We start from the raw sequence: 57671 nt of genomic DNA on the forward strand, positions 1-57671 counted from the left end.
CGCTTTCGGTTTAAGTTTTCACAATAACCTTCTTGTGAGGCTGGCCTGCCGACTGCACCATGAAATACACGTGTAAATTGTGTGGTGAGCTTTAACCAGTTTTCTGGGGAGATGTTAACTCTTTCGAGTAAGGGTAAGTGTGTACTTTCAATATAACCACGTTTGTCTTCTCGTATACAGCGCCCTGTTAGCTCAACAAGTTCAAGGTACGATTTAAGCTCAAAAGGCAGCCCTTTTGGCATAATTTGACGTGGCATGCCTGCTAAGCGCAGTAGTTGTTTTGGTTGCTTGCCATCCTTTACATACGTTAAACGCTGTTTGATGCTGGTATGGTCTGACTCTTCTGGGGTGTTAGCCATTTTGGCTCTAATGGGGTTTAAATCGACATACGCCATGCAGGCCGCAAGGGCTGCTTCATCTAATAATGCTTGAGACGTGAATCGTCCCTCCCAAAAACGGCCAGTGCAGTTATCTTCTTTATTTGCTCTGCGAGCAATGTTTTCATTTAACAACCGCATAAACCAACTGATACTTGATAAGCGCTCTCGGTATTGCTTAACCGTTTGATTGAAAAAGATGAGTTCAACTTTACTTAGCTTTTCACCTTGTACATATTTTTGCGTTAGCAATGTGCCTTTACACAGTTTATGCCAGCGAATAATAATCGCTTTATCATTTAGCCTATTCACTTTCTTATCATCAACATACAATACTAAATGGGTATGATTACTCATGACGGCATAAGCACATACATCAATACAAAATATTTTTGCTAATACGAGCAACTTATCTTCAACCCAGCCTCGTCGATGCTCATAAGACTTGCCTGTAAAACGGTCCTCCCCACATAAAAAAGCACGACGCACGCAACGTGAAATACAGTGATAGTACTTTGTATCAACCAAACTTACTTGGCGCTTTCTTGCAATTGCCATAAGACACCCTGCTTATTTTTTACACTGATAAAAGCCTAGTACTTAGTTCACTAAACTGCAAAAAATAGGATGGGTGATGAGATGGACGCTCCCCAAAACGGCGTCAATGCGCCAAACTGGTTATAACTCACACTCAGTTAAAGGGAACGTCCACCATGAAAATTAACACATTATCAATTGACTTGGCAAAAAATGTATTCCAAGTCGCTGGTTTTAATCATCACCACAAAAGAGAATGCAATAAACGCTTAAACAGACCTAAACTCAACGCCTTCATGGCAAATACCCCACCGTGTCGCGTCGTGATGGAAGCCTGCTATTCTTCCCACTATTGGGGGAGAGTCTTTACGTCTTACGGTCATACCGTTGACCTTATCCCTGCACAACACGTTACTCCCTTTGTTCGCGGTAATAAAAACGACAGTAACGATGCGCTTGCTATCTATGAAGCAAGCTTACGCCCTAATATTAAATTCGTTCCAATTAAAACTGAAGCCCAGCAAGAAATACTCATGCTTCATAAAATACGCGAACGGCTGCTACAAAACCGCATTGCTGCAACGAATCAATTACGCGGTTTATTGGTCGATTTTGGGTATGTATTTCCTGTCGGTATAAAGGCATTAGAGCAAGGACTCATTGCGTTAGAAAGTGATTTTGAGCTTCGCCCGCTACTGCGCACAATGGTGAGTGATATTTACACTGAGTACAAAACCCTTGTTAAACGCATTAAAGCTATTGAAGCGATGCTTACTGCACACGTTGAACGGGATACAAACGCTAAAATACTTCACTCCATTCCTGGCGTGGGTGTACTCAATGCCTCCGCCTATGCAGCGTCAATCGGGAACGGTCAGGCATTTAAGAGCGCAAAAGAACTCGGTGTGTGGCTAGGATTAACACCTAAACAATATGCGTCAGGCGATAAAAGTAAAATGTCTGGTATTACTAAGCGCGGCAACAGTTACCTACGAAAACAACTTATTCATGGTGCTCGCGCCATTATCGCCAGAAGCCACCATAAAACAGATGCGTTAAGCCAGTGGATAAATCAATTACGCGAGAAAAAACACTTTAATTGTGTGGTGGTTGCCACCGCACACAGATTGGCGCGACTGATGTGGATATTGCTGACCAAGCAAACTCTCTACTCACCTCAGCCTGTGCAAATACACAGAAGGATGCTTAATTATGCGTATTTTACACACCAATCACACTCGAGTTTACGACTTAAGACAGCCTGGTTATGACATAGGTTTTGAAACCTGAGTGGGTGTTTGGGCACTTAAGTCGTAACATACGCTTATCCGGTATGTACTTCACTTATAATGAAACAAAAAGCGCACGCTAACCAAGGTTAACCAGATAAAGACACGAGATTTAATCTCGTTTGGGTGAATGTTTTTTAGGTCCCTTGGTACGAAGCTCATTAGGAGCATGGCGCATGATAATCATGACACCATAGCTCGAATATATGTCAGTACCTTTGCTTTTCAGCAAGCTTGTGACGCATCATTACTGTGATATGAGATACGTGATAATAGAATAAAGGCATCAATTTTGATGCTTATACATTAGCTCGTCTTGACTTCAAGGGAGCGTCCATATATGTCACTATTATTCTTCGTTGTACGAATGTGCATCTCTTAAGCTTCACCATTATCTGTTCCTTTTCTTTTTAAAAAGTATTTCGTAATTAAGCTCAAGTAATCGTCCCCAAAATGATCACAATTTTTACTTGCGGTTATTTACAAATAAATCAATTGGTTTACAATTCGTACAAATTTAATTAAGAAGGAACTGAAGATGAAACAATCATTTACACTCATCGTATTGGCGTTAGCTGTTGCCGGATGTGCTAGTACCAAAGTAGAAGATACAACTCCACTAAATTCAACGTCTGTACTCAAGGCTGAGTATGCAATTAATGGTTTATATGTACCTGACTACACAGGAGAGCAAACTGTACTAACTCGTGAATCTAAGCGAGTTATCCATGAAATAAATACATTTGATAGCTGGCTAATGCGCTGGGCAAATTCTGATAAGTCTCGTGTTTTTGATTCCCCTAAAAATAAAAGCTATTACATTGATTATGATGACGAGACATATAGCGAATGCCCTATGGCAGGTTGTGATGAAGTAAGTTTTACTGACAGCATTTTTGAAAAAGATGAAGATGCTGAAGAATATCAAACATACGAAGAAGTTGGTTGTAGTGTTGACTTGAAAGAGAATTCATTTGCTGTAGAAAAAACAGGAAAAAGCCGAATAATTAATGGCTTCGATACAGAGCAGTACGTTGTTAACTGGACGACTCGTTATCACGATACAACTGGTGCAGAAGATAAAAACATCGTGACTTTTGATTTTTGGACCACAACACAAAATGCACAAACTAAACGTGCATTACAAGTTCATGAGAAGTTTCAAGACAGCTACCTTAAAGCTATTGGCGATGACAATGCATTAATGAACTTATTAGGTGCGCAAGCCTATAAAGCTATTGCTGGATTTACAGGTGATATAAGTAACGAAGATAATCAGTTCGTTGGTGAGATTGGCCAAAAATTAGCAACTATTAAAGGCTACCCAATTTCAGTTAAACTTGAATGGAAACAACAATTAAAAGCCTGTAAAACCGCACGTAAACCTGTTGATTACAGCGCCGGATTAGACGAAGTTGGTTCACAACTGCTTGGTGGGCTAATGGATAAAGGTAAAGAAATGGTAATGGATCACTGGCGTAAAGATCCTGTAGTGCGCTATGTTTACGAAATAAAGTCTGTTGAAATGAAAGACGTTCGCGATAGTAAATTTGTGGTACCTAAAGATTTTAAATTGATAAATCGCTCGTAACTTCTTAGCCATTAAAAGTACCGCCACTTAAGTAAAATTTATATGTGTCGATAAAAATTAGTACCGATATAAATTTTTACTCAACAAAAAAGCCGCTGTTTATTACAAACAGCGGCTTTCGTCTTAAGATTTACAAGCTTAAAGCTTGCTTAACTTAAACTTGATTTTTATTGTTTACCAATCACTTCAAGTCCACCCATGTATGGGCGTAATACTTCTGGTACTACAACTGTGCCATCGGCTTGTTGGTAGTTTTCTAGAATGGCTACTAGTGTACGGCCAACGGCTAAGCCTGAACCATTTAGTGTATGTAGTAACTCTGGCTTTTTAACACCTTCACGGCGAAAACGTGCTTGCATTCTACGCGCCTGAAAATCAGCCATGTTTGAACATGATGAAATTTCGCGGTATGTGTCTTGCGCTGGTAACCATACTTCTAAATCGTATGTTTTAGCTGAACCAAAGCCCATGTCGCCCATACATAAAATTACTTTACGGTATGGTAAGTCAAGTGCTTGTAGTATTTGCTCTGCGTGACCTGTTAACTCTTCAAGCGTTGCCATTGAGTCTTCTGGTTTTACAAGTTGTACTAGTTCAACTTTATCAAACTGGTGTTGACGAATTAAGCCACGTGTATCGCGACCATAGCTGCCTGCTTCACTTCTAAAGCACGGCGTGTGGGCAACTAAGCGAATTGGTAAAGCGCTTTCGTCGTAAATTTCGTCGCGGGCACTGTTTGTAAGCGGTACTTCAGCTGTAGGAATTAAGCTAAAGCCGGCCTGTTGTTCGCCGTCGTCATTTACAAGGCCTAATGTGTGGAATAAATCGCCCGCAAATTTAGGTAGTTGGCTCGTGCCGTAAAGGCTTGCGCTATTTACTAAGTACGGTACATACATTTCTGTATAGCCGTTTTTATCAGCGTGTGTATCTAGCATAAATTGCGTTAGTGCACGGTGCATACGCGCTACTTGGCCGCGCATTACAGTAAAGCGTGCGCCACTAATTTTAACGCCCATTTCAAAGTCTAAGCCGTTTAGGTCTTGCCCTACATCTACGTGGTCTTTAACTTCGAAATCGAATTTTTTAGGTGTGCCCCACGTTAAAATTTCAACGTTGTCGTCTTCGTCTTTACCCGCTGGTACCGACTCGTCTGGCAAGTTAGGAATTGCTAAAGCAATATCGTTAATTGCAGCTAATACTTCATCTTGCTCTGTTTTAGCGGCGTCTAGCTCACTGCCTAAGTTAGCCACTGCATCAAGTAGTGGCTGTGCGTCTTCGCCTTTTGCTTTGGCTTGACCAATTGCTTTTGCGCTTGCATTACGTTGACTTTGAAGTTCTTGCGTTTTTACTTGTAATGTTTTGCGTTTTTCTTCAAGTGCCGTGACCGTCGCTACATCGAGTTCGTAACCGCGCGCCGCTAAACGTGCTGCAGTTTGTTCGATGTCTTGACGTAAAAATTTAGAATCTAACATGTTAGTTTTTTAACCTTTTTGCATTACTAGCTGAAGGCCCAGCCAAGCCATAAAAATACACACCATCACGTTTAGGATGATATTGAGGGCCATTTTAATAAAGTGACCTTGTTGTAACAACAACAACGAGTCCATTGAGAATGTTGAAAAGGTGGTTAATGCACCTAAAAAGCCAATACCGATAAGAGTTTTGGCGGGGCTTGCGGTGATAATTTCTTTATCTATCAAACCGTACAAAATGCCCATTAACAATGAACCCAGAATATTAACCGTCAACGTGCCAAAAGGGAATCCCCTACCGAGGAGTTTTAGCATGCTTTCGCTAATAAAAAACCGTAAACATGCACCTGAGGCTCCGCCAAGGGCGATCATCATATAAAGTTTAATCATTTTCGTATCGTTTAAGTGGGCTTTGCGCATCGCGCTCTTTTAGGTAATCGAGTTTTTGTTTAATTTTTTGTTCAAGTCCGCGTTCACTCGGTAAGTAATATTCTTTACCGTCCATTTCTGGCGGTAAGTATTTTTCACCTGCAGCAAATGCGCCTTCTTCGTTATGCGCATAACGATACTCGGCGCCGTAACCTAAGTCTTTCATTAAGTTGGTTGGGGCATTACGTAAATGCTCTGGCACGGGGTAACTTGGCTCGTTTTGAGCGTCTGCTTTGGCTTGATTAAACGCCATATAGACTGCATTACTTTTGGGTGCACTGGCTAAATACAATGTGGCTTGTGCAATAGCGCGCTCACCCTCGCCTGGGCCTACTCGCTGAAATATATCCCACGCATTTAAGGCCACTTCCATCGCACGCGGATCGGCGTTACCTATATCCTCTGTTGCAATGGCAAGTAAACGCCGTGCTACATACAAAGGGTCGCCACCACCGGCTAAAATTCGGCAATACCAATACAGCGCACCATCGGGAGAGCTACCACGTACTGATTTATGAAAGGCTGATATTAAATCGTAAAACTCATCGCCGCCTTTATCGTATTTAGCTAAATGTGTTGGTAGCACTTGGCTAAGTACGTGCTCATCTACGTTGTATTGACCGTTTTGCTCGGTTGTTAAATCAACCGCTTGTTCAAGTAAATTAAGTACTTTACGCGCATCGCCGCCACTTGCTTGGCAAAGTGCCTGTTTGGCGTTATTGACAATAACTATGTTTTTTTGGTTTAGTTGCTCATCTTGCTTAAGAGCACGCTCAATAACTGTGTATAAGTCGGTATCGGCAAGCGATTTTAAAACATACACGCGCGCACGCGACAATATAGCGTTATTAAGAGCAAACGAGGGGTTTTCGGTGGTTGCGCCTACAAATATAAAGGTGCCATCTTCTATGTGCGGTAAAAAAGCATCTTGCTGAGACTTATTAAAGCGATGAACCTCGTCAACAAACATAAGCGTGCGTTGGCCACGGCTTTCTAGGTTATCGCGCGCTTTCGTCACGCTGTCACGTATATCTTTTACGCCTGCGGTTACCGCCGACATTTGAATAAGTGAGGCATCAGCATGGTTGGCAATTATTTGCGCAAGTGTTGTTTTACCTACACCCGGCGGGCCCCATAAAATTAAACTATGGCATCGCCCTGCAACAATGGCTTGATGCAGTGGTTTATCAGCACTTAATAAGTGTTGCTGACCAATGTACTCGTCAAGTGTTGTGGGGCGCATACGCGCAGCAAGTGGCCGTACATCAGGCCCAAAATTAAATCCTAAATTACTCACCGTTACTCTGATCGTCTATTTCAACACCTTCAGGAGGCGTAAATTCAAAAGTGCTTTTATCAAGCGGCGTATTAACCTGGGCATTGTTAAACGTAAATGACGATAGCTGCCCTGAGTTGTCGGTAACGACTAGTTTAGCAAGGCCTTGCTCGTTACCCGCAAACGCTATATCAAGTTGTTCTACTTGGCTTTCTACGCCTTTATTTGGCGTTACGCTAAAGCCTGTATTTGTTGCAAGTACGCTGTATTTTTCCCATTGTGCTGGGTCTTTTGATGTAAGTAGCACAAATGGTGTTGAGTCGATTAGGCTGCTGGTTTTCATAATTGTTACTTGCTCAGCAAAACTGTCGAAGTAATAGGTTTTATCGCCGTTTGATACAAACAATGTATCGTCTGGGTTTGTTTGCTGCCAGCGAATCATCATAGGCTGTTGAAGCGCTATTGTGCCCTCGCCTTGCATAACAGCTTGGCCTTCTTTGTCTGTTACTTTTTGTGCAAACTGCGCTTTAAAGCTTTTTAAAGTGGCAAGTCTGTCTTGTAATGCTTGGCTGTCGTCAGCAAAGCTTGGTGCGGCAAGTACGCTGCCTAACACTAATAATAAGGCGTTAAATTTTTTCATTAATTTGCTCCATTAGGTACTAATACATCGCGAGCGCCATTATGACCTGGTGAACTCACGATACCCGATGTTTCCATTTGTTCGACTAAACGTGCTGCGCGGTTATAGCCAACACGTAGTTTACGTTGCACTGACGATACCGATACCTTGCCGGTTTCAATTACAAACGACACGGCTTCGTCGTATAACGGATCGTTCTCTTCGTCTGCATTTTCGCTTGCTTCACCTGGCAATAAAATATCTTCACTGGCATCACCATTGAGTATTTCATCAACGTAATTTGGCTTAGCACGCGCTTTCCAATCGTTTACTACGGCGTGTACTTCATGGTCGTCTACAAACGCGCCATGTACACGCTCTGGTACACTAGTGCCTGGTGGTAAATAAAGCATATCGCCCATACCTAGTAAGTTTTCTGCGCCTTGTTGGTCAAGTATGGTACGCGAGTCTATTTTACTAGACACCTGAAACGCCATACGCGTTGGTATATTTGCTTTAATTAAACCTGTTATTACATCTACCGAAGGGCGCTGCGTTGCCAGTATTAAATGAATACCTGCCGCACGTGCTTTTTGGGCTATGCGGGCAATCAGCTCTTCTACTTTTTTACCAACAATCATCATCATGTCGGCAAACTCGTCAATTACTACAACAATACTTGGTAACTTACCTAGCTCATCTGGGCCTTCTTTCATGCCATCGGTGTCTTTAAATAATGGATCAAGAATCGGGTAACCCGCTTCATTGGCTTCAAGCACTTTTTGGTTGTAACCTTTTAAGTTACGCACACCCAATGCTGACATTAATTTATAACGACGTTCCATCTCGCCTACACACCAACGCAGTGCGTTAGCGGCTTCTTTCATGTCGGTGACTACTTCACACAATAAATGCGGAATGCCTTCGTATACTGATAGCTCAAGCATTTTAGGGTCAATCATAATCATACGTACATCGTCAGGACCCGATTTGTACAACAAGCTTACTATCATGACATTAACGCCCACTGATTTACCTGAACCGGTTGTACCGGCCACCAGTAAGTGTGGCATTTTACCTAAATCAGCACATACCGGCTGACCGGCAATATCTTTACCTAGCACCATGGTAAGTGGCGATGGATTTTGCTCGAATTTAGGTGCGTTTATTACTTCTGACAAACGTACTATTTCGCGGTGTTTATTAGGAAGCTCAATACCAACATATGTTTTACCCGGTATAACTTCGACAACACGCACACTAATTGCCGAAAGCGAACGGGCTAAATCTTTTGCTAAACCTGTAATTTTTGACACTTTAATACCTGGCGCTAAATCCAGCTCAAAGCGAGTAACAACAGGGCCTGGGTATACCGCTACAACTTTAGCTTGTACGTTAAAGTCCAGTAGTTTTGTCTCTACTAGGCGCGATACTGTATCGAGCTCTTCTTGCGAAATTGGGTTTTTAGCTTTGTCCGGTCTGTCGAGTAAATCGAGCGACGGTAATGGCCCCGGTGGTGGTTCTTGCGTTAATAATTGCTCAAACTTTTCTTTAGCCGTTGGCGGTGGTTGATATTGCGCTTTTGATTTAGGCATTGGTCTTGCTGGTGATACAACTGTTGTAACTGGTTTTTCTGGCTCTACAACTGGGCTTTGGTCAAGCGCGTTTAGCGCAGCGGCCGTGTCCATTGGTTCGTCGTCTATGGCGCTAAAGCCAATTTCTTGATCGAGTATGTCGTCAAGCTCGTCAAACGGCATAAAATCGTCACTAATTTGTGGCTCGCTAAATGGCGTTTGCGGTTTATTAATTGCTTTTTGTTTATCTGCTTTTTTAGCTGATGTAGGCAGCTCTATTTGCTCTTTTATATCGTCTTCAAAATGGGCGTCTATTTCATCGTGATTATTTGCTTTGCCCGCAGCGTGTTCTCGGTGCATCCAACCTTTTGCGTACGATACAATAAAGCGGTAAAACCTAACCATTAAATCGCCAAGGTAATCTACAAAATCAACCCACGATACACCTGTTAATAAGGTAAGCCCGGCAAAAAAGAAACACAGCAATAATATAGATGTACCGGTAAAGTTAAACGCAGGCATCATGGCTGATGCAATAACATCGCCCACTACCCCACCAGAGGAAAAGTTATAAATATCGTCAAAATTGATACTACTAATAGCGGTAGCTGAGGTAATAAATAAAGCAAAACCAATAACACGCAGCGCTAAGGTGGTGTAATCAAGCTGTAAAATGCGGTGAGGTTGTTTAAATAGCAAGTAGCCAAATAGCTGAATGGCCGCTGGCACTAAGTAAGCCAACCAACCAAAGGTGAGTAATAAAATGTCGGCTATCCATGCACCGGCTGCTCCTGTGATGTTGCTTACTTCGCTAAAACTAGTTTGCGACCATGCAGCATCTGCTGGATCAAAGCTGATCAAGGCACATAAAATAAATATTGCCGTAAAGGTGCTGATAATCAGCCCTGTTTCTAATAGTCTTTGCACACCGTTTAGGCGCATAGTTCCCTATTCCTCTTTATTATTCTATTTTTATTCACACTTACTTAGCAGTGAAATACCTTAGCAGGAAATGCAATTTGTTGCACTTTATCTTAACCTTGATGGCCTGATTATGAACAAGTTTTTATAATTTGAGCTTATATAAGCAAATGACGCAGCTAATATAAATAACCTTAAGTAATATAAGGACGAATAATTACGCCTTCTTCACCTTTTACTTCTTCCATTACTACATAAGTTCGGCTTTCACTAACGTTAGGCAATTTTAATAATATGTCACCTAATACACCACGGTATTCTGACATATCATTTACGCGCGTTTTAAGTAAAAAATCAAAATTACCCGATACTAAATGACATTCGATAATTTCTTCGTGCTTTTTAACGGCCGCACTAAACTCATCAAATACGTCGGGAGATGTTTTAGTAATTGTTACTTCTACATACACCGATAAACCTTGCCCAAGCTTAGCTGGATCGACCACTGCTTTATAGCCAAGTATGTAGCCTTCTCGTTCTAGCTTTTTCACTCGCTCCAGACAGGGCGTGGCGCTTAGGCCAACTCGTCTGGCCAGTTCAACATTTGAAAGGCGTCCATCGTGCTGTAATTCCATTAAAATTTTACGGTCAATTCTATCTAATAACTGATGCATAGTGCCAACTAGTTTTTTATGCTGTTTATTTTTGTTATATAGATGATAACACTAGATTTGACTTTAAAAAAGGTGAGACACACGGGCTTATGATGAATATAATAGTGAAAAATGTTAATCCGTTCTTAATAAGGCAAATGATATGATTATTGGTGTTCCTAAAGAAATTAAAAACCATGAATACCGTGTAGGTATGGTTCCTGCGAGTGTTCGTGAATTAGTAAACCACGGTCATCAAGTGATTGTAGAAACTGATGCAGGCATGGGTATTGGTTTTACTAACGAAGATTACACGCTAGCGGGTGCTGAAATTTTAGCAACTGCTGCTGACGTTTTCGCTAAAGCTGACATGATTGTAAAAGTAAAAGAGCCACAAGCTGTTGAACGTGCAATGTTACGTGAAGACCAAATTCTTTTCACTTACTTACACCTTGCACCTGATCTTCCACAAACTGAAGACCTTGTAAAAAGCAAAGCTATTTGTATTGCATACGAAACTGTAACTGACTCTCGCGGTGGTTTACCGCTTCTTGCTCCTATGAGCGAAGTTGCTGGTCGTATGTCTATTCAAGCTGGTGCACAAGCGCTAGAAAAATCTAACCACGGTCGTGGCATGCTACTAGGTGGCGTACCAGGCGTTGAAGCGGCTAAAGTTGTTATCATTGGCGGCGGCATGGTTGGTCGTAGTGCAGCGCAAATGGCTGTTGGCCTTGGTGCTGAAGTTGTCGTTCTTGACCGTAACATCGACGTATTACGTGCACTAGACGCGCAATTTGGTAATAAAGTAAAAGCTATTTACTCAACTGCTGATGCACTAGAAAAACACGTACTAGAAGCTGATTTAGTAATTGGTGGCGTACTAATCCCAGGTGCAGCTGCACCTAAACTAGTAACTGCTGAGCACATTAAAGCAATGAAACCTGGTTCTGCAATTGTTGACGTTGCAATCGACCAAGGTGGCTGTATTGCTACTTCTAAAGCAACAACGCATGCTGATCCTACTTTCATCGTTGATGAAGTTGTTCACTACTGTGTTGCTAACATGCCTGGTGCTGTTCCACGCACATCTACGTTCGCACTTAACAATGCAACATTGCCTTTCATCATTAACCTTGCAAACAAAGGTTATAAAAAGGCGTTACTAGATGACGCTCACTTCTTAAAAGGCTTAAACGTAATTAAAGGCCAAGTAACTTACAAAGAAGTAGCAGAAGCGTTCAACATGGAATATGTTGACCCACGCACAGCGGTAGAAAACGCATAATTTAGCGTTTTGTAGTTAGGTTGGTATTAAGTAATGTAACTACCTAACTACAACCCATAAAAAAAGCAGCTAATTAGCTGCTTTTTTTGTATTTAAATTTCAGATTTATATAAACTTATTTAGATAAAACGCTTAATTATAAAATCTACTTTTACGCGCTTAGCTTGGCCAAGTAGTTTTTTAACTGGCTGCGGGTAATCATCCATCGTTTCTAAATCAGCTGGGCCTGTTAAACGTCGGCAGTGTTGTAAAATTTCCTGCTTTTCGTTATCAATAGCATCCATAATTGTTTGCTCTGGATCTTCTATTAAAATACCGTTTTCGATATCAAGACCCCATGCACGCGGATTTAAGTTATGCCCGCTCAGTAAATGCTTTGTTCTATCTGAACAAATACCTTTTAAATGAAACGAATTACTTTCATCTTTCCACAGGTACACATTTAAATTACCGTTATCGATATGACGCTTTTGCGTTTTTACAAATTTATGCAAAATAGTTTCGTATAAATAAGGTAATGCCCCTATTTTACTAAACGGCTCGCTTGGCGGTAAATAAAAGTCATTTGCTGTTTTATCGCCTACAACAATAGTCACTTGCTTGCCTTGCTTTAATAATCGGCGCAATGATCGCATAAGCGGTGCCGGAAAATTGAAGTATGGCGTATACAACACAAGCTCTTGCTCTGTTGTATCAAATAACGCTTTTATTAAACGATTTAACTCGTTATTACGACGCCCGAGTCCTAAAAACAAACGAATACCTAATGCTTGTGTATTTAGCTGCTCTGCTGCGTTATAACTTGCGACTTTTAAATCACGCATTAATTGCTTTTGATCAAGCTTAAAGTCGTGCAAACGCTTAAGCGGTCGTGTGTCAATGCGTGGCACGGCCACTGATGAAAGTAGCTTTGTTTCAATAAAATCAACTACTGAGTCACACAGTTCGCTCTGCGTTATTAAAAAGTAACGATCGAGCCTGTAGCGCTCGTTGTATTGCAAGTACACGTTATTTAAGCTTGCGCCGCTGTAAAGTAAGGTGTCGTCAATTACAAAACCTTTTAAATGCAATACGCCAAATAATTCTTTAGCTTTTACAGGTACGCCATAAACTTGTACGTTCGATTTAAACTTTTCTAAATCGTCACAATATAAACTTGCGTTACCGTCTGATTTATCAGCGCCAATTAATCCACGTTGCGCACGATGAAAATCCACCAGCACTTTTACCTCAAGTGAGGGGTTTGCCAATGACACACGATGCAGCGCTTCTAAAATTTCGCGACCTGCTTCGTCATCTTGTAAATACAACGCAGTAATATAAATTCGTTTTTTTGCGTTCGCTATCAAGCGTAGCAATTGCGTTCGGTAATCTTGCGCATTGGTTAAGACGTTAACGTCTTTTGAAGTCAACCCGAATGCGGGTTTTTCCTGCCAAAATAACATAGTTGCCTATTTGCTTAGGTCACATAATCTATCAGTGACAAATAAAATTAGGTAAAACATAACAAAAAAATTCAAAGGGGTCATGAAATAACGCTGTTTTGTTGCCTGTTAGTCTATTTATTGAGCTACTTAGGCATTTTAACTGTAAAAGCACAGAGCTCTAGTACACAATACTGCACAGCTTTTCGATTTGATAAAAAAAATAATCGCGGATTTTGTTTACATCTGCCTTGTTTTTCTTAGAATCAAGCGCATTAATGAGCATATTGAACACCGTATTAAACGTTTAGGAAAAATAATGACTGAAGCAAAACATTGTAAGCTACTAATTTTAGGCTCTGGCCCAGCTGGTTATACTGCCGCAGTATATGCAGCACGTGCAAATTTAAACCCTGTTTTAATTACAGGCATTCAACAAGGTGGCCAATTAACAACCACAACTGAAGTTGAAAACTGGCCTGGTGATGCACACGGTTTAACAGGCCCTGCGTTAATGGATCGTATGAAAGAGCACGCTGAGCGCTTTGAAACTGAAATCATATTCGATCACATCAATAAAGTAGATGTATCTAAGCGCCCTTTCACACTAACTGGCGACCAAGGTACTTACACATGTGATGCATTAATCATTGCAACGGGTGCTTCTGCTAAATACTTAGGCCTAGAGTCTGAAACTAATTTCCAAGGCCGTGGTGTTTCGGCATGTGCTACGTGTGACGGTTTTTTCTATAAAGGTCAAAAAGTAGCGGTTGTTGGTGGTGGTAATACAGCGGTTGAAGAAGCGCTTTACTTATCTAACATTGCTGACGAAGTACATGTTATTCATCGTCGTGACAGTTTCCGCAGTGAAAAAATACTTGCTGATCGCCTTGCTGAAAAAGCAGCAAACGGTAACGTTGTAATGCATTACAACCGCACGCTTGACGAAGTATTAGGCGACCAAATGGGCGTAACCGGCGTTCGTATTAAAGATGCACACTCTGATGCAACTGAAGAGCTAGATTTAGCTGGCGTATTTATTGCTATTGGCCACAAGCCAAATACTGATATGTTTGTTGGTCAACTAGAAATGAAAGATGGCTACTTAGTTGTAGAGTCTGGTCTTCACGGTAACGCGACTCAAACAAGCGTAGAAGGCGTTTTTGCTGCAGGTGATGTGTCAGACCACATTTACCGTCAAGCAATCACATCAGCAGGTACAGGCTGTATGGCTGCCCTTGATGCAGAGCGTTTCTTAGATAATTTATAAGCAATTAAATAAATTATTATAGGGCTGATTATTCAGCCCTTTTTTTATGCCTAAAATATAGTTACACTTTTACGATCAATTATAAAATAAGTACTGTATGAGAAATCAGCTATACCAATTAAGCGAAAACGATATAGCATTCCCCAATCCGGAATACGCATTAGAATCCCCTGATGGCTTGTTAGCAATTGGCGGAGATTTGAGTTTACCTCGCCTAAGTAATGCCTACAAAAGCGGAGTATTCCCTTGGTTTAGTGAAGATGAGCCTATTATGTGGTGGTCTCCCAGCGAGCGAGGCATTTTTGAGCTTAATGATTTTCATATAAGTAAGAGCCTGCGTAAGCATTTAAAAAAGCACCCTGTAAGAGTAACCATTAATAATGCCTTTGAAGAGGTGATAGAAGCCTGTCGCGATCAACGCCTTGATACCGATGGCACCTGGATCACCTCTGACATGCTCGACGCTTACGTTAATGCACACAATGCTGGCATTGCACATAGTTTAGAGGTGTGGAGTAACGGAGAACTTGCAGGTGGCTTATACGGCATTATGCAAAATGGTGTTTTTTGTGGCGAGTCGATGTTTCATCATCAAACCAATTGCTCTAAGCTTGCTATGTGGGCACTGGTAAATTGGCTTAAACGCCATAATGCACATTTTATTGATTGCCAGTTAGAAAACCCTTATTTAATGACCCTGGGTGCACAAGTAATCCCCCGTTCCACATTTTTGACTAAACTAAAAGCGGCACATAACTATACTGTTAACCCTATTATGTGGGAGCCACAAGAACTTGACGCAATCTATGAATGAGCAACTTCCTGCACGTGTTGGTTTAACCCAAGAGTTTGACTGTAGTTATTTACCCAACAGACAAGAGCAACTTTTAGTTATTCTTGATCCCAGTTGCTACAGCACCGACAAATTTGAGTCATTATTAGGCTTAGGGTTTCGTCGCAGTGGTAACCAAATATACCGTCCGCACTGCCCAATATGCAGCGCATGTAGTTCTGTACGTGTATTAGCACAAGACTTTATGCCCTCAAAATCGCAAAAACGTAAACTAAACAAAGCAAAAACACAGTTTGAGGTAAAATATTCAACGCAAGAGCGACCTGAGTATTATCCGCTCTATAGTAAATACATAACGATGCGTCATCAGGATGGAAGTATGTATCCTCCTGAAAAAGAACAGTTTCAAAGTTTTTTGCTTTGTAGTTGGCTCAAGATCACATTTATTGAACTGTGGCACCAAGATACTTTAGTCGCAGTTGCCGTAACTGATTGTATGAATAGCGCTATTTCTGCAATTTATACCTTTTTTGATCCCGACTTTGAACACTATAGTTTAGGCTCTGTGATGATATTAGAGCAGCTAAAGTTTGCTAAAGAGCAAAATAAGCAATACGTGTACTTGGGCTATCAAATTGATGAATGCGACAAAATGAAGTACAAAACTCAGTTTTTACCTGCTCAAAAACAGCTCAATGATGAGTGGGTGGCTATTTAATTTGCAAATATAGCCCCTGCGCCTTTACTTATTGGAGTATTTTGGGCAAAATCTGCAGCGTTTAACTATTAAAGAGGTGTTACGCTAAACATGGCGAAAGAAGACGTAATCGAAATGCAAGGGACAGTCCTTGATACTTTACCAAATACAATGTTCCGAGTTGAGCTAGAAAATGGTCACGTAGTTGTGGCTCATATTTCAGGCAAAATGCGCAAAAACTATATCCGTATTTTAACCGGCGATAAAGTAACGGTAGAAATGACTCCTTACGATTTATCAAAGGGTCGTATCGTATTCCGTGCTCGCTAAGTAAGTGCGTAAACGAGATTTAGTTTTTGGCTAGTGTTTTACTAGCTTTAAGCGTTTATTAAATGTAATTGATAGACATTGACTAGCAATTACATTTAATAAACAAAAAGCCCAGTTTTTACTGGGTTTTTTGTTGCCTATAAAAAGGGCAAAAAAATGGCCCGCTATTATGTAGCGGGCCATTTTATTTAACTAAATTATTTAATTAACGTTTTACGCTGGTGTTAAATTACTCTCGTAATCAAAGCGAATCTTCTTGTCTTTAACTGATACTTTAACCGTACCGCCATCAACAAGTTCACCAAACAGTATTTCGTTAGCTAATTGCTTTTTAAGCTCTTCTTGAATAACACGTGCCATTGGACGTGCACCCATTGCTTTATCGTAGCCTTTATCTGCCAACCACTCACGTGCTTTAGACGTAAGCTCAAGGTTAACTGATTTTTTATCAAGCTGCGCTTGCAGTTCCACAATAAACTTATCAACCACCAGTAAAATAACTTCACGTTCAAGGTGATTAAACCAAATGATGTTATCTAAACGGTTTCTAAATTCTGGTGAAAATACTTTATTAATTGCACCCATTGCATCGTGCGTATGATCTTGCTCTGTAAAACCAATCGACTTACGCGTAGTTTCTTGTACGCCCGCATTGGTAGTCATTACAACCACTACATTTCTAAAGTCAGCTTTACGGCCGTTATTATCGGTCAACGTACCGTGATCCATAACCTGTAGCAAAATGTTGTAAATGTCTGGATGCGCTTTTTCAATCTCATCTAGTAGTACAACAGCATGTGGATTTTTAATAACTGCTTCTGTTAATAAACCACCTTGCTCAAAACCAACATACCCTGGTGGAGCACCAATTAATCGACTAATTGCATGGCGTTCTACATATTCCGACATATCAAAACGAATAAACTCAACACCCATACATTTAGCAAGTTGCTTAGTTACTTCTGTTTTACCCACACCGGTAGGCCCTGCAAACAAAAACGAACCTACTGGCTTTTCTTCGCTCGATAAACCAGAGCGAGATAAACGAATAGCTGATGTAAGTGCGTCAATAGATTGATCTTGCCCAAACACGAGCATTTTAAGGTTACGGTCTAAGTTTTTAAGCGTTTCTTTATCTGTCGACGAGACGCTTTGCGCTGGGATACGTGCCATTCTAGATATAATTAGTTCTATATCTGCCACGCCAATGGTTTTTTTACGTTTAGAGCTAGGTTGCAGGCGCTGACTTGCACCGGCTTCATCAATTACATCAATTGCTTTATCTGGCAAGTGACGCTCATTAATGTATTTAGCACTGAGCTCTGCAGCTGCTTTTAGTGCTTTTTGAGTGTAACGAATACCATGGTGCTCTTCGTAACGCTCTTTTAAGCCATTTAATATTTTAGTGGTGTCGGCAACACTTGGCTCAAGTACATCAATTTTTTGAAAGCGACGTACTAATGCACGGTCTTTCTCAAAAATATTTTTATACTCGTTGTAAGTTGTTGAACCCATACAACGTAGCTTACCACTTGAAAGGAGTGGTTTAAGCAAGTTTGATGCGTCCATAACACCACCAGACGCCGCGCCGGCACCAATTATGGTATGTATTTCATCAATAAATAAAATAGAGCCTGGTTCGGCTTGTAGCTCTTTTAGTAAGCTTTTAAAGCGCTTTTCAAAGTCGCCGCGGTATTTAGTACCCGCAAGCAATGCCCCCATATCTAGCGAATACACAACAGCATCTGCAATTACTTCTGGTACTTGCTTATTAACAATGCGATACGCTAAGCCTTCAGCAATGGCTGTTTTACCAACGCCCGCTTCACCTACAAGTAATGGGTTATTCTTTTTACGACGACACAATACTTGTACCGTGCGCTCTACTTCGCTGTCGCGTCCGATCAGTGGATCAATGTTACCTTCACGAGCTTGAACGTTTAAGTTAGTTGTAAAGCTGTCTAGCTTGCTTGCTTCTTCATTTTGAACTTCTTGCACTTCATCATGAATATCGTCGCTGTCGTTGCCTAATTCATCATCTGCTTTAGAAATACCATGCGAAATAAAGTTAACGATGTCTAAACGCGATACATCATGCTTTTTAAGTAAATATACAGCTTGGCTTTCTTGCTCAGAAAAAATAGCAACTAGCACATTCACGCCAGTGACTTCATTTTTACCTGACGATTGCACATGGAACACAGCGCGTTGTAATACACGTTGAAAGCCAAGTGTTGGCTGAGTTTCACGCTCTTCTTCTAAATCTGGAATGACGGGTGTTGTTTCGTCAATAAATTCTAATAATTCGGTTTTTAAACCAGAAATATTAACACCACACGCGTTTAGGGCTTCTCCTGCAGAAGGATTATCTAACAGCGCAAGTAAAAGGTGCTCTACGGTCATAAACTCATGACGGCGAGTGCGCGCTTCACGAAACGCGGCATTTAATGTGAGTTCTAAGTCTTTGTTTAGCATTGGCAACCCCTTACTGAGATAATAATTTATACCACAACAATCGGATGTTTGATCACCCTAATTGGTATTTATTCCTGCTCACAACTACAAAGCAGTGGATGCTCGTTATCACGCGCGTAGCGGTTAACTTGTTCAGCTTTGGTGTGGGCTACGTCAGCGCTGTAAACACCACATATACCCTTACCTTTTTCATGAACCTGAAGCATCACGTCGGTTGCTCTATCGCTATCCATATTAAAAAACGTCGTTAAAACTTCTATTACAAAGTCCATCGGCGTGTAGTCGTCGTTATTTAAAACAACTTTATATTTTCGCGGCGGCTGTAGCTTTTGCTTTTCGCTGTCGCGAACTGTATCGATAACACCTGAATCTTTCATACCACTCATAATTAAATATAGTCTTGTCTTTGTAACTCAAGCAAACTTGAATAAAAAATAAATAAAATGTTAAAAAAATAACTCAAAACACTTGACTGGTTGGCTAAATAAACTACAGTCAAACGTAGATTGATTAAACCTTAGTCAGTCTAGCAAATAATACAATTTAGAATAACTAAATTAGTCAACTTATTGAAGGATGTAGAAGTATGGCTTGCGGTAAAGTTAAATGGTTCAACAACGCTAAAGGTTTTGGTTTCATCGTAGAAGACGGCTGCGAGAATGATATTTTCGCTCATTACTCAACAATTGTAATGGACGGTTATAAAACGCTTAAAGCTGGTCAAGATGTAACATTCGAATTAGAACAAGGACCTAAAGGTCTACACGCTAAAAATATTGCCCCAGATGGTGACATTATTGAGTGACTATTGTTTTGTTCGACTAAAGCGAGTGACCTTTTAAGATCCTCGCTTAATTCCTTAAGCATACTAACTTATCTCTTCTCCCCTATTTATTGCCTCTTTTCATTCAAATTCAACCCTTTTCCTTGAATTTATTTTATATACCCCAATGTTCTAAGAGTTGATTGTTTAACTGCTTATTGGGCATGCTCAACCTCTAGCCCTTTTTATTTAAGCTTGTTACACTCTTGGTGCTAAAAATTGCGTATTAACGCAGCAACTAATCCAACTTGTCGCCTCTTTTATATGTACTAGGCTAAAGGCTGATTTATTTTTGTTAATTTTTTAGCTATAAATACAATTCCAGTTCGTCAGGTGTGACTATTCTGCTTTTATAAAAGAGCAACGCTGAGTACCAACACCTAACAAACTATTCATTACGAGCGTATGTATTCATTAACTTGTTTAATAATATGTACTCACTCATTAGTAATGATTTTCTTTGCATTGTTGAATAAGACCTTTTCGGTCTACTATCTAGGAATGATGATGACATCAAAAATTATCTATACAAAAACGGACGAAGCTCCGGCACTAGCAACTTACTCGTTGCTACCGATCATCCAAGCATATACAAATGCGGCCGGTGTTGAAGTTGAAACTCGCGATATCTCATTAGCAGGTCGTGTAATTGCTAGCTTCCCTGATTATTTAACACAAGAACAACGCATTGGTGATGCACTTGCTGAACTTGGCGAGCTTGCTAAAACACCAGAAGCAAACATCATCAAATTACCAAACATCAGTGCATCTGTACCACAGCTTCGCGCTGTAATTAAAGAGCTTCAAGCAAAAGGTTACGCTCTTCCAGAATACCCTGTTGAACCTAAAAATGATGAAGAAAAAGCAATTCAAGCTGCTTACGACAAAATCAAAGGCAGTGCAGTAAACCCAGTACTACGTGAAGGTAACTCTGATCGTCGCGCACCAGGTTCTGTAAAAGAATATGCACGTAACAACCCGCATTCAATGGGTGCGTGGAGCAAAGATTCAGAGTCTTATGTTGCAAGCATGAGCGAAGGCGACTTCTTTGGTTCAGAAAAGTCAGTAACTGTTGATACAGCCACTGATGTACGTATTGAACATGTTGCAACTAACGGCGACGTTTCTGTACTTAAACAAAGCACGCCTCTTTTAGCTGGCGAAGTTATTGATGCATCAAGCATCAGCGCTTCTAAGCTTCAAGCTTTCTTAGCTGCTGAAATTGACGCTGCTAAAGAAAAAGGTGTTTTATTCTCGCTTCACATGAAAGCGACAATGATGAAAGTATCTGATCCAATTATCTTTGGTCACGCTGTAAAAGTATTCTACAAAGATGTATTTGCTAAACACGGTGAGCTTTTTGAAGAGCTAGGTGTTGATGTAAATAATGGTTTAGGCGATGTATATTCTAAAATTCAAACATTAGACGATGCTAAGCGCGAAGAAATTGAAGCGGACATTCAAGCTGTTTACGCTAGCCGCCCTGCTATTGCTATGGTTGATTCTGACCGTGGTATTACAAACCTACACGTACCAAGTGACGTGATCATCGATGCTTCTATGCCTGCTGCAATCCGTTCAAGCGGTCAAATGTGGAATAACGATGGTAAATTACAAGACACTAGCTTTGTAATTCCAGATCGTTGTTACTCGGGTATTTACCAAGCAACTATTGATTTTTGTAAAGTAAATGGCGCGTTTGATCCAACAACTATGGGTAGCGTACCTAACGTTGGCCTTATGGCTCAAAAAGCTGAAGAATACGGTTCACACGATAAAACGTTTGAAGCTAAAGCTGACGGTTCTATCCGTGTTGTTGATGCAAATGGTAATACATTACTTGAGCACAGTGTTGAGCAAGGCGATATTTGGCGCATGTGTCAGGTTAAAGACGCACCAATCCAAGATTGGGTTAAGCTTGCAGTAAATCGTGCACGCGCAACAGGCGTTCCAGCTATTTTCTGGTTAGACGAAAACCGTGCACATGATGCAGAGCTAATCAAAAAAGTAAATAAATACCTACCAGATCACGATACAGCTGGCCTAGATATTCAAATTTTAGCACCGCTTGAAGCAACATTGTTCTCACTAGCGCGAATTAAAGAAGGTAAAGACACTATTTCTGTAACAGGTAACGTTTTACGTGATTACCTTACAGATTTATTCCCAATTTTAGAGCTAGGTACGAGTGCTAAAATGCTTTCAATTGTTCCACTTATGAACGGTGGTGGATTATTTGAAACTGGCGCGGGTGGTTCTGCACCTAAGCATGTTCAACAATTCGAAAAAGAAAATCACTTACGTTGGGATTCTTTAGGTGAATTTTTAGCACTTGCTGCATCTCTTGAGCACCTAAGCGTAACTACGGGTAACAACAAGGCACAAGTTCTTGCTGATACGCTAGATAAAGCGACTGGTACTTTCTTAGCAGAAAACAAGTCTCCTTCACGTAAAGTGAAAGAAATTGATAACCGTGGTTCTCATTTCTTCCTATCTTTATTCTGGGCACAAGAACTTGCTAAGCAAAATGATGACAGTGAACTTAAAGCACAGTTTACTCAAATTGCTAGCGACCTTGAGTCTAATAAAGAACAAATCGTAAGTGAACTTAACGATGCGCAAGGCCCTGCAGTTGATTTAGGCGGTTACTTCCAGCCTAACGATGATGCAGCCTTTAAAGCGATGCGTCCAAGCACTACATTTAACGATATTCTTGCTAAATTAGTATAAATATTGGTTTAAATTTAAAAGCCGCTTACTTGTAAAAGTAAGCGGCTTTTTTATGTCTAAATTTTACAAACAAAAAGGCCGCTATTTATAAAATAGCGGCCTTTAAAATAATTAAATTTATTTTAATTATTTAGTATATGCACGTGGCATTTTTGAATCAGTCGTATAACGGTCACGCAGTTTATCTTGGCGAGATTGTGTAGATACCTCAACGCCATTAATAAACATTTTGCTCACGTGGCTGCTTAGTTCAAACGGGTCATTACTCCACATTACTACATCAGCAGCTTTACCTACTTCAAGGCTACCTGCATTAATGCCAAATACATCAGCAACGTTTGATGTAACCGCTTTTAACGCACCTTCTTGGCTCATACCATACGATACTGCATTACCAGCATCAAAACGCAGCTGATAAATGTTGTGACTTGCATCACCACCTACCGTTAATAATACTTTAACGCCTGCTTTTTCTAGCACACCTGCATTATCTAAACTCGCATGAAGCGAATCAAAACTTGCTGGTAAGCTGTCCATTGCACTAATAATCACTGGGATATTTGCTTTAGCAACGCGCTCTTTAACTACAACAGCGTCTTGTGCGCCGTTAAGTACTAAGTTAATACCAAATTGCTCTTTTACTTTAATAAGCTCAATAATATCTGCCGCACGTGATACGCCAACCACTAATGGCATTTCGCCACTGAGTACTTTTGCCATTACTTTGTCTTCAGTACTTGGCTTGTCGTCATCTTTTTTAGCTTTTTTACCAGCTTTAGTTTTGTGCTCATCAAGTTTATTAATCAGTGTTTGCAAAGTAAAAGCACGAGAGCCTTTACTGCGCTCACCTAAGTAAACAATTAAAGCCGCTTGTTTTTGCATGTCGCTGTCAAAACTACCACTTAAATCAACAACACTCGCAAGGCCTGAAAAAATGCTATCGCCGCCATGAGGGGTAATTACATCGCGTGTTACACCGCCTTTACGAGCGTAAGGGATTAAGCTTGAATGTGCGTTGTAAGCAAGACTTACGTCAAAATCAATACCGGCTTTTTCCTCGCCAGCATCGCGAGAGCCCGCAACTGCACTTACTTCAACTAAACCAAGTTGATTAATACTTGCAATAAAGCCAGGGGTTACAATTTGGCCCTTTGCATCAATAATTTGATCTACTTTAATTTCAGTTGGGTTAATCGCTGTGATTTTACCATCTGTCATTACAATGCTTGCCGCTTCTAATACACCTTGATCAGATGACGTATGCAATGTTGCATTAATAATTGCTAGCGATTGTGCGCTTACAGCACCAGATGCTAATAATCCTGCAGCAACCAGAGAAAGCGAAAACGAACGTGATAAATTTTTCATTCTGGGTGCTCCTTATTGTTGACCTAACATAAAATCACTTGTTGCTTGATACGCGCTGTCGTTTCTATCGTAAACTTTTGCACCATCAACAAACACTTGTTCAGCTTTAGCATAAACACTAAATGGGCTTTGATTCCAAATAACCACATCGCCCTGCTTACCCGCTTCTAGTGAACCTGTTTTATCATCAATACCTAACGACTTAGCAGCGTTAGCCGTGATCCATTTAATAGCGTGTTGCTCAGAAATATCAAAACCATTTTCGTTAGCACGGTACATAACCTTGCCAGCTTCTTGGTTTAAGCGCTGAATAGTAGTATCTGAATCTGAGTGAACAACTGCACATGAATTTTTAACAGCATCAACAATAGCTACGTTTTCTTGAACCATGTCGTAGGCTTCCATTTTAAAGCCCCACCAGTCTGGCCAAAGTGCAGCACACGAACCATTTTGGGCAAGTAGGTCAGCAATTTTATATGCTTCTACACCGTGATGGAATGTACCCGCGTCGTAATTAAATTCTTTTGACAGGTCAATCATCATTGCCATTTCTTCAGCTTTATAACAATGATTATGAATACGTACTTCGCCCTCAAGCACACCACGAAGCGTATCGTGTTTAATATCACGTACTGGTGCTTCTGGGTTTAAACCTGCTTCATAATCGGCATCGTACTTATCCCATGCACGTTTGTATTCAGCGGCTTCAGCCCACGCCATACGATAACCAGCCATATTACCCATACGAGTTGAAGGCAATACACCTTGACGACCATAAACACGTTTAGGGTTTTCACCACACGCCATTTTTAAACCATACGGCGCCTCTGGAAATTTCATACCTTGCATAGTGTGTGCAGGGACGTTTTTAAGCGTAACGCCGCGTCCACCAAATAAGTTAGCTGAGCCTGGTAAAATTTGTAGAGAAGTAATGCCGCCTTCGCGTGCGCGATTAAAGCCTGGATCTTGTGGCCAAACAGAATGCTCAACCCACACTTCTGCAGTGTTAGGGCTGGTCATTTCGTTACCATCTTGATGCGACTCAACCGAAGGGCTTGGATAAGCGCCTAAATGTGAATGTACGTCAATAATACCCGGTGTTACCCATTTGCCTTGTGCATCAATTGTAACATCAGCAGTAGCAGTTAAGTCTTTACCAACTTGTTGTACTTTGCCATCAACAAGTAATACATCAGCATCATCTAAACGCTCACCAGTACCTGTAAGTACTGTTGCATTCATAATAAGTGTGCTTGATGTAGAAACGGGCTGATAAGTGCTTGGGTAAGGATTTTTGTTGATTGTTATTTTATCGTCTTGCGGGCCGTTTTCTTGGCAACCTACAAGTGCAGCAGCTAAGCCAACTGCTAATAAAGAAGGTGCAAATTTTTGCATGTTGTTTGGATCTCCTGTTTTTTTGCTACTTTAGCGAAAGCTAAGGAATAAAGCCAAAAAAACAGGTGAAAACGCAGTTAATTAAGATGAATATCTGTAATTATTTCTTTATATAATTGTTATACAACTTTTCAAGCGCACCTTCGGTTGTAAGCGATGGATCTTTACTAATAAAGTGCTTAACCGTACGCGTTACAAAATCAGAGTTTTGCTTATGTAACTTAGAAAAATCTTTAATAATTGTATTACCGTCTTTAGCCGCTGTCACTTTGTCATGACGGTGACGATACTGGCTTAGCGCTTTATTAAAATCCCCTTGGTAGTCTTCAACCAAAATTTTATAAAAGTCACTTTTTTGTACGTTTAAATCATTAATGCAGTAATTTAGCGCCTCTTTAAAGTCGGTAAATATCATGCCTTCTACATCAAACTCTTTTGTTTTTTCACGTACTGCTACTTTGGCATCTTCTGTGGCATAGCTAAAACCAGTAAACGCTAAACGCTCAGCGGCTTCTTTTCCTAATTTCATACCCGCTTGAATACTATGCGCAAACTCATCGCTCATATCGCCAAGTTCGTTTTCTTCCCACATGTTATAAACACGCAGAGGTTTTGCGTATTTAGTGGCAAGCTTTTTCTTCATTTTAGTGAAACGCTCATCAATCGTCATCAGCCTTTCGTTATGTAAAAGTGCATGACACTCATAACACGCAGGAATAGATATAAAATCAGCTTCTTCACCTAAATCAACAATGCTTTGTAGCATATGCAGCGGCGGACAATGGTCGCGCTCTGTCGCTTCACAGCCACAATAAAAACACTGGTTAAAATGCTGCTGATCGCAAGCGTATGCTTGCTGATAATAACTGGCTAACGTTTTGCTCACCGTTGCTCCTAAAAAACACGACTAAATTATGGGGGCGATAATAACAGCCTGAAAAAATAAGTCATACCAATTGCATTAAATTAGTTATCTATTATTGCGCTAATAAAGTAGCGCAATAATAAGGCGAAATTATAACGTGTAGTTGCTATCACTAATTTCTCCCTGCATTGCTCTACCTCCTGCATCCATGCACTCGTACACGAACAATTTTTAACGCAGTAAGTGCGCTATTTAATGCGATAGAATGATTTTTTTAAAATTGGTATCAGTAGCTATATTTAAATCACGGCCGCAATTAAACCAAACAAGCCACCAAACACACCACCCCACACTACAAGCCAGCCTAAGTGCTCACGGATCATGGTTTGAATAATCTCTTTAACCATTTTAGGGGTAAGCTCATCTAGGCGCTCATCAACTAATTTAAGTACTGTTTTATGTAGGCTCTCTGCACTATTACCTTGTGAAAGCGTTTGGGTTACTAATGCTTTAAAGTCGTCAGTTTGAGAAATCTCACTAAGCGACAATTGCATTTTTTCAATAAACTTTTCACGCATAGGCTCTATTGCTGCAGTGCCGCCAAACATACCTAACATGCTACCAAACTGAGATTCTTCAATAACGACAAGTAAATTGTCGAATGCAGGGTTTAGATCAACATTGCTAATTATTGGCTCAAAGTCGATGTTGGGCTGCGCTTTATTGAGTAAATTATTAATTTTTTGCTCTGAAAAAAACTCCGTTAATATTAGGTTTCGTATAGCTACTTTAAAGCTTTCAAACTTAAGCGCAATAACACCCGAGCCATATAAAAACGGGACTTTTTCGAACAACATATGAATAGCTAATAAATTAGTTACCGCGCCAGAAAGTGCAAATAAACCAACTGATAACACAATTACTTGGTTAAACATAAAACCTACAACAACACATAAACCCGCTAGCAAATTGGTTATTAAACTTTTGTTCATTTTTACTCCATTACAGTAAGTGTAATTTTTATGCAATATAGTCGTTAATTTTACAACGTTTAGATTGTTAAATTAATACCTTTTTGCCATAGTTTAAGTATCTGTTTAAAAGGCGAGCAATTGTTATGTGGAAAACAGTAAATGAGCACATCAGCCAAGCCATTAATTTTGACTTTAAACACACCTATAAACGCCAATTACAAAGTACAAATACCGACAAACTATTTCATATTACCAATGGTACGCATAACTTCTTCGTTAAAATAGCATTAAAAAGCGAACTCGAACGTTTAGAAAGTGAATTTATTGGCTTAAGGCTTTTAGCGCAAAATAGTAATTTTAAAGTCCCTGAATGCATTACAACCGGTGCAAATATAGAGTTTTCGTTTATTGTTTTACAGTGGCTTGTTTTAGATAAACAACCCCACAACACGTGGGCAACTATGGGAAGCAGCCTCGCTAAAATGCATCAAAAACACGACCAAGCCATGTTTGGTTTTGATGTAGACAACTACATAGCCACTACTATACAACCTAATCGCTGGCATAAAAAATGGGATGTATTTTACGCCGAAGAGCGTATAGGGTGGCAATTACAGTTACTCGCTGAAAAAGGCATTAACTTTATTGAACCCGAGCGCTTAATTAATGCCGTTAAAGAACTGCTGCATAGTCATCAAGTCGAGCCCTCATTACTGCATGGCGATTTTTGGCGAGGAAATATGGGCTTTTTAAAAGCAGATCCAACGGTATTTAACCCCGCTTGTTATTATGGTGATCGGGAAGTGGATATTGCAATGAGTGAACTATTTGCGCCACTTCCAAAAGACTTTTATAGCGCCTATAACCAGCACTACCCGCTTTCTCAAAATTACGAAAAACGTAAGTTAATATACCAGCTATACCCTATTTTAAATCACGCTAACATCTTTGCCGGTCACTATCTTACTGAAGCTAAACAACATATAGAAAAGCTGGTATTTGAAGGTATAAAATAAGTGTCATAAGCTGCATTTCAGCACTATATTTAATGAGTAAGTAGGCGTTCATCTGTAAGCGATTAAGTTAAATCTAACTTAATTATTTATAACTGGAGTGATTATGAAAGATTTTTTATCACAACGAATAACGTGCCCACACTGCGGACACCATATACATTTAGACTTAGACGCAAGCATGGGCGATCAAGACTACATAGAAGATTGCACTGCCTGCTGTAACCCAATTCATTTAAATATGCATATAGATCATGCTAACAATAAATTAGAGCTACACGTAGACAGCGACGACGAACAAATATTTTAACTTAAGCCTGATGGCGTAAGTAGTTTTCTACTGTATTTACAATAGTGTAAGTTTGCTGATCAACTTCAATATTAAACTTGTCACCCACTTGCGCTGCACCAATGTTTGTAATGGCGAGCGTTTCCGGAATTAGGTGTAACCAAAAACCTTGTTCATCAACTTCGCCCACGGTTAAGCTTGCGCCATTTATCGCAACAAACCCTTTATATAACACATACTTTTGCCACTCTTTTGGCAAACTGAGTTGTATTTTGCAGTTGTTCTCAAGCTTCACTATTTGAGAAATTTGTGACGTACAATGAATATGCCCAGACACTATATGCCCACCTAGCTCAGTACCAAACGTAACAGAGCGTTCGTAATTAACTAAACTACCCAACTCAAGCAGTCCTAAATTAGTTAACTTTAGGGTTTCGTCAATCACATCAAAATGCACTTGCGCTACCACATCGTGATTACTTAGCTCAACTTGCACAACTGTTAAACAACAGCCATTAATAGCAATACTTGCGCCTAAATCTAAATGCTTAACGTACTCATCGCTCACCGATACAACTAAGCGTAAAACACCGTCTGTTTGAGTCTTAGAGACCACGGTGGCTTGCGTTTGCACTATTCCTGTAAACATAAAATCACTTTAAATTATTACAAAGTGCTAGTTTAACGTATCAACTCATAAAATCATTCACTACTGTGATTTTTATTTAAACCCCAATAGATTACAATTACGCCCTATTTTATCAATTAGCTGTTTTTATGACCTTTTGCAATTGGGAAGCCAAGCGTTTACTTTCCCTCGCTTTACCTGTTTTTTTAGCGCAAGTTACACTTATTTTAATGTCGGTCGTCGACACAATTATGGCAGGCCAAGTTAGCCCTACTGACTTAGCTGCACTGTCTATTGCAACAGGAATATGGAACCCTTTATTACTTGGGCTTCAAGGTATTTTATTAGCGCTTACCGGTATTATTGCGCAGTTTTCGGGCAGTGATGACCGCAAAGGCATTAGCCACTATTTTCAACAGGCGCTTTATTTAACCGCTATTTTGAGCTTTACAGGCTTTGGAATTGCCCATTTAGCAGATGCTATTATTTTTAAGCTCGATACAACCCCTGCAATTGCAAACCTTGCCATTGACTACATTCACTTTGTGAAATGGGGTGTATTTGGATTTTTAATTTTTACGGTATACAGAAACGTTACCGAAGGTATGGGAATGACCAAGCCCGCGTTTTACATAAGCCTATTAGGTTTAGCTGTTAATATTCCGGTAAATTATATTTTCATAAATGGCTTATTTGGTTTTCCTGCTTATGGCGGCGCGGGCTGTGGCATTGCCACAGCAATTGTTTTAACTGTTATGGCAATAGCGCAAGTCACTTACTGCCAAATGAGTAAAAAAGTAGATGCTAAAGGCCTGCTTTCATCATTCGAAAAACCTAATTTCACTACCATTGGTATTATTACTAAGTTAGGTATACCAATTTCACTCGCCACCTTTTTTGAAGTCACTTTATTTGCGTGTATACCGCTATTTATAGCGCATTTAGGTGCAGTAGCTATATCGGGGCATCAAATAGCAGCCAGTGTAACTACATTGCTGTTTATGATGCCGCTGAGCCTATCAATCGCTATTAGCATTCGTATAGGTAACTTATATGGCCAAAAGAACATGGCTCAATTAAAAGTTGCGGTTTCTACCAGCTATATTTTAGCCATTGCTGTGGCGTTATTTTTAGCACTTATTACGTTTGCCGGTCGTGATTTAATTAGCCAACTGTATACTGACAGCCCCGCTGTTATGGCATTGGCTTCATCAATTATGATTTTAGCGTGTATTTACCAATTACCTGATGCACTGCAAGTTGCAGCAAATGGCATACTCCGTGGGTTAAAATACACCACGCCTATATCGTATATTACGTTTATATCGTATTGGTTAATCGGCTTTTGTTTAGGTTACGTATTAGCAAGAACAGACATAATTGTGCCAGCTATGGGGCCACACGGTTTCTGGACTGGGATAATAGTAGGTCTTAGTGTCGCTGCTATTTTATTAATGCTAACGGTAAGAAAACGTCTAAAATATGAATTTCTTAAAATTGATGTACTCAATCAAAACTAATAAACTCAGCCTTAAAACATTACCAGCTGCTTTGCTGGTAATGTGTTTTTTAACGCTTACTGGCTGCAACAAACCACAAAGTAGTATAAACGTTACTTATATTGAACGCTTAAGTAGCACAGTTGATACAAGCCCAACACAGCCTGCGCCACTCAAGCAACTCCCCTTACTGCAGCCTACCCCAATAGCACAAAGTGACTTAACACTGAGCATTGTTGAGCTTGCAGGCATTAGCCAATGTAAGCTTAACGTGCTTATAAGTGAGCACAATAACCAATTAGGAAAAACCGCCAGCGCTGCTGGGCAATTAAAATATCAAATAAACTTTATTAAAAGTGCGCAGGTTTGCTTAAACACGCTTGATAAAAACAGTCCTAGTTACACAAAAATACTCGCAGCCAAAAACTACAAAGAAACACACCTAATGCACTTTTTTAACACCATGTTATTTAAAGAGCCTGAGTTAAATCGTACCTGGCAACTCACCTCAAACGAGCTTACTACTGAACCCGCTGGTTTTAGCGATACCGTATTTGCACTAAAGCAACTTGTACTCATTAAGCAGCAAATAAACGCTAAAGAATTTAGTGAAATTAATAGCGATTCTATTTTTAGTGCACTCGAGCAGCTTAATAAATTTCAATTTAACCAAGCACTCATTCAATCAGTCCGCAAGCAGGTAGTGTTAAATAACAACGCCACACAGTTTGTAAAAACACTAAACTTTAATACGTTGTGCCCTCAGGATAAAAATAATAAAAACGCAAAAATCATAAGCAACGTATTTCAAAAGTTTTACCTAAAAGAAATTCAGCCCTATCAAGCGCAATTAACTGGTTATCTAGAGGCACTACAACCGCTTTATAATGAGCTTTGGTTTAACGAAAGTATCTCAAGCCCTCAAATTAATAACTTAGTAAAAACGGGCTCGACAAGTAACTTACTGAACTTACTTAAAAGCTCAGCAAAAAAACATGTGATTTGGTGGCAAGGTTTTTATAAAACGTGTGAAATAAGTCCAATATGAATAAAAAAACGGCAAATAAACTCAAAAACAACAAACTTGCTTGATTCACCAACCGCCACGCTATATATTAGCCGCCGTTGTTAAGCAATTAACACCTACTTAAATAAAGTAATACGACTGTAGCTCAGTTGGTTAGAGCACTACCTTGACATGGTAGGGGTCGGTGGTTCGAATCCACTCAGTCGTACCAACATTTAAGAATCCTAAAAAAATTGTACGACCGTAGCTCAGCTGGTTAGAGCGCTACCTTGACATGGTAGAGGTCGGTGGTTCGAATCCACTCGGTCGTACCAATTAAACTCTATATTTCAAACAGTTAAAAAACCCTATTCAATCTGCTCATTTAATTTTTTGTTGAAAATTAAATTCTTAGTTTTTTATTATTTTGTATTAAAAGTTTTAAAATAACGAGAGCCAAGCCTCAAAAGATCATCCTAAAAATTCAAGTTTTAATCGATTTGTGCCCAAACTTGTGCCCAAGCGCCCAAACCACTTTTTTAGCTCTTTAATCTTTCTCAAAATTAGACCCCTACCCTTGCAAATTCACAAACCTCAAATCACAAATTCCAAACCAAAAATTTCAAATCAGGTGACCACTACCCTAATATTTTCCGTGTCATTTCATAAAATATTCTATGACCCCTATTTCAAACTGCTTCTGTGCCTTGTTTAGACATCGGTGCCCACACAAGGTGTTAAATAGTTTTACGGTAAAAGTCAAGTAATAGGGTAATCACCCCGAAAAATAATAGAAGCCAAACGTAGAATTTTCTCTTATTGTAAACACAGGAGAAAATTATGAAAAAAGCACATTTTACAGACAGTCAGATCCTCGCCATTTTAAAACAAGCCGAAAACGGTGTGCCAATCCCTGAGCTATGCCGTGAATATGGTATGGGCAATTCAACCTTTTATAAATGGCGCGCTAAATACGGCGGTATGGATGCGTCTTTAATGACACGAATGAAAGAGCTTGAAGATGAAAACCGCCGTTTAAAGAAAATGTATGCTGAAGAGCGGCTAAAATCTGAGGTCATTCAAGAGGCAATGGCAAAAAAGTGGTAAAGGCTTCTGAGCGCAAAGTATTGGCACACGAAGTCGTTAGCACAAATAAAATGAGTATTTCCTTAGCCTGTCGTACTTTCATCATAAGTGAAACATGCTATCGCTATACCCCAAAACTGTCTGATGAAAATAAGGAAATTGCAGCGTTGCTATTGGATTTAAGCCAATGTCAGCGTAATTGGGGATTTGGTTTATGTTTTTATATTTACGCAATGTTAAAGGCTACAAATGGAATCATAAGCGCGTTTATCGTATTTACCGTGAGCTTGAGTTGAATCTGCGAATAAAACCTAGAAAATGTTTAACAAGGGAGAAGCCTGAACCATTAGCTGTACCTGAGGCCATTAACGAATGTTGGTCAATGGATTTTATGCATGACCAATTATCTAATAGCAGAGGGTGTCGCTTGTTTAATGTGATTGGTGATTTCAATCGCGAAGGACTTACAATAGATGCTGACTTATCACTCCCCGCTGAGCGTGTGATCCGCTCGCTCAACCAAATTATAGAATGGCGTGGTAAGCCAAAAGCTATCAGGTGTGACAATAGGCCTGAATATATTAGCCATAAATTAGCAGAGTGGCCGTTAAATAATAATATTGAATTACGATTTATTCAACCAGGTAACCCGCAACAAAATGCTTATGTAGAGCGATTTAATCGTACGGTCAGGTATGACTGGCTAAGTCATTATATTTACAGTGATATTAGTGAGTTACAAGATAAAGCTACCGATTGGTTATGGACTTATAATAATGAACGCCCTAACATGGGTATAAGTGGCATAACACCCATACAAAAACTGGAAAAGTTAAACAACGGAAATTCTACAGATAGCCTCCATTAAAAATGGGAGGGTTACCATGCGGCCTAACGTTGTTGTAATATCCGTTGATATAATCACTAACGCTATATTTAGCATCTATAAAATTTCCATATCCAACCTTTGGCATCCATTCCGTTTTAAAGCTTCTAAAAAATCGCTCCATTGGTGCATTATCCCAACAGTTTCCACGCCTACTTATACTTAGTTTGGTTCTTTTTAACTAGCTGAGGTTCAAACGAACCTGAACGGTCTCTAGGCGTTTCAAGTTCGAATTGGCCTATGGATGACTTAACTGTTTTTTTAGTTGAACCATTTTTACGGTTAACTTGAGTCTCAGATTGTAGATGCTGCTCTAATTCGGCTTTTAAAGCTGCTTCGGTGAGTTGTTTGATTAATGGTGTAGAACACCGTCTGCGCCAGTAAGGCCTTTACCAGCTTGAAGCTCAGCTAATGCTTTGTTGAAACCGAAAGATTGAGTCATGTGTCACTCCTATTTTCTTAATAATACTGAAATGACACAAATTTCTAAACACTACCCTTTCAGATGCTTGTTCAGGTTCAAATAGGACTTCCCTGCTTTCACTATTCATTACTTAAAATTATTAATTACGTTTCTTCAGCTTCCGCCAAGTACTAGAGCTTTTCACTAACCACCATTCACGATCTTTATGGCTTGCTTTAGTATAATCTTTACGTCTTCGAGTTATCTTTTTTTCAAATACGGTATCTATAGCACTCATCATTTTTTCAATAACTTTCTCTAATTCCTGTAATTGCTTTTTATGTGAGCTTTTTTTACTTACAATTGCTTTTATTTCCTCTGATTTTTCTACAACACCTTTATACAAACTAGGGGCTTCTTCATCTAAATTGCTTGCGAGTAAATCTAACCTTATTCCTTTTAGTAAAATGGCCACATTATTTTGATTCTTCATATCATTTGAAATTGCGACCTCGTATTCTTTAGCTATTGAAGACAACCTTTGAATAATTTCGTTATGTTTATCTGAAGCAGAGTTTTGAGTTTTTAGGAATTTAGCAAGAGGTTGTTTTTTAAAAATATATTCTTTTCGTTGTATAGAGCTGTATGCACTTATACCTAAAAAATCTATATCGTAATCATCCAAAGTTTCTTCAATTTCATCTATAATTTCTTCAATTTCTTCTATTGGTTTAACATCTGCTTTATTCAAAATAATATAAAGTTGCTTACCACTCTGCTCTTTAAAATTTTCTAAAAAAAGTAAGTCACTTCGTGGGATAGTGCCATTAGAATCAGCTCCGATGAGCCAAATCAAGGCATTGGCATTATCAATATACTCCCTTGCTGTATTCACATCTTCATGTTGATAACCATCGACAGAGCCTAAAGGGTTGTATCCTGGCGTATCAATAAAACATATATTTTTATAAGCCATCTTTGATCTTAAAAATACGGAAGGCATTATTTCTTTTAGATTAAAACCAAATGAACAAATAAATTCGTGTGATAACTTATGGTGCATGTCAGGATCTATTAATAATAAATCAACTACTCCCCCCGTTTTGCTAAGCCCTAATACACCTGTCTCTTTTCCATCAAAAACATAAGTAGGGATAGCCGTAGTGGGATTTATACCAATGGGTAATTTGAGCTGTTCATTTTTAAATAAACTACTAATAAACTCAGACTTACCGGAGCTAAACCCACCGCCAATTGAAACAACACGCTTATTATGAAGCTCTGGATATGTACTTATAGCATGCAACTCACTCTCGAGCTCTTGTAGTTTATAAAATATTTCCGCTTCATTTATCAATGCACCTTCGTTATTTGCAAACATCATAAACTCCCCGTGTAGCAAATCATGAAATTTAGTAACATTCTGATTAGAGTTACGGGCTGATAATAATGCTCCAATTAACGATTCGCGTGTTTCTGTTAAAGTATGGCTTTTTTCTAATTCATTAAATTGTTCCTCTAGCTTTGTATACTGTTCACTTGAAACTTTAATATCAATGTTTAGACGCCTTGATTCTAATTCTAAACTTTTAATATGACTTTTAAGGTTTAGATTTTCAGCTTCTAATTCATTAAATTTAACTTTAAGCTTATCGAGATTTATACTTAATGTATCTAACTCAATGTTTAACTTCTTAGCATTGAGCTTTAATGATTGTATCTCGTTGAAGTGGGTAGTATTAGATCTTTGTAGTTCAGTATGCTCATTTTTCAATTTATCGTGAGTTAAATACAACTCTGTATTTTTATCTTCTAAAACAGAAACTTCTTTTTTAAATTCAGCAGTCAATTGTTTAATATCGAGTTTTAAAAGTTCAATTGCATTGTTTTGAGTTGTATTTAATTCTTTTAGAGTTCCATTTTCAATCTTTAACTGCTTACTGACTGAGTTTAAGTTTTCAACTTCATCTTCCAAATCAGAAACTTTAGTGTTTATAAAATGAAACTCTTCTTGCAATGCTTCGTATCCGCTTGACAGGAGCTCTTGATGTGATTGTAAACCGCTGTCGAGCTTATCTTGCAAAGATAACAAAGTTTCCTTTAACTCTATTTGGCTGGATTGATTAAATATTAATTTAAAACGCTCTATTATATTCTTATTTAAATCAATTGTATTACAAGCATCATTTAAATCTTTTACCTCATCTTGAACAAATGATAAACTTTCAATTTGTCCCTGATGATAAGTATTTATTAGCTCTTCGAGTCTATTTATTCTTTTTGTCATACGTTATGGCTCTTACCCTTTTAATCTTGTAGAATTTGCACTGTGTTTTCTTATAATTCTGTTTTAATACGACTTAACTCATCTTGCATTTTTTTATAGCGATATAAACTTACTTCTTTATTCTCAATTTCGCTAACTAACTCCGCAAGAGTGCTTGAAAGATTTAAAGTTAAACTTTCTGCAAGTTTAACTTTTTTTAAATTAGACTCAAATTCACTAGTATATGACTCAATATTAGCTCTTATCATATTTTCTAAATTATGAGCATAAGCAAGCATTGCATCGTAAAATCTTTCTGCTTCACCTTTTCTCAATTTACCAGATTTATTCAAATCATCAGGAAGTTCGTCACGTATTTGAAAATTACTCTGTGGTATTGAAGCAACGACATTATCAATAGCTTTGAGCATTAAATTCTCTTCACAATCTGCAACACTAAGAATGTTTCGCATCTTTTCAATAACTTGATTTTTAAGGTTTTTCTTCCAACCTTGTATAAATTTGATTGTATTTTCGTTAATTTCGTCTTTTATATCGTTAAGAGTTCTGTTAAATATGGTGCGCACGCCCGTTGCATTTATTATCGTCACATCCCTGAATCTAGTTTCATATTCATTAAACCAGTACCACCTTTCTTTTGTACAGACCTCATAAGGCTCTTGTCCTGTCTTAATTTCCGTGTTATTGGAAGCGTTTTTAAAACTTTCGAATTTTTCTTTAACTAGAGTCTTTAATTTTTTCGTTAGTTGTAATGTACCTTCGATTATAAGGTCATTATAATCAGCCCCAACCTTTAACTTTATAGATTCATTGCTTTCATTTATATTTTTTGTCTGTTTACGTAATTCTGCGACATCTTTTTCTTCTATCAAATTTATTCGTTCAGAAATATCTTTATGCAAGCCTTCAACATAGTTATTTAAAGCTTTTAATTTATCGTTAATAAAATCATCTTGTCGTTTTTTCAAAATTTCAGTTTTACGACTTGTAACTTCACTAATCACCGTATGAAGCCTTCCAATATTAGCCAAAGATTTTAATGTATTTTTTGCACTTTTCTCTCCGCTGAATTCTGTAGGGAATTTATCTTTTAAATTATTCCATACATGATTCATATTGCTATCCCATGAACTTCTGTGTTCGAATCGTTCACACATTGCATAGGCGATACTAGAAGTGCAAATTACATTATTTTGACTTAATTTATCGTACGCAACTTTCATTTCTGGGTATTGATTTGTTAAATACTGGAGTGTGCTACGTGCGTGTGATGTGAGTTGGTTTTTAATGTTATCTATTATTTCTACTGGGCTTGACAGATCTTGGCTTGCACTGCCAAATAGCTGATTATCAACTTGGCTTGCCATCAAATAAGCTTCCTGCGTACCTTCTTTGGTTGTAATTCGTAATAATAAATCTTTATCTTCTTCACTAAAAAACTGACCAGAAGGCGACACCACAATTACAACATCGCAATGTTGTAATAACTCTTCAGTTCTAATGCCCCGAGAACTAACTGGGTCATTAATTCCTGGTGTATCTATTACTTCTAGCCCTTCAAGCCCTTTGTGAGGTATGTGTAAAGTAACCGACTTGGTAAAAGGCATATAGGGTCCATTTGCACCAACAAAATCATTCAACTTGCCATTCATTAATGACTTAAGAGAATCGGCTTCTATTTCTTTGAACTTTTCTAAATCTTCAAAAGTTTTACCAGAAGCCTTAATTTTACAATACTGGTCAAATGCGGCAAAAGTATATTCATTTTTCATCTCCCTTTCCGCTTGTTTTTTGGCTTTTTCCTCACAGCTTTTTATGTCTTCTTCTGTGAAACCTGCTGCACCAGCTCTTTTTTTCTTATTACTCAATCGCTCTTTTTGTTCTTTAGTAAATAGCTCTATTTTTTCACTTAATGCTTTATTGTGACAATCATGATTATTTTTTATCTCTGCAATGTCTTTTTCGCTGAAAAATTCGACACTTGCTTTAACCTTATCACTGAATTTAATGATAGTTAATGCCGCCGTCATTGGCGTCGCTGCTTTAGGTAACAAGTCCTCACCATCAAATAATAAAGCATTGAGCATTGAGCTTTTACCTGCTTTAACTCGTCCAACTACCCCAATTTTCAATACACGACCATCATCATTAAAGCTATTTAAAACTTCTTGCCAATCATCACTTGTACTTATTGCATATTTTTGTTTCAAAGCTAAAGAGTCATTAACTAAGTCATTCTTTTTAACAAAATCTTCAATCTGATTATTCAATTTAATAATATTCATATTAGTTCCTAATTAACTTATATATCTCATTTTAAGCATTCAAAGTTTAATTGTTAAAAAGATGTCGGTTGGCAATAGTAGATAAACTTTGTTTCGCAGACTCTAATGTTTCTATCTCTTGTGTTAAATCATCGGCTATTTGTTTTTTTTCATCTGAAGCTTGTTTTATTTCTACTTGCTTTTTATCTAGCTGCCGTTCGAATTGTTCACTTATATCAGATATTAAACTTGCGATTTGCTCATTTAATTCTGCTGGTAAAGAGCTGTTAATTTTTTCTTTGATACTAGGAATAACCTCGAAAACAATTTGTTTTTCAACCTGCTCGCGCGCTTTACGCGCCTTTGCTTCTTTTGTAAATAAGGAAATAATATCAGGAAGAAAAATAACTATGATTTCAATTACTGGGGCAATTACACTTGTTGTAACACCGACAATTGTAGCGATAGCTCGATATACATTCCTTCCATCGACTTTTGCTTTCTCATTCATTCCTTCAGATAAATTAGATAAACCACCTCGAGCTTGATTAAGTAGCTTTTCAGTTGTGTTGCTTATTTTATCAACGAATGAATTATCTATAATTGATTCGCCCTTATGATCTACATCAAATTTTAGACCTGCGCTTACATCCTTAATAATACTGCTTCCTATTGATGTAAACTGTTCTTGAGTATTAGACAACAAACTATTTTTCACTATTTCATTGACTTCATTCGTAAATGAGTGAGGGCTATTTAACGCGAGCTCTATTAGCTGAGTTCGGTTATCCATTAAACTTTGTGTAACTCTATCACTTATAGTTTTTACACTCTGGTTTGAATAACGGCGCTCAACATCTTGAATTGCCGACTCTTTCTTAGCTACTATTTCGTTAATGTTTCCTTGAAGGGCCCTTATTGCGTCATCAGCTTCCTTTTGTGATACTTTAAATGTTGAAATTTTAACATTCAGAGTTTCAATTAACTCTAAATAATTATCTTTTAATCTATCAAGAAAAAGTAACTCTATTAATGAATCAGGGTTAATAGACTTCAATATCACATCTAAGTTCTTCCCTCCATTCTGATCAAGCAACATAATTTCATCTTCAAAATCAAAAAAGTCTATTAGTTGCTCAGAAATTTGTTCCTTTACATGACGTACATCTTCTGGGGGTCTTAAGTCTGTTTTACTTATACAAAAAGAGAACCCTTTACCAAAATTATAAAGATTATCAATTTCTCTTTTCATACTCCTAGAAATGTTACCCTCTTCAACACTCGTCAAAAATACAAAGTAAACTCCTCTATTTAAATAATTTAAAATAGCTTTATTGTGCATATCAATGGGCGAGTCAAACCCTGGCATATCTACTAACACTAAAGGATGTATTGCTTTTAATCTATCGTGTTCAAGGTATACACGTAAGTACTGAAATTTTTTAGCGTTATCTTTTAAGCTTGAAAACTCCTCTATACTGTGTTTAATCACCACACCGTTATTATCAATTGACTCAATGTAGTTTTCCTTCGCATATCTCAACTCAGTAGCTAGTGCTGTTTCGGGTGTTATCGCAGTTGCTAGTACTTCCTCTTCTAAAAACGAATTAATCAAAGAGCTTTTTCCCGCACTGAACCCACCAACAACAGGAACAAGTAGTTCAACATTTTGTAACTCATACTCTAAACTTAATAGGTCATCACCTGATACTTTTAATGGCTCAACTGTATTCTTAGCGTCATGTATATATTTAAGATATTCTATTTTATTGTTCATATTTAAAACTCTGTCTCAACTAATATTCAATAATAAAAATTCAAAATTTATTAACTTAGTAAATCTTGAATTCATGTATTTTCATTCATTTACTAATTCTACCTTTTTACTTCCAATGCATAATTTCACAAGCTTGCAAAGTAGTAAGCTCATCCTTAATGCCACTTAACCTCACAACCCCATTGACGACATTAGCTCATGCTCACTCACCACTTCAGGCGTTACTACCGCATCCCTTAGCATGGTTTTCTTTGCGAGTAGTTTGTCTAGGTTTACATCAAACGAATCATATTCTGGGTGTAAAAGGCAGGGTAAGTGAATAAACACAGGCTTTTTTTGACCAATACGATAAACACGATCTGTAGCTTGCGCTTCTTTTGCGGGGTTCCAGTGGCGTTCTAAGTGAACTACATGGTTTGCACCAACAACCGTTAAGCCAACACCTGCCGCTACAGGCGACATAATTATAACGTTAAAGCCTTCTTCTGCTTCAAAGTCAGTGATCATCCCTTTACGAGACAGCTGATCTTTTTTTGTAGCAATCGCTTTGCTGTCTCCGTTAATAACATGAATGTTTAGCTCATAAATTTTGTCTAAGCATATTTTAAGAACAGCCTGGAGCTTTTTAGTTGTCGCAAAAATAATTACCTTCTCTTGTTTGTTTTTTATATCTGACAATATATCTAACAACATGCGTAACTTTTCAGACTCTTGTAAATTACGCTGTGCCTCTTTGGCATTATTAGGTGGCTGTTTAAAAACCTCATCAAGCCTTGGATGCAAACTAACAGCCCTTAATTGCTGTAATACTGTTAAAGCATGGCCGCCGCCCTGCTCTTTTGCTTTCTCCTTTCTATAATCTTCAACAATTTGGTTGTAGCCAAGCAACTGACCTCCGGTCATATTACGAGCTAACTCTGGAGCAAATGCCATATTGTCAGCCAAGTCTTTATGAATACCTGTTTTTATTGTTTTAGTAGGCATTCCGGTTAGCTCGTCTTCCTTGGTTCGGCGTAACATAAACTGCCCAGCAGCATTACGTAAATCGTTACCAACTTCTAAACGCACCTCTGCTTTTTCTTCCTCACTAGCACTACTTATTGGCTTAATCCAGCGCTCTCTAAAATAGCCCCAATCGCCTAATAGCCCTGGTTGCGCTGTATCCATTAAACACCAAAACTCGCTTAAACTATTTTCAACAGGAGTACCTGTAGCTAGTAATTTAAAATCAGCTTTTAGTGCTTTAGCTGCACGTGTTGCTTGAGTATTTGGGTTTTTAATATTTTGAGCTTCATCAAATATTACAATTCCCCAGTCAATAACACATAAAGAAAATTGGTAATCCCGTAACGTTTGATAAGTCGTAATAACAACACGTCTATCCATATCTAAACGCTTTGTTGCTGCATCAGCCCCAACATGCAAAGCGTAACGAATAGATTTATGATCAGCATGCGAATCATTCATTACCGTCGCAAGCTGCATAGACTCTCGTTCAGCCCCTTGAACTTTAAACTCTTTCAAATCCCTTGATGACTGCAGGACTTTAATATCTCTAAATGGAGAATCTTTAAAAGTAGCTTCAACCTCTTGTTCCCAATTTTCCAGTAAACTAAGTGGAGCGACTATTAATATAGGCTTTTCGGATTTATTGCTTTGCTGCTGCATTGACAAGTACTCAGCCAGCATAACTAACGTCATATAGGTTTTACCAAGCCCCATATCATCGGCTAGTAAAGCCCCCTGTACTCTATACATATCATCATGGTTATCTAATTGCGCTGACTTAAGTAACGACATCATCCAGCTAATGCCAGACTCTTGATGAGGGAAAGGTGTTCGCGCTAGATTAGTTCTGTCAAAACTAATAGTTCGGTCTAACTGCGCAACTTTATTTACAATGTCTTGATTATGTTCTTCCGCATCTTTTAGTAACAAAGAAACTTGCTCTTTACGAACCAGAGTATCTTCAACTTCAGGCGTATCTGAGTCATTAGAAGGGTTTGCTAAATTTTCTCTTACCTCTACGAGTGTTTCACTAACTCGCTGCTCATCGCGTATGTCAATTAACTCATCATCAACAACAACACTATCTGCATTTTGCCCTTTGGCTTGCTGGTAACTTTGCTCAAACGATACAACATCTTCCTCGCATTCAAGCAACTTAACTAAGCGCTCTGGTGGCTCACTGTCTGTATTTGTCGAAAACCAGCCATTACTGCCATCGCTGTCTTGACCAAAAGGAATGTGTACCATTTTGCCAATACCAGCAACTCTCAGAGAAAATCCAAGATCGAGATTAAGAATAGACGCATCTAAAAAAGCTGAAGGGGTTTTAATAAATTCTGCGACTTTGTGTGCAGGAATGGTTCTATTTTGCAGTACTTCTTTAACAGCTTGTTTTTTATCGTCAGTAAGTAAAACAATGCGGTCTTTTATTCGCATTACTTGCCCATCGCCCTGTAACTGAGCTAAGCGATTTTGTAAGTCTTCTGATGACGATCTATCACCAAAGCTAGGGCTAAGCTCTAGGCTACCATCAACTTTTTGATTTGCTGTTACTGTAATTTGTTCTGGTTGTACTAAATCAAATTTATCAAAATGTTTTAAATCTAGTTTTAACCCATCTTTAGCTGCTTGCTGTAACTTAGCAACTGCCAACACATTATTTAGCTCAGTGTGGTCATCAGGCGTAAGCGACGAATGTTCTTCTACGGCTATAACTGCATTAAGCTGCTCAGGCGTCATTAAATACTGAGTCTGCTCACTAAAAAAAAGTATAGGTCCTTTTCTTTTTACTGGATATTTTTGCTGCTCAAATTTTGCAAATAACTGCAGCGAAAAGCTACTTTTAGTTGTTCTACCTTGAATATCAACGTCAAAGTCGTTATTAAAAAAAGGCGGTATCCCTAAAACGTCTGCATCTTCGGGGTCTAATAAACATGCTTGCTCACTATCAAGCCTAAAGCCATTAGGTAGTGTTTCAGCAATATGTCTTTCTTCAAGCATTTTAAGTACTACATGCTGAATAAGCTGACTACTTGCACCCTCACCTTTGTTTAGGCAATGAAATGTAGCTTCATTAGTGGCAAAATTAACGCCATACGAGTCATATACTAAGGAGTATTTATCGTCCGCTAAATGACTATTTTTATTATTAGGCAAAAGCCCTTTTATCAAACTAACAAGTGACATGTATTTTTAAATCCCTTTTTAATATTCCTAAAGTTCATGCTTTTCTCTGAATTGGGCTACAGCAAACGGCTCCATAACTCTTCAGAGTTTAAAGTGACCCTACCTTTTGTACGTAAAGAGTAAAGTGCAAAATTTACCTGGTGAACACTTTTGCGAAGCTCAAACTCCTGCGCTAAGATATTAGTAATTGAGTTACTATTTATAGGTTGATGTACATCTAGTACATGCAAAATTAAAGACTCCAGCGATTGAGTGGCTTCCGTTTTTGCTTCTACTTCTATTTCTACTTTTTCTTTACTTCCTAAAACAGGTAATCCATACCGACTTATATATCTTCTGTATTCGTCTTTATAAAACAGTTTTTCTAAATCGAGTTCAATACCGTTTTGAGTTAAAAACTCTATGGCCCTGTTTTGCCAAGTTGTAGGTGAGTGAGTTATATCCTTAAAATTACCATTAGGATAAAGTTCTCTAAAATCTTTAGGAAAGCGATGTATTAAATCGGAGCGGGTAAATTCACTGAGTGAATAATCTATTAGCTTTTCACTAGGTAGGCCCATATAAACCCAAAGTTTAAACTCATGTGAACCTTCTACTATGTGAAAGTCTCCACAATCTAGATAGATAATAGAAGTGTGAGTTTCTTGAGATCCACTTAAATTTATATAATTTATTTTAAGGTCATTCCCCAATACAGTCTTTACTGTCTTCGCAGCATTAGTACCGAGCATTAAGCGGGTATTACGCACAAATCCATGTTCATAAAGCCCTTCTAAAAAACGCTTACGTGCGGGGAACATTCTATTTAACGCTTCATCGCCGGTGTAATTTGCGTACTCTTCAATAGCGCCTAAAAATAACCGCAAGTCTTCTCTAGCAAGCCAACTTGTTACTGCTTTTACTCTACTCTCACCAATGGGCTTCCACCACTGGCGGTAATTTGTAGCTGTATTAGCAATACGCGGATCGCCAGCTAAATTCAGTACAAAGTTTTGCCATATTTCACTTGGTGCACCAGCAGAGCGGTCAATAATAATTTCAAGCGCTATGTGCCCTATTCGTTTACCTTCTTCAAAAGGCATTGTGGCAACATCTTGTTTTAATAGCTCATGCAGCACATCATGTTGCTCACCAACGGGAATTTCTTTCAGTGTGTCTAAGTAATATTGTGCATGGCAAATATCTAAAAAGCGCCCTTGCGGCAGCTCGTTTAAGCGTAGTTTTTTTAATTGTTCGTTTAAGTCTAAGTGGTTTTGTTTGGCAAGGTTAACCAAAGCCTTAGGAGCTGTTAAATCAAACAGCCATTTAGCTTGATTAAGCACAGACAAAATTGTGTCACTTGTATTTTTGCGATCTTTTAAACGTTGCTCTATTTGCTGTTTAAGCCACTGCGTTAATCTGTTAAAAATATTGCCATCAACCAGTGCATCAAAATAACGATAAACTAACGAAATTAAATTCATTAACGACGACATACCAAGTTTGGGATGTTTAGCTTGAATGTAATCTATTGTTTCTTCGTTTAACGAGTTTTTTCTTACGTCTTCTTTATCAATCCATAACTGAGTTAAAACACGCACACCTTTGCGTTTAAGCAGCATATTTTTTAATTGGGGAATATTCTTACTTAATACACATTGCCTTACCTGTTGCTCAAGGGCTTTAAATTCTTCGCCTTGTCCCGCACCATCAGCAATTTTCTTTGTTTGTAAAGTCAGGCTATCCCACTGCTGTGTAATACGCTCCCAGTTAAACTGAGCAAGCTCTGGAATAGGAGGTAAAAGCAACATAATTAAGGCATCTCCAAACGGCTTCTTACCGTTTCATATTCTGCACTAGTGGGTCTGCGAATAGTAAAGCGAATATCAATTCGTCTGTTAGACCTGAAATCACTTTCTGTTAGCTCTTTAGCCACCATCCTTCGTGTTGCCGCATAGCCACTCACTGAAAAAAGCTTGTTGCCATCTTTATTTTTAATAGCCGCTAAATTATGTTGGTCTGGTAGTAACTTACTCCAAAGCTCCCACAGCGAAATCGCCCTAAAGGTCGATAAGCCCCAATTACCTTTCCCCAGCATACCGTTAAAGTTTTTACTGTCGGTGTGCCCTTCAATAAAAATAGTATCAAGAAATTGCTCACGGTTTTCTTTATTTATAACCTCAGCAAGTACCTCACCAATTTCAAGTGCAGTGCCTTCAAACTCTGGGCTTATATTAAACGCTGCGCTATCAAACCCTAAAATATCGTTAGGAATACTTAATACAGTTTTATTTTCACTAACCGTGACTTGTATGCCTCGTTTTTGCAGTAAATCAGCCGCCTCATCTAAAATTGTTTTACGTACTTCTTCGGCTTTGTGCAGCATTTCTAGCTCTTGGGTAAATGCTTGTTGTTTATTTTCAAGTTCTTGTTTGGCTTCTATCAGCTCAACCATTAACACAACAGATGCTAAAACAAATAAAATAAGTAAGCCCGACAAAATATCCGAAAACGACATCCAATAAGGGTTTTCTTCATCAACACTTACTTGGTTGCTTCTAAATACTCGCATTAGCTACGCTCCAATTCATCCACTAAATTAGTAATTGTGCGTACTGTTCCAAGCATTTGGTTACTAAATTCAAGGGTTGTGGTATTCCATGTTTCCATACGCTCTTTAACTTGCGTATTTACTTCTGATGAGTAGCTGCGTAGCCACTCATTCGTTTGCTTTTCAATATCAGACACTTGCTTAGCTAAGGTATTACTTAGCCCTTCAAAAGATGCCTCAACACCACGTATAAACTCAATTTGATGTGTTTTCATTTCGCTAAAGCCGCTTTGAGCTAATTTTGCCGTACTGCCAAACTGCTCTGTTGTAGCAACAAGCGACGTTTCAAGCCCTCTTAGCACTTTAGCTTGCTCAATTACGTGGCTTGCTAATGCGTCGTTTTGAGCAGAAATACCTTTAATTGTGTCGGTCATATCACCTAAGCGCGTATCAAACAGCTCCGTTGCTTTTAATAAATTGCCCGATAACACCCCAATTTGGTTTGCGCTATTACTCAGGTTTTGGCTACTTGTAGCAGATGACTCTGCAACCGTTTTAAGCTCCCCTATAACGTCTTTATGCTGTGCAATAACCGAATCCATATGCGTTTGTGTACGTTTTACTGCCTCAGTCATCGAGGTAAGCATTTGGTCTTGTTGTGCTAGCCACTTACCTAACTGCGATTGTAATTGCTCACGATATTCTGAGTCACGCTTAGAGGCTTCAAGCTGCTGGCTGTTAATTAATGAGCCAAACGTTTCTTCAAGCGTCTTTTGGCGCTGCTCAGAGCTTTGCATAAAGCTTTGTAAACTTGTTTCAAGGCCACTAGTAAACGCCTGTTGCTGCGCCGTTGTTTTTTCGTTTTGGCTAGAAAGCTCATTAACAAATCCACGGTTCGATTCGCCCATAGCGCTTTGTACTTGGCTCATAGAGTCAGAAAGCTTATTAAGAGTTTGCGATTGCTCAGTTAACCAACCACCTAATACCGACTGTAAATTATCTACATGGTTTGCTTCACGTGTTGCTTGCGATTGCTGTTGAGATTCAATAGCCGTAAATAACTTTTGCTCCATAAGCTGTTGGCGTTCTTCGCTTTTGCTCAGCATTGCTTCGAGTTGCTGGTTAAATTGCGATGATGCCCCCGCTTGTTGCTGGGCCATTAACTCAGCTTGTTTACTACTTTGCTCAAGCACTGCGCTCATTTGCGCGCTCAGGCTACTTACTGCCTCATGCATTTGTTCAGTCGACTTTTGTATAAGCTCACCTTGGCCTCTGCCTGCCGCTTGCATGCTCTCAGTAAAGTTACTAATTAAATGCTCCAACACGCCGCTGGTTTGTTGGCTGGTATTACTGACTAACGACTGCATAGCAGGTGCCATTACATTATTAAGTGCGTTAGTAAAAGCATCTTGCATGCTGTCACTCACACCCGAAATCGTCTCCTGTAATTTATCACCAATACGCTCATGCAATTCCTTTAAAGCCTCACTGCTATCACTGGTGTTTTTAGAAATATCTACAAGTGATTTTTCAGCAGGCAAGCGCGGATATAAAAAATCAATGCGGTGTTGCACAGCAGTAATATTTCGTATGATTAAACGCTCTGCTATTTTTTCAATAAAGTTGAGCAGTAAGCTCAAACCTACCCCCCATACAGAGGTAACAAATGCAAAAGCGGCACCACTCATCATGCTGTTTATGCCAATTTTTAATATTTCTATATCGTCACTGCCAATATTTATATCTCGCAAGCCCATAGTGAGGCCCATAAAGGTACCTAACACACCAATTGCGGTTAAAAATGAGGGGGTAGCCGCTAATAATCGATTAGATGTAAGCCCAGCAGAAAGGGTTTTATGGTTAAAAAAGTGCTCCGCGTCCAGCGTATTATAAACACGTTGTAAGCGATCATCTTTTACTAAGCTTTCACCAAATTCATGCCACAAGCTATACACTATTTTAGATTTTGACACTTTAGCACGCTCGCTAATAGCCAAGCTATTATCATAAAGCGTGGTTATAGATTCACCATTAATAATGTGCCTAACTTGCTTTACTCGACTATTGCTCTTGATCGTAAGTACAATAATCGAGATCAAAGCAACAACAAACACGGCTATTAATGCAAGCCAAAACGATACCCCCAATACAGATTGCGGTATCAACCAATGCTCCGATGGCATAAAATCCAACATATTTACTACTCCCTTAGTTTATTGGGTATTACTTATTTTTTGTTATAACTGGCCAGCAAAGGCTTTTTGGCTTAGAGAGTTAAATTCTTGCTCACTCAATCCATCACTTGCTTTAACCTTATTCGAAAGAGCCCTTACAGAGAGATATACTTCTTTGAACTTTTCCTGAGTATTTATGTCGGGTAAAGGTACTTGTACATCTTTGATCTTCGCTAATGTGAGTCTTGTAATAGCTGCACCTGCCATATTCGCAGTTAAAACTAATTTTGTTCTTGGATGATTCAAAAACATGCATAAAAACTCTGAGTTAACTAATTCAAAATTTGGCTTTAAGAGAGCCAAACTTGAAAGCATACTGAACTCAAAGCCATATTCATTTATTGCAGCAAGGCCCGTCGTTGCGCCATCTTTAATGTAGAGAACATCATTTTTTTCAGGATTGCACCTAGAGAATATTTTTTTATGTTCTTCTTCCGACACGTACCAAGGTTTAGCATGAAATTCTAACCCTGTTTTCTTCAAATGTTTTGCTGTTACGTAAGGCACGCCTTTTTCAACTATAGGCGGTGAATGATGAGTGCCATCTGTAATCTTTCTGCACAAAGAGGCGAGAGGCTTCAATTCCCAGCCCTTCGGGTTGGTGACAGGATCTCCGAACATGTCTAAGAAGACACTGCGTAGGAAGTCATCGGCGAGTTGGATGGCTTGTTGGCGTTTTCGGCGGATGGTGTCGGCTTTATCTAAAATCGCGGCGATTCGTTTTTGCTCGTGTAGTGGCGGTAGTGGGATAAGCTCATCATGAACCAAGTTTCGGTTAAGTGTTGGTACACCAGCCCCTTCAACAAAGCGTTCTAATTGGAAAGCTTTTAACATGTAAAAAACCCATTTGGGATCATTCCCATGGAAATTAGTCACGTATAATGATGTATTTAGTGGCCAATAATCAGTGTTCGTATAATGAACCTTGCCAATAGTTCCTGACCTACCTGTTATAACTCCTGGTCCTTTTATTTTTGCCTCATTATGACTGCCATTTTGACCATTAGCAGCATAAATAGGTACCTTTCCAGCAGTTCTGAGTTTAGTTGGGAGATCATATCCTCTTTTTAGAGTCGCTATTTCTTTTAGAGATCGCAATTGCCAATTACTTTGATTTCCAAAAAAGCTCACAGCATACCCTCCAGCTCTTTTAAATCAGCGAGTATTTCATTTTCTAAGCTCACTAATTTGCCTAATATTTCTTTTGGCGGATCGTATGTTTCTTCTTCGTATACCACTTCTTTGTATCGGTTGATTGACAGGTCGTATTTGTTGCTGGCTATGTCGTCTTTACTGACCCAGAAATGCTTTTTCTTACCTGATATAACGCGATCGTTAGCATCACTTGTCGCGGCTGCTTTATCACGGGCTTTAAATTCGCTGATTAGGCTGGGTAAGTCGTTGGCTTTTATTGAGGTGCGCTTATCGTCAAGGCTAAAGCCATCGGCTTGTACGTCGTAAAACCATACGTGGTCAGTGCTACCACCTTTGGTGAATATGAGTATTGCCGTTGAAACGCCAGCGTAGGGTTTAAACACGCCGCTTGGCAGTGAAATTACCGCTTCTAGCTGGTTGTTATCTACCAGCATTTGGCGCAGTTGTACGTGCGCTTTTGATGAGCCAAATAATACGCCATCGGGCACGATAGTGGCCGACTGCCCGCCCACTTTTAGCATGCGTTCTATAAGGGCAACAAATAGCAGCTCGGTTTTTTTAGTTTTTACTTTGCGTAATAACTCGGGGCACACGTCTTCTTCGTCTAGGCTGCCTTTAAATGGCGGGTTGGCGAGTATTATGTCAAAGCCTTCTTTGGCCTTTTGCGGGTAGTGATCTTTAAAGTTTTGGCTTAGGGTATCTTGATAATGAATGCCCGGTTGTTTAATACCGTGCATTACTAAGTTCATGGCGGCTACGCGTAGCATAGTAGCGTCAAAATCAAAGCCGTTGAACATGTTTGTATCTATGTGGTTGCGCTGCTCTGGGGTTATTAAATCGCCTGAGTAGAGAAGGTTTTCAAGCGGTTTGCCGCTGTCATCAAGCTGTATATTACCATTTACGTCAAGTACTGGTTCGCGCTCGATGCCCTCGGCTGATGTGTATTTTTGTAATAGGTATTCGTAACTTACCGACAAAAAGCCACCGGTGCCGGTAGATGGGTCACAAATTTGGCTGGTGGTGCTTGGGTCCATCATTTCGACCATAGCGCGTATAATGTGGCGCGGCGTTCTAAACTGGCCGTTAATGCCTGCGGTGGTGAGTTTACTTAATAGGTATTCGTACAAATCGCCTTTGGTGTCTGAGTTTTCAAGCGGTAGGTCGTTTACCATTTCAACGGCTTTTACCAACAAGCTTTGCTTTTGAATCATTAATTGCGCGTCTTTCATAAACTCGTTAAATACCGCGCCTTCTGGCGATACGTCGTCTGAGGTTTTTGAAAAAAACGGAAACAGCTCATCTTTAACTAGTTTGTATAACTCTTCTGAGCCTAAATGGCGCAGGTTTTGCCAACGAATATGCTGCTCGCTATCGTTAAAGCGGCGGTTAAATGGCTGCTTAGTACGGGCACTTCGTTTTTCGTCGGCTTGCTCGTTCATGTCGAGCATACGGGCGTACATTAAAAAAGTAATTTGCTCTACTACGGTTAGCGGGTTAGTGATACCGCCGGTCCAAAATTCTTCCCATAGTTTGTCTATTTTACTTTTTAAAGGTCCGGTTATCATTAATGTGTATCCTATTTAGTGCTGTTTAAACGCGTACTAATTACGCGCTTATAAAATTAAAGGTGTATTTGCTTTTCAACGCTTTGGGCTTTGTCGCCTAGTTTTACATCAAACTGCTTAATAAATTGCTCGATTACGTCGGCTTGTTGCTGGCTAAATACGCCATCGAGCCCCATGTCGTGTATTTGGGTAAAAGGCGCATCGTAAAGCTGGGCTATTTCAATAGAGCCGTGGCGAATTAGGTGGTTTTTTAACATACCAATAAAGCGCTGTTGTTTGGCATTTACATGGGTGTGTATTTGCTGCACAAAGGTAGTAAAGCTCTGCTCTATGGCGTTTTTATCCATGCCGACTATGGTACGCAATATTTTATCAAGCGTCGCGGTTGATTCGGGAAAAAACTCTTTTAATGTATTTAAATCAACACTTGGATTTTGCGTATGCACTAACGAGCTTAATTGCGCCAAGTCGGCTTCGGTTACTTGTTCGCCATTGCGGATTTTTTTAAGTACGCTGTCGGTTTCAAACAACGGGGTGAGTGTTTTTTCAACCTCTTGGCGGTATATTTGATAATCAATAGAGACTATTTTTGTAAGCCTATCGGCTTCGTGTATTTGGTTTGTATCTTCTTTTATATCAAGCACAAAGTCACTTTTTGGCGGTGTTATGTCTTTATTACGCAGGTGTATAATACTGCGTAAATTAATGCGGCTTTGCTCAAGCGCTGCATGGGTTAAATACTGCCAATATTGCTCGGTTTGTACTTCTGCTATTGCAGGTGCTTTGCTACGCACTTCGTTTAAATGCATTTGAAGCGATTCAACTTTATTCATTACATTTTGTTTGGCTAAATCAATTTGGCTGGAGTCGGTAAGTAACAGCGTTTGAATGGTGGTTAGCTCAGAATCAAATTTATAGGCTTCACTTTGCCCCATTATGTTACGCCATTGCATAAGCGGCGCTACTTCTTCTAGTAACTTTTGTACATCATCAGGGATAAACTGATTAAGGCGTTTTAGGTCTTTAAAGGTTTCGACCACTTGCCAGTTGTCGCGCACCGATATTGATTCCATTGGCAGTAAACAAATATCGTCGTGAATTAATTTTATTGTTTGGTCAAACACATCCATATTGGCTTTTTTAAGGGCGGTTTGTGCAAGAGTTACCCGCGCTTCATATAGCTTTTGTAGTAGTGATTTAGCTTGTTTTACGTCTTCTTCTTCTGGATTTTCGTCAAAGTATTCAAAATTTGCCCAGTGGTCGAATATTAAAAAGTGAGTTTTGTGCTTACCTGGGCCATAGAGGTTTTCGCATAAGCGTGTGCCACGGCCAATCATTTGCCAAAATTTTACTTTTGATTTTATTGGTTTTGCAAATACGAGGTTTACACATTCAGGTACGTCTATGCCGGTGTCGAGCATATCGACAGATACAGCTATGCGTACGCTGTTTTCGTCGCTTGATTTAAAGTCGTCTATTAGCTCTTCAGCGCGTTCGTACTTTGAGTGAATTACGCGGCAAAAATTAGCGCCATGCTGCGGGTAAAGTTCACTAAATAACTGCGCCATTAATTCGGCGTGGGCTATGTTACGGGCAAATACTATTGTTTTACCTGGGAGCTGGCCGTCTTTATCGCGCAGACCTTTTTCCATTAAATTACGTAGTATTAGCCTGTTGGTGTCTTTATTTTTAATGGCTTCGTCTATTTGTTTGGCGTCAAAGTCGAGCTCGTTAGGATCAATCCCTTGCTCTTCTAGTTGGGCTATTTGCTCATCAGTTAGGTTGTCTTTTTTAATGCCCTCGCGTAAAAATTGGGTGGTGTAACTTACAATTTTGTAAGGCACTAAGTTACCTTGTTCTATAGCGTCTTCAAGTGGGTAATTGGCTGTTGGCAGTTTGTAATCACAGCTAAACAAGTCACAGGTTGAGCGCGATACCATTTCAACCGGTGTGGCGGTTAAGCCCACTTCTAGCGCGTCAAAGTATTTAAAAATATCACCATAAATATTGTAAATTGAACGATGCGATTCATCAGCTACTATTAGGTCAAAGTGGCCTACGTCGTACTTGTTCATTATGCGCAGCATGCCTGGGTAGGTTGCTATAAATACCCGCGCACTGGCTGCGGTGTTTTTAGCGCTTTTGCCTACAATGTGTACTGGCTCTTTGGTATGTTCGGTAAAGGCATTACCCGCTTGTTTACGTAGTTCTTTTCGGTCACATAAAAACAGTACGCGCTTAGCCCAACCTGCATCTAGCAGCCGTTTGGCAAGGGCGATAGATACGCGTGTTTTACCTGTGCCGGTTGCTTGCACAATAAGCGCTTTGCGGTGTTTGTCGCTAAAACGCTCACACACACGGGTTATGGTTTCCATTTGATACAAACGCCCTGCCACTGCGGTATCTATTGGCGTGGTGTTTAGCTCTTTTTTGAGCGTGCGCTGCTTTATTAAGTACTGCAGGGAATCTTTTGAGTAGTAACCGTATAAACCTCGGCTGTTATAACCTTGCGCGTCGTCGAGAATTTTTATATCCCAGCCGTTTGAATAAAAAATAACGGGGCGTTGCCCAAATTGCTTTTCGAGCGCGTTGGCATAAAGCGTTGCTTGCTGGCGGCCTTTTTCGATATTTTCGCGGGTGCGTTTTGCCTCTATTACCGCAAGTGGTTTACCGTCGTCATCCCATAATACGTAATCAACATAGCCTACGCCTGTTGTTGTAGGTTGGTCTGATACTTTTACTTCTTTGCCTACATCTTCTGTTGATTCGTCGTCAAGTGCTACGTGCCACCCTGCATTACGTAAGTCTAAATCGATAATACGTTTACGGGTTTCGTCTTCGTTAAAGTTAAAACTTGAGTTAATTATTTGCTCATTACGGGTTTGCACCTGTGTAAGCTTTTCTTGATCAATCGCTTGCTTTAATTTTGCAGCCTGAAGTTGTGCTTGTTTTTGCGCAAGCTCTGCGGCTTCTAGTTCGTCAAGTGCGCGTTTTAAACGGACTTGGTTTTCGGCTAATTGTTTGGTGAGTTGTTTGTTCTTTTTAGCAAACTCGGCATCACTTTGATTGTTTGGCTGCGTTTGCTCAGGCGCTTTAAACTCTGGGCATTCTTGTTGCGTGCCATTGGCATAAGCCATAAACAAATAAGAGGCTACAAAGTAGCTTTCTTTTAATATCCAAATGGCTTGATGTTGATCTACTTTGCCTTCGTGGGCCGCTTGGTTACCACTTTTACGTATGGCGTGTAGTTTATCGGTAATTAAACGCGGCACTGCGCTGGTAAAGTCGTCGGCGATGAGTTTATCAAAAATATTAGAAGTGGGTAAAGCAGGTAAGCTAAGTTCTTTATATAAGTAGCCGACTACTTTTTCGGCAAAGCAACGCAGCTTAACCAATGAGCTTTGCGGATCGGTAATCGCATAGTCTTCTGCAAAAGCGGCTAACTGGTGTAGCTCTGGCCACTTAGACTGAATGTGTTCAAAGTTCATTGATTGCTTCATTCCTGATTACTTCCTTATCAACTAATTTACCATGCGTTATTATTTTTATGCGTTTGCAAGCTTGCGAGTATTAAGCCGTTATATTTATTTTTATATTGTGTGTTACTGCACTTAACCAGTAGCTTGTTTCAAAGCTTTGGTTATTGGAGTCAATCGCTATTTTTTTAGCAAGCTCGTTGGGTAACACCTTATTTATTTTACTCTTTATGCGGCTGCAAGTTTGCTGCACAAAGGTTTTTTCCATTACCTTTAAATTACTATGCAAACCATCTCTAAAATCTTCGGGCTCTATGCCAAACGTATCGCGGAATATACGTAAATCACTACTATTTTGCTGTAAAAGCATGAGATATTCTTTGCTGTAACGCAAAGACTCTTCAAAATCACGACCCACAACTAGCTTTTTATGTTCACTTTGGCTGTATTGGTTTAACCATAAATAAAAGGCGGTTTCTTTTGCGGTAAGTTTAATTTCGATACCTGCAAAGGTGAGCGTTTTTGCTTTTGCGTTTACTTCAAGAGTTAAATCTTTTTTATGAGCTGAATTTAAGCTTGCTACTGTTTGGCTAAATGATGCACTTTGCATATTGGCAATGAGGGTTTCGTCGATAGATTGTCGCATTCGCACAAATGGGATCTCAGCAAGAGTTACCTTTGCATTAATACAATTGACCTGCGTGCCATTTTTACCATCAATAATGTGGTCATAAGGTGTTGGGTAGTAAAAGTCTCTAACAAATTCAAATTCGTTATTCACAAATACATGACTGAGCGAATCTTGCTCACGGCCTAATAATGACATGGCATAGCCTAAATAAAACGCCATTGTTTTACGTCCACCCGCAATGGATGCATGAATACTAATATCGTTTTTATTGGTAAGTTCAAACACTTTACGAGTAATAAAGTCGGCCATGTAAGTTTGTTCTATTTCAGATTTGGCATCATTAATAGGTTGGCCTTTGTCATCTTCTATTAGCCATATATTTTCATCGGGAAGTTTAATGTTGGGAAGTTTATAATCTGCTATTAATTTAGCTAAATGACCTTGCTCAAATAATCCATCAGTAAGCATAGTCTTTGTGCTTTTTGTAGTAATAACAAAAATCTCTTCGGGAATAGGCTTACCCTGCTGATAAAGTGCAAAAAGAGTTTCGGTTAATACTTGTGGGCTTGCACCAGTAACTATTAGTAGAATGTGTTTCATCAAGAATCCTTTTGTATGAGATTGCTATATCTTATCCCAAAGGCCGCTTAAGTGAAACTAGAAGTACTTATGTTATTGAGTTAATTAATTTATATTGTGTTTTTAAGCCTCATTTTGTTAACTTTAAATAAGTTACACCTATTTAAAGTTAACTCTATTTTGGTATAACTATTTTTTGTTTGCTTTTTTAGCCTGTTTTTTAGCTGTTTTTTGCTTTTTTCGATTAGGTTGTTTAAATGTTGTTGTATGAGTAACAAAAGAATTATCGCGCATTAGTGCCTTGCCTACAGGGAGCTTTAAAAATTGTTTAGCTTTTTCGTTTCCTAATTGGGCCGACTCTTTTATTAACGCTTTTAACCCAAAGCTACATTTTACTTTGCCACAGCTTGCTAGTTCTTCTTTCATCAGCATTGCTATTTCAAACTGAATTTGTGCTTTTAGTTTAATATTTTTTTCTAACTTTATTGCGACACAGCCAATCTCTATAGCGGTTACTCTATGTTTGGTGTGCTCTTTTAATATGCTAAATAACCGAGTTTGATAATACACTGTACTCGGCAAGTTTTTATAATTATTAATAAGTTCGCTAACTACATTTAATTTTGGCGTTTTACCCCAGTAGCCAAAGTAATCACAAAATGCTTTTAAATATTGATAGCCAGGTGCTTGCATTGCTTGAGCTGTAATTAGCGCTGTACGCGCTCGTTTTTTTGCCAATTCGTTATCTTTATTTGTTAGCCATAATTCGAGTTTACTTGCTGCATCTATGGTAAATGAGTTGATTTCCTTGTGCTCAACCCCCTGCTTAACCCAATTATTATAAATACTATCATCTGATCTATAGTGTTTTTTCTGCAAAGCAACAATAGCTTGATGATAACCACGCTTTGCAGACTCCTCACAAAGAATCCATGCCCTTTTAGACTGACCTATTACACTTAAATAATTAGCATATAAAAAGTATGATTCACCCGTAGTGCATTTTTTTATAGCCTGTTTATAACAATACTCTGCATTTATAGCTTTAGATTCTTCTAAAAATTTTTGCTCGTATGCTTGTGCATATAGCTGCCACGTACCGGAAGCATTTAATGAATGCGCTCGAGATAACCAATACTCTAAATCTTTTTTATTTAATGTGTTATACGCTTTTTTATCTGCAGTATTACTTAAAGTAGATATTTGATTTTTTATTGAAAGTAATTGCGAATACGCTTGCTCGGCAATTGCTAAATTTGCTTGGGGGCAACCATTTAAAGCAAGGTTAACATTAGAAACTGTATCCTCTAAAACAGGCTCTTGCCATATTGCCTGCTCTCCTTGCTCATTTGCTAAATTAAAGTAATAAAATTGAGCTAATTCAAAAGCAGCTTTGAGTGTTTGCTTAACCTGCGTTCGACTGCAACTGACAACTGAGTGCCAAGTTCCTTGCCATTCCTGAGATGCATGAACCCCGTGATTAGTATTAGTTCTTATGAGATTTAACTCATCTATAATGTAAATTGGAACCGTAGACAATAACTTTAACTGATTTATTTTTTGATTCAGATCCGAGTTTTTTGCTAATTTTAAATTAAAAAACTGTGCTGTTTGATGGCACCAAACCTCAGCAAATAAGCGAGCTTTAAGTAAGGCGCAACTATGGTCAGCCGAGTAATAATATTCCATTTCGTTTGCTAAACGAAATAACTCTGGGGAAGTTGATTTAATAAATTCAAAATTGGTAATAGAAATCGAATGAGTTGCTTGCTGCATTATTAACATTATTTAGACCTTATGTGTTTTAAGGTCTTTAATATTAAATTAAAAAATTGATTAAAGAAGATCGCAAGCTTGTGAAGTCATCTCAATTATTTAATTTCACGACATTTATACATAACTCATATTTAGCTGATTGAGCTTAAATAAATTTAATTGCTAATTATATGATCTCTCACCTATAGTTTTATCGTGTTTAATTAAAGCTTAGTTAGCATATTT

Annotated in this window: 40 protein-coding genes, 2 tRNA genes and 3 pseudogenes; 16 read left to right on the forward strand and 29 right to left on the reverse strand. The window is 38.9% G+C overall.

Annotated features, from left to right (window positions below):
- A partial coding sequence (locus GQR45_RS04300; protein ID WP_165725213.1) for a transposase occupies positions 1–935 on the reverse strand: 935 nt, incomplete at its 3' end.
- A gap of 155 nt (positions 936–1090) precedes the next feature.
- Here GQR45_RS04300 and GQR45_RS04305 point away from each other — a divergent pair.
- Both GQR45_RS04305 and GQR45_RS04310 read left to right on the forward strand, forming a co-directional pair.
- Positions 1091–2185: an IS110 family transposase gene (locus tag GQR45_RS04305; protein WP_240920131.1), complete on the forward strand. Its 1095-nt coding sequence runs from the start codon at positions 1091–1093 to the stop codon at positions 2183–2185.
- Positions 2186–2741: 556 nt separating this feature from the next.
- Positions 2742–3794, forward strand: coding sequence for a hypothetical protein (locus tag GQR45_RS04310; protein ID WP_165725214.1), 1053 nt, complete (start codon positions 2742–2744; stop codon positions 3792–3794).
- A 167-nt stretch (positions 3795–3961) separates the two neighbouring features.
- Here the strand turns inward: GQR45_RS04310 and serS are convergent, their stop codons facing one another.
- The 6 genes from serS to lrp all read right to left on the reverse strand — a co-directional run bounded on the left by serS (position 3962) and on the right by lrp (position 10759).
- The gene (gene serS / locus GQR45_RS04315; RefSeq protein WP_024599043.1) at positions 3962–5266 is read right to left on the reverse strand and encodes a serine--tRNA ligase; all 1305 of its coding nucleotides are present in this window, start codon (positions 5264–5266) and stop codon (positions 3962–3964) included.
- Positions 5267–5275: 9 nt separating this feature from the next.
- Complete coding sequence (crcB, locus tag GQR45_RS04320) at positions 5276–5656, reverse strand: fluoride efflux transporter CrcB (protein ID WP_021032117.1); 381 nt, start codon at positions 5654–5656, stop codon at positions 5276–5278.
- Positions 5649–6992, reverse strand: coding sequence for a replication-associated recombination protein A (locus tag GQR45_RS04325; protein ID WP_165725215.1), 1344 nt, complete (start codon positions 6990–6992; stop codon positions 5649–5651). Before GQR45_RS04325 ends, crcB begins: the two co-directional genes overlap by 8 nt.
- The gene (gene lolA, locus GQR45_RS04330) at positions 6985–7611 is read right to left on the reverse strand and encodes an outer membrane lipoprotein chaperone LolA (RefSeq protein ID WP_007582981.1); all 627 of its coding nucleotides are present in this window, start codon (positions 7609–7611) and stop codon (positions 6985–6987) included. The genes GQR45_RS04325 and lolA overlap by 8 nt, the downstream gene beginning before the upstream one ends.
- On the reverse strand, positions 7611–10106 hold the full coding sequence (locus tag GQR45_RS04335) for a DNA translocase FtsK 4TM domain-containing protein (protein ID WP_165725216.1): 2496 nt from the start codon (positions 10104–10106) through the stop codon (positions 7611–7613). The genes lolA and GQR45_RS04335 overlap by 1 nt, the downstream gene beginning before the upstream one ends.
- Before the next feature lie 173 nt (positions 10107–10279).
- Positions 10280–10759 carry a leucine-responsive transcriptional regulator Lrp gene (gene lrp, locus GQR45_RS04340; protein WP_007582985.1) on the reverse strand — a complete coding sequence of 160 codons (480 nt, stop codon included), beginning with the start codon at positions 10757–10759 and terminating at the stop codon, positions 10280–10282.
- Between the two features lie 142 nt (positions 10760–10901).
- Here lrp and ald point away from each other — a divergent pair, with 142 nt between their 5' ends.
- Positions 10902–12023, forward strand: coding sequence for an alanine dehydrogenase (gene ald / locus GQR45_RS04345; RefSeq protein WP_010552621.1), 1122 nt, complete (start codon positions 10902–10904; stop codon positions 12021–12023).
- A gap of 119 nt (positions 12024–12142) precedes the next feature.
- Here ald and pssA read toward each other — a convergent pair whose 3' ends face one another.
- A complete protein-coding gene (gene pssA / locus GQR45_RS04350; RefSeq protein ID WP_165725217.1) occupies positions 12143–13468 on the reverse strand; it encodes a CDP-diacylglycerol--serine O-phosphatidyltransferase in 1326 nt (441 codons plus the stop codon).
- 298 nt (positions 13469–13766) lie between these two features.
- On the opposite strand from pssA, the gene trxB reads away from it, so the two are divergent.
- From trxB to infA, 4 genes are all read left to right on the forward strand, one after another.
- Complete coding sequence (trxB, locus tag GQR45_RS04355; protein ID WP_008168643.1) at positions 13767–14717, forward strand: thioredoxin-disulfide reductase; 951 nt, start codon at positions 13767–13769, stop codon at positions 14715–14717.
- Between the two features lie 97 nt (positions 14718–14814).
- Positions 14815–15531 carry a leucyl/phenylalanyl-tRNA--protein transferase gene (gene aat / locus GQR45_RS04360; RefSeq protein ID WP_010552619.1) on the forward strand — a complete coding sequence of 239 codons (717 nt, stop codon included), beginning with the start codon at positions 14815–14817 and terminating at the stop codon, positions 15529–15531.
- Complete coding sequence (locus GQR45_RS04365) at positions 15524–16228, forward strand: arginyltransferase (RefSeq protein ID WP_010552618.1); 705 nt, start codon at positions 15524–15526, stop codon at positions 16226–16228. The genes aat and GQR45_RS04365 overlap by 8 nt, the downstream gene beginning before the upstream one ends.
- Positions 16229–16318: 90 nt before the next feature.
- Positions 16319–16537: a translation initiation factor IF-1 gene (gene infA, locus GQR45_RS04370; protein ID WP_002962494.1), complete on the forward strand. Its 219-nt coding sequence runs from the start codon at positions 16319–16321 to the stop codon at positions 16535–16537.
- A gap of 213 nt (positions 16538–16750) precedes the next feature.
- Here the strand turns inward: infA and clpA are convergent, their stop codons facing one another.
- Together clpA and clpS are read right to left on the reverse strand one after the other, a co-directional pair.
- The gene (gene clpA, locus GQR45_RS04375; protein ID WP_165725218.1) at positions 16751–19012 is read right to left on the reverse strand and encodes an ATP-dependent Clp protease ATP-binding subunit ClpA; all 2262 of its coding nucleotides are present in this window, start codon (positions 19010–19012) and stop codon (positions 16751–16753) included.
- Positions 19013–19080: 68 nt separating this feature from the next.
- Positions 19081–19389 (reverse strand): ATP-dependent Clp protease adapter ClpS, encoded by a 309-nt coding sequence (clpS, locus tag GQR45_RS04380; RefSeq protein ID WP_007585109.1) that lies wholly within the window; start codon positions 19387–19389, stop codon positions 19081–19083.
- Positions 19390–19598: 209 nt separating this feature from the next.
- Between clpS and cspD the strand changes: the two genes are divergently transcribed.
- The gene (cspD, locus tag GQR45_RS04385; protein WP_002962500.1) at positions 19599–19817 is read left to right on the forward strand and encodes a cold shock domain-containing protein CspD; all 219 of its coding nucleotides are present in this window, start codon (positions 19599–19601) and stop codon (positions 19815–19817) included.
- A 525-nt stretch (positions 19818–20342) separates the two neighbouring features.
- Positions 20343–22565 (forward strand): NADP-dependent isocitrate dehydrogenase, encoded by a 2223-nt coding sequence (locus GQR45_RS04390; RefSeq protein WP_007585113.1) that lies wholly within the window; start codon positions 20343–20345, stop codon positions 22563–22565.
- Positions 22566–22691: 126 nt separating this feature from the next.
- Here the strand turns inward: GQR45_RS04390 and GQR45_RS04395 are convergent, their stop codons facing one another.
- The 4 genes from GQR45_RS04395 to GQR45_RS04410 all read right to left on the reverse strand — a co-directional run bounded on the left by GQR45_RS04395 (position 22692) and on the right by GQR45_RS04410 (position 27185).
- Positions 22692–23933, reverse strand: coding sequence for an amidohydrolase family protein (locus GQR45_RS04395; RefSeq protein WP_010552615.1), 1242 nt, complete (start codon positions 23931–23933; stop codon positions 22692–22694).
- A 12-nt stretch (positions 23934–23945) separates the two neighbouring features.
- Positions 23946–25328 carry an amidohydrolase gene (locus tag GQR45_RS04400; RefSeq protein WP_165725219.1) on the reverse strand — a complete coding sequence of 461 codons (1383 nt, stop codon included), beginning with the start codon at positions 25326–25328 and terminating at the stop codon, positions 23946–23948.
- Between the two features lie 100 nt (positions 25329–25428).
- Positions 25429–26214 carry a hypothetical protein gene (locus tag GQR45_RS04405; protein ID WP_007585117.1) on the reverse strand — a complete coding sequence of 262 codons (786 nt, stop codon included), beginning with the start codon at positions 26212–26214 and terminating at the stop codon, positions 25429–25431.
- A 278-nt stretch (positions 26215–26492) separates the two neighbouring features.
- A complete protein-coding gene (locus GQR45_RS04410) occupies positions 26493–27185 on the reverse strand; it encodes a DUF445 domain-containing protein (protein WP_165725220.1) in 693 nt (230 codons plus the stop codon).
- Between the two features lie 125 nt (positions 27186–27310).
- Between GQR45_RS04410 and GQR45_RS04415 the strand changes: the two genes are divergently transcribed.
- Together GQR45_RS04415 and GQR45_RS04420 are read left to right on the forward strand one after the other, a co-directional pair.
- Positions 27311–28183, forward strand: coding sequence for a fructosamine kinase family protein (locus GQR45_RS04415; RefSeq protein ID WP_165725221.1), 873 nt, complete (start codon positions 27311–27313; stop codon positions 28181–28183).
- 103 nt (positions 28184–28286) lie between these two features.
- On the forward strand, positions 28287–28490 hold the full coding sequence (locus tag GQR45_RS04420; protein WP_008166246.1) for a CPXCG motif-containing cysteine-rich protein: 204 nt from the start codon (positions 28287–28289) through the stop codon (positions 28488–28490).
- Between the two features lies 1 nt (position 28491).
- Here GQR45_RS04420 and GQR45_RS04425 read toward each other — a convergent pair whose 3' ends face one another.
- The gene (locus tag GQR45_RS04425) at positions 28492–29118 is read right to left on the reverse strand and encodes a riboflavin synthase (RefSeq protein WP_007585130.1); all 627 of its coding nucleotides are present in this window, start codon (positions 29116–29118) and stop codon (positions 28492–28494) included.
- 128 nt (positions 29119–29246) lie between these two features.
- Here GQR45_RS04425 and GQR45_RS04430 point away from each other — a divergent pair, with 128 nt between their 5' ends.
- The 5 genes and pseudogenes from GQR45_RS04430 to GQR45_RS04450 all read left to right on the forward strand — a co-directional run bounded on the left by GQR45_RS04430 (position 29247) and on the right by GQR45_RS04450 (position 33556).
- A complete protein-coding gene (locus GQR45_RS04430) occupies positions 29247–30617 on the forward strand; it encodes an MATE family efflux transporter (RefSeq protein WP_165725222.1) in 1371 nt (456 codons plus the stop codon).
- On the forward strand, positions 30580–31644 hold the full coding sequence (locus tag GQR45_RS04435; protein ID WP_165725223.1) for a DUF3080 family protein: 1065 nt from the start codon (positions 30580–30582) through the stop codon (positions 31642–31644). Before GQR45_RS04430 ends, GQR45_RS04435 begins: the two co-directional genes overlap by 38 nt.
- A 113-nt stretch (positions 31645–31757) precedes the next feature.
- Positions 31758–31834, forward strand: a tRNA-Val gene (locus GQR45_RS04440).
- 26 nt (positions 31835–31860) lie between these two features.
- Positions 31861–31937: transfer RNA gene (locus GQR45_RS04445), tRNA-Val, on the forward strand.
- A gap of 505 nt (positions 31938–32442) precedes the next feature.
- Positions 32443–33556 (forward strand): annotated as a pseudogene (locus GQR45_RS04450) (IS3 family transposase).
- Here the strand turns inward: GQR45_RS04450 and GQR45_RS04455 are convergent.
- From GQR45_RS04455 to GQR45_RS04520, 14 genes and pseudogenes are all read right to left on the reverse strand, one after another.
- A pseudogene (locus tag GQR45_RS04455) lies at positions 33537–33749 on the reverse strand (integrase core domain-containing protein); the annotation flags it as partial. The pseudogenes GQR45_RS04450 and GQR45_RS04455 overlap by 20 nt on opposite strands.
- Positions 33736–34016: pseudogene (locus GQR45_RS04460) on the reverse strand (transposase); the annotation flags it as partial. The pseudogenes GQR45_RS04455 and GQR45_RS04460, both read right to left, overlap by 14 nt.
- 121 nt (positions 34017–34137) lie before the next feature.
- Positions 34138–36264: a dynamin family protein gene (locus GQR45_RS04465; RefSeq protein WP_165725224.1), complete on the reverse strand. Its 2127-nt coding sequence runs from the start codon at positions 36262–36264 to the stop codon at positions 34138–34140.
- A 50-nt stretch (positions 36265–36314) separates the two neighbouring features.
- Positions 36315–38549, reverse strand: coding sequence for a dynamin family protein (locus tag GQR45_RS04470; protein ID WP_165725225.1), 2235 nt, complete (start codon positions 38547–38549; stop codon positions 36315–36317).
- Positions 38550–38595: 46 nt separating this feature from the next.
- The gene (locus tag GQR45_RS04475) at positions 38596–40305 is read right to left on the reverse strand and encodes a dynamin family protein (protein ID WP_165725226.1); all 1710 of its coding nucleotides are present in this window, start codon (positions 40303–40305) and stop codon (positions 38596–38598) included.
- Between the two features lie 171 nt (positions 40306–40476).
- On the reverse strand, positions 40477–43500 hold the full coding sequence (locus GQR45_RS04480; protein ID WP_165725227.1) for a DEAD/DEAH box helicase: 3024 nt from the start codon (positions 43498–43500) through the stop codon (positions 40477–40479).
- 56 nt (positions 43501–43556) lie between these two features.
- A complete protein-coding gene (locus tag GQR45_RS04485) occupies positions 43557–45290 on the reverse strand; it encodes an EH signature domain-containing protein (protein WP_165725228.1) in 1734 nt (577 codons plus the stop codon).
- A 2-nt stretch (positions 45291–45292) separates the two neighbouring features.
- On the reverse strand, positions 45293–46051 hold the full coding sequence (locus tag GQR45_RS04490) for an OmpA family protein (RefSeq protein ID WP_165725229.1): 759 nt from the start codon (positions 46049–46051) through the stop codon (positions 45293–45295).
- The gene (gene zorA / locus GQR45_RS04495) at positions 46051–48225 is read right to left on the reverse strand and encodes an anti-phage ZorAB system protein ZorA (protein WP_165725230.1); all 2175 of its coding nucleotides are present in this window, start codon (positions 48223–48225) and stop codon (positions 46051–46053) included. The genes GQR45_RS04490 and zorA overlap by 1 nt, the downstream gene beginning before the upstream one ends.
- Before the next feature lie 42 nt (positions 48226–48267).
- Positions 48268–49395 (reverse strand): restriction endonuclease subunit S, encoded by a 1128-nt coding sequence (locus GQR45_RS04500; RefSeq protein WP_165725231.1) that lies wholly within the window; start codon positions 49393–49395, stop codon positions 48268–48270.
- Positions 49392–50984 carry a class I SAM-dependent DNA methyltransferase gene (locus tag GQR45_RS04505; protein WP_165725232.1) on the reverse strand — a complete coding sequence of 531 codons (1593 nt, stop codon included), beginning with the start codon at positions 50982–50984 and terminating at the stop codon, positions 49392–49394. The genes GQR45_RS04500 and GQR45_RS04505 overlap by 4 nt, the downstream gene beginning before the upstream one ends.
- Positions 50985–51040: 56 nt before the next feature.
- The gene (locus GQR45_RS04510) at positions 51041–54484 is read right to left on the reverse strand and encodes a DEAD/DEAH box helicase family protein (protein ID WP_165725233.1); all 3444 of its coding nucleotides are present in this window, start codon (positions 54482–54484) and stop codon (positions 51041–51043) included.
- A 70-nt stretch (positions 54485–54554) separates the two neighbouring features.
- Positions 54555–55691, reverse strand: a complete 1137-nt coding sequence (gene csm6 / locus GQR45_RS04515) for a CRISPR-associated ring nuclease Csm6 (protein WP_165725234.1) — start codon at positions 55689–55691, stop codon at positions 54555–54557.
- Between the two features lie 168 nt (positions 55692–55859).
- A complete protein-coding gene (locus GQR45_RS04520) occupies positions 55860–57455 on the reverse strand; it encodes a hypothetical protein (RefSeq protein WP_165725235.1) in 1596 nt (531 codons plus the stop codon).
- Positions 57456–57671 lie beyond the last annotated feature (216 nt).

The sequence above is a fragment of the Pseudoalteromonas sp. SA25 genome (assembly GCF_011378705.1).
Lineage (GTDB): Bacteria > Pseudomonadota > Gammaproteobacteria > Enterobacterales > Alteromonadaceae > Pseudoalteromonas > Pseudoalteromonas arctica.

Coding starts and splice junctions, on each gene's coding strand:
- GQR45_RS04410 (WP_165725220.1), bottom strand. CDS start 27,185: ATGAACAAAAGTTTAATAACCAATTTGCTAGCGGGTTTATGTGTTGTT.
- GQR45_RS04505 (WP_165725232.1), bottom strand. CDS start 50,984: ATGATAACCGGACCTTTAAAAAGTAAAATAGACAAACTATGGGAAGAA.
- lrp (WP_007582985.1), bottom strand. CDS start 10,759: ATGCATCAGTTATTAGATAGAATTGACCGTAAAATTTTAATGGAATTA.
- csm6 (WP_165725234.1), bottom strand. CDS start 55,691: ATGAAACACATTCTACTAATAGTTACTGGTGCAAGCCCACAAGTATTA.
- GQR45_RS04400 (WP_165725219.1), bottom strand. CDS start 25,328: ATGCAAAAATTTGCACCTTCTTTATTAGCAGTTGGCTTAGCTGCTGCA.
- lolA (WP_007582981.1), bottom strand. CDS start 7,611: ATGAAAAAATTTAACGCCTTATTATTAGTGTTAGGCAGCGTACTTGCC.
- GQR45_RS04365 (WP_010552618.1), top strand. CDS start 15,524: ATGAATGAGCAACTTCCTGCACGTGTTGGTTTAACCCAAGAGTTTGAC.
- GQR45_RS04510 (WP_165725233.1), bottom strand. CDS start 54,484: ATGAAGCAATCAATGAACTTTGAACACATTCAGTCTAAGTGGCCAGAG.
- crcB (WP_021032117.1), bottom strand. CDS start 5,656: ATGATTAAACTTTATATGATGATCGCCCTTGGCGGAGCCTCAGGTGCA.
- GQR45_RS04415 (WP_165725221.1), top strand. CDS start 27,311: ATGTGGAAAACAGTAAATGAGCACATCAGCCAAGCCATTAATTTTGAC.
- cspD (WP_002962500.1), top strand. CDS start 19,599: ATGGCTTGCGGTAAAGTTAAATGGTTCAACAACGCTAAAGGTTTTGGT.
- GQR45_RS04475 (WP_165725226.1), bottom strand. CDS start 40,305: ATGAACAATAAAATAGAATATCTTAAATATATACATGACGCTAAGAAT.
- ald (WP_010552621.1), top strand. CDS start 10,902: ATGATTATTGGTGTTCCTAAAGAAATTAAAAACCATGAATACCGTGTA.
- clpS (WP_007585109.1), bottom strand. CDS start 19,389: ATGAAAGATTCAGGTGTTATCGATACAGTTCGCGACAGCGAAAAGCAA.
- GQR45_RS04305 (WP_240920131.1), top strand. CDS start 1,091: ATGAAAATTAACACATTATCAATTGACTTGGCAAAAAATGTATTCCAA.
- zorA (WP_165725230.1), bottom strand. CDS start 48,225: ATGTTGGATTTTATGCCATCGGAGCATTGGTTGATACCGCAATCTGTA.
- GQR45_RS04420 (WP_008166246.1), top strand. CDS start 28,287: ATGAAAGATTTTTTATCACAACGAATAACGTGCCCACACTGCGGACAC.
- pssA (WP_165725217.1), bottom strand. CDS start 13,468: ATGTTATTTTGGCAGGAAAAACCCGCATTCGGGTTGACTTCAAAAGAC.
- GQR45_RS04425 (WP_007585130.1), bottom strand. CDS start 29,118: ATGTTTACAGGAATAGTGCAAACGCAAGCCACCGTGGTCTCTAAGACT.
- aat (WP_010552619.1), top strand. CDS start 14,815: ATGAGAAATCAGCTATACCAATTAAGCGAAAACGATATAGCATTCCCC.
- GQR45_RS04490 (WP_165725229.1), bottom strand. CDS start 46,051: ATGCGAGTATTTAGAAGCAACCAAGTAAGTGTTGATGAAGAAAACCCT.
- GQR45_RS04310 (WP_165725214.1), top strand. CDS start 2,742: ATGAAACAATCATTTACACTCATCGTATTGGCGTTAGCTGTTGCCGGA.
- infA (WP_002962494.1), top strand. CDS start 16,319: ATGGCGAAAGAAGACGTAATCGAAATGCAAGGGACAGTCCTTGATACT.
- serS (WP_024599043.1), bottom strand. CDS start 5,266: ATGTTAGATTCTAAATTTTTACGTCAAGACATCGAACAAACTGCAGCA.
- GQR45_RS04470 (WP_165725225.1), bottom strand. CDS start 38,549: ATGAATATTATTAAATTGAATAATCAGATTGAAGATTTTGTTAAAAAG.
- GQR45_RS04430 (WP_165725222.1), top strand. CDS start 29,247: ATGACCTTTTGCAATTGGGAAGCCAAGCGTTTACTTTCCCTCGCTTTA.
- trxB (WP_008168643.1), top strand. CDS start 13,767: ATGACTGAAGCAAAACATTGTAAGCTACTAATTTTAGGCTCTGGCCCA.
- GQR45_RS04485 (WP_165725228.1), bottom strand. CDS start 45,290: ATGTTGCTTTTACCTCCTATTCCAGAGCTTGCTCAGTTTAACTGGGAG.
- GQR45_RS04480 (WP_165725227.1), bottom strand. CDS start 43,500: ATGTCACTTGTTAGTTTGATAAAAGGGCTTTTGCCTAATAATAAAAAT.
- GQR45_RS04520 (WP_165725235.1), bottom strand. CDS start 57,455: ATGTTAATAATGCAGCAAGCAACTCATTCGATTTCTATTACCAATTTT.
- GQR45_RS04395 (WP_010552615.1), bottom strand. CDS start 23,933: ATGAAAAATTTATCACGTTCGTTTTCGCTTTCTCTGGTTGCTGCAGGA.
- clpA (WP_165725218.1), bottom strand. CDS start 19,012: ATGCTAAACAAAGACTTAGAACTCACATTAAATGCCGCGTTTCGTGAA.
- GQR45_RS04335 (WP_165725216.1), bottom strand. CDS start 10,106: ATGCGCCTAAACGGTGTGCAAAGACTATTAGAAACAGGGCTGATTATC.
- GQR45_RS04435 (WP_165725223.1), top strand. CDS start 30,580: ATGAATTTCTTAAAATTGATGTACTCAATCAAAACTAATAAACTCAGC.
- GQR45_RS04390 (WP_007585113.1), top strand. CDS start 20,343: ATGACATCAAAAATTATCTATACAAAAACGGACGAAGCTCCGGCACTA.
- GQR45_RS04465 (WP_165725224.1), bottom strand. CDS start 36,264: ATGACAAAAAGAATAAATAGACTCGAAGAGCTAATAAATACTTATCAT.